The following is a 57,671-nucleotide window of genomic DNA, read 5'->3' as shown; positions in this document are numbered from 1 at the left end:
ATTGCGCACCGAAGCAGGCTCGGCAACTTTAATTGGCGAAGCGCAACTTGAACAATTTGAGTTTGATGATATTCATCGTATTTTATCGCAGGTGCCTGGGGTAAACATACGCGAAGAAGACGGCTTTGGGCTAAGGCCTAACATTGGTTTTAGGGGCGTAACCCCTGAACGTAGTAAAAAAATAACCATTTTAGAAGACGGTGTTTTAATTGGCCCTGCGCCGTATTCGGCACCGGCGGCTTATTATTTTCCGCTTACTACACGCATGACCGCAGTTGAAGTGTTTAAAGGCCCAGCAGCCATACATTATGGCCCGCAAACGGTGGCGGGTACGCTTAATTTAGTGTCGCGCCAAGTGCCTGATGATGCCAGCGGTATGCTTGATATTTCAGCAGGCTCCGATGGCTATAAAAAAGCGCACGCGTATTATGGTAACCGCGAAGGGCAGTTTGGCTTTTTAGTTGAAGGCGTTCACCTAGAAAGTGACGGTTTTAAAGAGCTTGATGGCGGACAAGATACTGGCTTTGAAAAAGACGATTTATTAGTTAAATTAGATTACACACTTAATAGCGAGCAGTTTAAGCAACGCTTTGAGTTAAAGCTGGCCTATTCAGATGAGCTTTCTAACGAAACCTACCTTGGGTTAACCGAAGAAGATTACCAGCAAACACCGTATCGCCGTTATGCCGCCAGTGGCCCTGCAAATATGGACACTAAGCATACGCAAGTGATGTTTACCCACCAACTTAGCAGCGACAATTTTGCCCTTACAACCCGCGCCTATCGCAACGATTTTGAACGTGCGTGGCTTAAACTCAACGCGGTTACTAACAGCGGTGGTAGTTTATCGGATATTTTGGCAGACCCAACACGCTTTGAACGTGAATACAGCGTTATTAGTGGCCAAGCCGATTCGGTTCAAAGTGGTGAAAGCAATGTGTTTTTAACCATGGGAACGAACGACAGAGCCTTTTTCTCACAAGGCATACAGTTTGATGGTGATTGGCAAGTAGCTGCGTTTGGGCTAGAGCACTCACTCTCATTCGGGGTGCGTTTTCATCAAGATGAAATAGAGCGCGATCATTTTGAAGACACCTACGCCATGGTTAACGCGGTTAATACCCGTACAGACACCGCGAGTGTATTTACCACACAAAATACCGAATCTACCGATGCGTGGTCGTTATATATTGAAGACAAAGTAACCTTCGATAAGCTAACTCTTGGTTTAGGCGTGCGCGGCGAGTTAATGGATATGTCGTATCAAAATGACGCCCCTGGACAAGAAAACGATTGGCAAGATAAATCGAGCCGTATTTGGTTACCTGGTTTAAGTGGCTTTTACCAATTATCGGCCAATGCAGGGTTACTTTTTGGTGTACACCAAGGGTTTGTGCCCTCGAGCCCATCTAGCCCTGTACGTGAAGGAGATGAAGAGTTTGAAAAAAGCGTAAACTATGAATTTGGTGGCCGTTACAACAACGGTAACAGCCAAGTGGAAGTAGTGAGCTTTTTTAATGATTATTCAAACTTAGTAGAGAGCTGTGGCCAGTCAAATTGTGGAATCGAAAACGAAATTGACCGCGAGTTTAGTGGTGGGGAAGTGGATGTATGGGGCGTTGAGTCTCAATTTGCACACACTTACGCATTAAATAAGCACATTGATGTGCCGGTACGCTTAACTTACACCTACACGCAAAGTGAGTTTAAAGAAGAGCTATTTAGCGAATTTACGCAGTGGGGACATATTCGCCCGGGCGATCATTTACCGTACTTGCCTAACCATCAAGCTGCGCTGAGCTTAGGCCTTGCACATAACGATTGGTCGGTTGATGTATTAATAAAATACACCTCAGAAATGCCAGAGGCCGCTGGCGTAGCTTATACCGCTGGCGAGCTTGGTAACACCACAGGGAATGATTTTTCATTACCGTTGGCAGGTGTCGAGGTACCCGCTACAACCGTTGTAGATATTGCTGCGCGCTACGAGCTTGATCAATATGGGCATATTTACGCTAAGGTAGATAATCTGTTTGACCAAGATAACATTGTTAGTCGTCGCCCATATGGCGCGCGCCCGGGTAAACCGCGTAGCGTAGCCGTGGGTTACAAATATCAATTTTAAGAGGTAAGTTATGCTCGAGACTATATGGCAAACGCTTCTTCAAACGCCAAATTATTTGTTTGATGCCAATAAACGTATTTTTATTGGCTATAGCATTGCGGCGTTAGTGATTGCAATGTTGCTGTATTTCTCGGGCCGTGCGCAGCAAAAAAAGCGCACGTGGCGTGGGCTGGGGCGCTATTTATTTAGTAAGCGTATTTGGCTGAGTAAAAGTGCCAAGCTCGACTACCAATTATTAATTATAAACCGCTTACTTAAAGCCGCGCTGTGGGTGCCTATAGTGTTAACTATGGTGCCTGTTGCTATTGGTGTAAGTGATGCCCTGCAATGGCTTTTTGGTGAGCGCGCAGTATGGCAGCTGCCAAGTACTGTGGTGTTAATTATTTTTACCGTTTTATTGTTTATATTTGATGATTTAACACGGTTTTTATTACATTTAGCACTGCATAAAGTGCCGTTTTTGTGGCATTTTCACAAGGTACATCATAGTGCGTTAGTGCTCACCCCAATGACCATTTATCGCAGCCACCCGTTTGAAAGCTATTTATATGCCTGTCGAATGGCGTTAGCCCAAGGTTTTGTAGTGGGCGTTTGTGTGTATTGCTTTGGCCGAAATTTATCAATGTTAGATATTTTTGGGGCTAATGTATTTGTATTTGCCTTTAATGCTTTAGGCGCTAATTTACGCCACTCACATGTGTGGTGGAGCTTTGGTAAAAAAATAGAAAATTGGTTAATTAGCCCAGCTCAGCACCAAATTCATCACAGCGATAACCCAAAACATTTTGACCGTAACCTAGGCTCAGCGTTAGCCATTTGGGATAGAGCCTGTGGCACGCTGATAAAAGCGCATCAAGTAGGTAAAATTACCGTGGGGGTTGGCAATAACGACCGGGGGCACAACAGTGTAATGGATGCGTATTGGCGGCCAATTTACGAGAACCTACAAACGCCTTGGCAACGTGTGGCTAAAGCCGCTAATAAGGTGAATGTTTTTAATAAAAAAAAGCCCATTATTGAGGTTAATATTAACGACAAAACAGTTAAATAGCGCTCGGTTACAAAAAATAAAAGGTTAAATTGTAAATTTTGTGTTTCAATAATCGTATCAAACTCGGTACATACACGCGTACCTTCTTTAATTTACGATGACGATTTAACATGCATTACAAATCAGTTTTATTAGCAAGTTGTGCTTTATTGCTAAGCGCCTGTGGTGGCTCAGGCGGCGATGACACGCCCACCGTTAATTCAAATAAAATTCCTACCTTATCGATTGCCGACATACCCAGCGAATTAACTAAAGGCCAAACCATTGAGCTAATTGCAACAGCAAGCGATGAAGACGGCACAATAAGCAGTGTGGTTTGGCAACAAACTGTGGGCACAACATTATTGAATGAACCATTAAATGCGTTAAGTACCCGCCTTACTATACCCGCTGCGCAAAGTTATGAGCCTATAACGTATTCATTTAGCGTAACAGCCACCGATAATGAAGGGGCAAAAAACACGCAAACCGTTACATTTGTAGCCAAAAACAGCATGGACATACACAGCGCCGCTAGGTTATTACACCAAGCTAGCATGGGGCCAACGCTTGCTGAAATAAACAGTGCTCAAGGTTTAAGTGAGCAACAATGGCTCGATAACCAAATAGCACTGCCAGTTAGCTACCATCGAAACTACTTGGTAAAACTTGAAGATGACGAAGACTTTAAATATATAAGCCGAATAGATGCATGGTGGAAAGCGGTGCTACAAAGTGACGATCAACTACGCCAACGCGTTGCATTTGCACTGAGTGAAATATTGGTTGTATCGGATGAAAATAGCGATTTGCGTGCACAACCAGAGGGCATGATCACTTACTACGATTTATTACTTAAACATGCGTTTGGCAATTTTAGAGAGTTACTCGAAGAGGTAACGCTTTCGCCAATTATGGGCACGTACCTAAGCCATTTAGGGAACGAAAAAGCCGATGAAGCACTTAATATTCGCCCAGATGAAAATTACGCCCGTGAGGTTATGCAATTATTTACCATTGGCCTAGATGAGTTAAACCTTGATGGCACCGCTAAACTAGATGCAGACGGTAATAGCATAGCAACTTACGGACAGGCTCAAATACAGGGGTTTGCGCGTGTATTTACAGGCTGGACATTTGCCGGCAGCGAAACCTTTAAACGCAAAAGCCGTGATTATATAAACCCTATGCAAGCTTACAGCGAATACCATTCGGATAAAGAAAAAGTCCTATTAAATAATGAGGTTATACCGCCAGGTTACGGCCCAGAGGAGTCGCTAAAAATAGCCCTCGATAATTTATTTAATCACGATAACGTAGCACCGTTTATTTCTAAGCAGCTTATTCAGCGGTTAATTACCTCAAACCCTACTGCGCAATATGTAGAGCGCGTTGCACGTGTATTTAACGATAATGGAAGTGGTGTGCGAGGCGATTTAGCCGCAGTTGTTAAAGCTATTTATTTAGATGACGAAGCACGCCATTTTGGTAGTGTACTTAGCTATCAAGGTAAAATTAAAGAACCACTTTTAAAAACTGTGCAGTTTTGGCGAAACCTTAATGCGAAGTCGCAGCAAGGTTATTATAAAACGTGGAACTTAGTAGATAGCTATGGGCAAGGCCCCATGCAGTCGGGCTCTGTATTTAACTTTTTTAGACCCGATTACCAAAGTGCGGCGTTACGCACCCAAGGTTTGGTAGCACCTGAATTACAAATAGCCAACGATGCGACTTTAATAGGCACAATGAATGCCTTATTTGCAAGTTTGGTTTGGAGTACAGCCGAAGCGCATACCGAGTTAAACCCTGCAGGAATTTATGTTTATGTTCAAAGCGATATGGATTACTTGGCGCAAAATGGCATTAGCGCACTGATAGAGCAATACAATACTCTGTATTTTGCCGGCAATATGAGCGCTGACACTACACAAGCTTTGCTTGATTTAGATGCCTATTTTGACGAGGATCAGTACCGCGTGAGGGTTTCGTACTTGTTATACATGATTGCTATTTCACCTGAATTTAACGTGCAGTATTAGGAGCGCATAATGAGCTTAAATAGAAGAGACTTTTTGTCATTATGTTTAAAAGGCGGGGTATCGGCAGCTGCTTTAACTAGCTTGCAGCTACAAGCGTTAACGGGGGCAACTAATGCAATAGAACTCGGTGATTATAAAGCCCTAGTGTGTGTATTTTTATACGGCGGAAACGACTCACTGAATATGTTGCTACCCCTTGAGGGAGAGCAGCGTAGTTTATACGAGCAAAGCCGGCAAAACCTCGCAGTAGACAATCCGCTAGCGTTAAGTGTTTCTCAGCAGTTTGCAGGTGGCGTGGGTATTCATCCCTCACTTGCGCCTTTACAGAGCGTGTTTGAGTCGGATGATTTAGCCTTTGTTGGTGGCGTAGGCACTTTACTTACCCCCACCACATTAAAAGATTACAAAAATAACGCGGTGCCTTTACCTAAGCATTTATTTTCGCATAACGATCAGCAAGCATCATGGATGTACGGCCGAGAAAAAGCCTCTTTAAACAGTGGGTGGGGCGCACGTATGCTAGAGCGGTTAGCTGTAGAGGATCAGTTTGCGGCAAATATCTCTCTCGATGGCACTAATTTATGGCAAACAGGCACAAATACCAGTGCCTTTGCGCTTAACAAAAGTGGCATAAGCACAATTAACGCCTTTGGAGGTTATCAGCCCCGCACTGAGCACGTTACTAACATAATGAACCGCTTGCTAGGCAATGCAAGCCATGTACTAGGGCGTGAATATGCGAATGGCTTAAATAGCGCAATTACCAACACGCAAACGATGAACAGTGCGCTTGAACAAGCCCCAGCGCTTACTACCACCTTTAGCGATACTAGCTTTAGTGAGCAATTAGCCGCGGTGGCCAAAGCTATTAGTGTGCAGTCGTCGTTAAGTACACAGCGCCAAGTATTTTTTGTCTCTATGGGGGGATTTGACACCCACGATGATCAGCTTACTGCGCACCCTGCGTTATTAAATACGCTAGCTCAAGGGCTCAGCGAGTTTAACAGTGCCATGAAAGAGCTAAACATGAATGATAAAGTCACCACGTTTACTATGTCGGACTTTGGCCGCACGCTCACCTCAAACGGCGATGGCACCGACCATGGCTGGGCGGGGAATCAAATAGTAATGGGCGGCGCGGTAAAAGGCCGTTCTATTTATGGCCAGTTACTTACTCAGTAATTAGAGGGCGAATACGATACCGGAGGCGGGCGGTTAATTCCGCAAGTGGCTAACGAGCAATACTTTGCAACGTTAGCGCAGTGGTTTGGCGTGCCTGTTTCGGAGCTAGTTGATATTTTTCCTAATTTAAGTAACTTTAACAGCGCTACCTTAGACTTTTTTGTGTAATGATACTGACACGCCAGCCTAGGTACGTTAGTTTAAGGTTAAAGCGCCGCTGCTTGATAATAAAAATGCGTTATTTAGTTGTTTTAATTAGCTTATTTTAAGGTTTTTGAACAAAGCTTATTATTTAAAGCACTTAATTATCACTATACAGTGGCGTGAGCTGTTAATTGTAATCTAAACCCAGTGCTTGGCAGTATAATGTACTGGTTTCAAATACTTAAAATTAAAGATCACACATGATAAAGGAATCATAATAATGAAAATTTTAGTGAGCTTAGTAAGTTTAATCGCTTTTTTACTCGTTTTACTGCCAGGGCCTTTATATAAGTATGGGGTTGTTGAACTAAGTACTGCGTTTGCAGGGTTTAGATTTGGTGTGTATGTGGGTGGCGCTGCATTAGTGCTGCTTGTTATACAGGTTATTTTTATGCGTAAAACGCTTAGCATGGGCAGCACTTTAATGGCATTGGTGTTTGCAGCCATCGCGATTGCAATGCCACTGAGCATGATGAGCAAGGCTAAAAGCGTACCCGCGATCCATGATATTTCGACCGATTTAATTAACCCGCCAAAATTTGTGGCAATTGTACCGCTGCGAGCGGATGCTAAAAACCCAGCTGAATACGCAGGAGAAGAAACAGCCACGCAGCAACGCAAAGCTTACCCTGAGCTGAAAACACTAAATTATGCACAATCAAAAACAGACTTATTGGCTGCTACCGAGCAAGCGGTTAAAAATTTAGGGTTTGAGCTTGTTAATGTTAATGCGGCTACGGGCATTGTAGAAGCAACGGATACCACCACATGGTTTGGTTTTAAAGACGATGTAGTTGTGCGTATCAATGACGAAGGCAGCCAGCGCTTTGTCGATATACGCAGTAAGTCACGCGTGGGGCGAAGCGATTTAGGAAAAAATGCTGAACGTATACATTCACTCATTGATGAGATAAATACGTTACTGGACAAGACAAACATTTAAGTTAAAAAAGCCCAACCTTGTTGGGCTTTTTTGGTCAGGGTGCATTCACAGCGCCGGCGTTAGTGTAAACCACATCAAAGTGCATACCGGTTTTATTTTTAGAGCTAGCCCTCATGGGATTAGTTTTAAAATAAAGCACTTAAATAAGCGAAAAGGTAGACGACTTAAATTTTTACAGACTATGGAGTTGTTATGAAAACAGTAGGATATGCAGCAAAAAGCGAAGGTGCGCAACTAGGTGAATATACTTTTGAGCGCCGCGATTTACGCGATAACGATGTAGAAATTGAAATTTTATATTGTGGCGTATGCCACTCTGATTTACATGCAGTGCGCAATGACTGGGGAGGCAGCCGTTACCCGTTAGTCCCTGGGCACGAAATTGTAGGTAAAGTAAAAGCCATTGGTAGCGCTGTTAAAAACTATGCAAAAGGTGACACGGTAGCGGTAGGCTGCATGGTTGATTCATGCCAAAGCTGTAAACAGTGTGATAACGGCGAAGAGCAATTTTGCCAAGAAGGCATGGTAGGCACATACGCAGGTAAAGATAGAGTAACCGGCGAGATGACCCAAGGTGGCTATTCTAAACATATTGTTGTTCGTGAAGAATTTGTACTATCAGTCCCTGAAAATCTAGAGCTTTCGCGCGTTGCACCTTTATTATGTGCAGGTATCACTACTTACTCTCCTTTACATAAGTGGGGCGTTACAAAAGGCAGCCGTGTTGCTGTTGTAGGGCTTGGTGGTTTAGGTCACATGGCTGTTAAAAATGCCGTAGCCATGGGCGCGAGTGTAACAGTGGTTGGGCGAAGTGAGTCTAAAAAAGATGATGCAGTAAAACTTGGCGCGCAGCATTATTTAGTGTCGACTGACGAAGATGCAATGAAAGCGTCGCAGTCGGCTTTTGATATTATTATTGACACCGTACCTGTTAAGCACGATTTGTCTATTTACACACCCTTATTAGACATAGATGGGACGCTAGTTATTGTTGGGCAAGTTGGCCCCGTAGAAGAGCTAAACACTGTGCCTCTTTTAATGGGTCGTCGGCGCATCGCAGGTTCACTAATTGGTGGGATAGAAGAAACCCAACAGATGCTAGATTTTTGTGGCAAAAATAACGTATTGCCAGAGTGCGAAATGATTAATATTGACCAAATAAACACCGCGTATGAGCGAATGGAAAAATCAGACGTACGCTATCGTTTTGTTATTGATATGGCGTCATTAGAGGCCCAGTAAGGTGGGTGATTAAATACCCTTGTTAAAGTAAAAGAGCGGCTAATTGTATTAGCCGCTCTTTTTATATGCTTAACACGTTTGTGCTTCGGGTTGTTGTTTATTAAGTTGCAAGTAGCTTAAAAACCACATTACTAAGCCGCCTAAAAACAACGCTGCTGCGACATAACCTGTTTGGTTAGGCGCTGCACCTTGTGCAATAACAGCCCCGCCAACCCAAGGGCCGATAGCATTTGCGGTGTTAAATGCGCATTGTACTAATGCACCAATCATTGCATGGCCCTCTGGGGCTACATCCATTAATAAAGATTGAATAAGCGTTGCCAAACCCACACTGCAACCAATAAAAAATATAACCGCATAAAGCATCCAAATATTGTAACTTGCGCTAACGTAGGCAATTGCAAATACGATGGTGCACACCAGTGCAAGGCCTGTGGTTTTAATGGCAGATTTATCGGCCGCTTTACCTAATATGTAATTACCTAACGTACAACCAATACCAAACATCACCATAGCGATAGAAATAGTGTAAGGGGCTGTTTTAGTTACATCTAAAATTGTATCGGCAATGTATGTATAAATACAAAACACGCCGCCAAAGCCAATAATAACAATACCTAAAATAGACCACACCAGTTTATTTTTAAGTACGCCAAACTCATTAAGTAAGTTAGATGGCTTAGCGTTATCAATATTTGGCACTACTTTGTATACAAATATAAACGCAATAAACGCTAAAACCGCAGCGCCACCTAAGCAATAACGCCAGCTTAGGTTTTGCCCCACCAAGGTAACAATAGGCACGCCAACGATGGTCGCAATGGTTAAGCCCATAAATACTTTTGACATAAAGCTCGCGCGTTTACCCGAAGGGGCAATATCGGAGGCAAGCAAAATAGCGGCACCAAAGTAAGCGCCGTGAGGTAAGCCGCTTAAAAAGCGAAAAATAACGAGCTGCTCTAATGAGGTTGCTAATGCACTCAAACCATTAGAAATACACATTAGGCTTAAAAAAATCAGCAAAGCTTTGCGTTTTCGCATATTGGCCGTTGTAAGCATTAATACCGGCGCACCTACCACAACACCAATAGCATAGGCGCTAATTGCATAGCCACTTTGCGAAGGGGTTGAGCCAAACGTTTCACTGATCAGCGGCAGCATAGGCATCATTGAAAATTCTGATAATCCTAAAATAAACGTACCTAGTGCTAACACTAATAAAATAGCAGCTTTATTTAACTGATTAGATGCCGACGCAACATCTGCACTCATAGAAGATCCTTTAACGTTGATTTTAAAAATAGTGAATAGCCACACATTAATTGCGTGGAGAGTAAACATATATTAGGTGTGGAGTGTGTCAGTGAGATGGCTATTTTAAGTTAAAAAGTGTACTGCGTCATGTATAAAAAATAGTATTTTTGGCTTGTTTTACTTTTGTTAATTGCTATAAAGTGTGAATTATTGGGTTAATTTATAAAAAGTTTTTAAAAAGCAGCTAACTAGCTAGTGTTAAATTGCTCGCAGAAAAACTAAAAAACACCTATATTTACAAAGTTATTACATTTATTGCTAGCTTACATATTATTTTTATATTTGTTTGTTATTGTCATCCTATTATTATTCCCTAAAGGTTTAACACATGTTTGGTCTACGAAAAGATAACGCCAAAGTTGAAGAATTGGAACGTCAACTCAATGAAAGTAAATCAGTACTATCCGCTATTTATAACCATGTAGCGTATATTGAATTTACACCCGAGGGAAAAATTTTAGACGCTAATGAGCTTTTTTTAGATACCGTAGGCTACAAAAGAGAAGAGGTAATAGGCAAGCACCACCGGATTTTTTGCGATTCAGACTACGCTAAGTCGAGTGAGTACAGCCAATTTTGGCAAGCACTGCAAGGGGCAAACTCAACAAGCGGTACCTTTATGCGATTTAACGCTAATGGCGAAAAGCTATGGCTAGAGGCTACTTATTTTCCTGTTGAAGTAAACGGGGTGGTTACTAAGGTTATTAAAATAGCGTCGGATATTACAAAAAATTATGTACAGCGAAAATCTCAAGAAGCGCTCACCGAAGCGCTTGATAAGGCGCTGGCTACAATAGAATTTCACCCCGATGGCACCATAATTAAAGCAAATCAAAACTTTTTATCTACGGTGGGTTATTCACTTGCAGAAATTGTTGGCAAACATCACAAAATGTTTTGTACCGACTCTTTTTATCAAAATAACCCTCGGTTTTGGGAAGAGCTAAGCGATGGGCAGTTTAAGTCGGGTAAGTTTAAACGAATAACCTCTGATGGCTCGCAAATATGGCTAGAGGCAACTTATAACCCCATTTTAGATAATAAAGGCAAAGTGATAAAAATAGTGAAGTTTGCCTCTAATATTACCGATCGCATAAAAGACAACGAAGCCGTTAGTGAGGCTGCACAAATTGCGTATGAATCGGCGGTGTCGAGTGCGCAAACGGCAAAAACGGGCTCAGATATACTACATGATGCAATTGCAAACTCAGATGCAATTGTAAGCCAAGTACTTAAATCGGTTGATTTAATTAAAAACCTGAATGAGCAATCAGCAGTTATCGGCTCTATTGTGTCGACCATAAGTAGTATTGCCGATCAAACTAATTTATTGGCATTAAATGCAGCCATTGAAGCTGCCCGAGCGGGCGAGTACGGGCGAGGCTTTGCCGTGGTAGCTGATGAAGTTAGGCAGCTTGCAGCAAGCACCAGCAGTTCAACCAACGAAATAGCAACCGTAGTTAAAAACAACCAAGAGCTGACTAACGATATTTCAAAGCAAATCACCTCCGTCTCTGATTCGTCAGAGCAAGGCCGAGAGTTAATAGCGAAAGTCTCAGAAGTAATTCAAGAAATAGAACGCGGCGCAGATGCTGTTTCTGCTACAGTGTCTAAGCTTAACGCGAGTTAAGTGGCAGTAAGTTCTCAAAGTGCGACATTTTGTCGCGCTCTAAACTTGTAACTACATTATATAATTTATGCCAAATATAACAGTGGCATAAATTATAAATGGCTTATATTCAACATATCCAACACACTTATTTATTCTCTCCTTTAGCACTTTTATTAACTGGCCTTTTATCTCCTGCAGTATTTGCAGATGATAACACTTTAGAAATTATTGAAGTGCATGGGCAGGTACACAACAAGCACTTATCGCTTGGTTCGTCAGAGGCAATGCTTAGCAATTTAGGTGTTGATTTTTCGGCTGCGGGCGGGGTGTCTAATTTACCTATTTTAAATGGTTTAATGGGCGATAGAGTAAAAGTACTGGTTGATGGCGCAGAGGTTACTGCAGCGTGCGCTAATCAGATGAACCCGCCTCTTTCTTATATATCAGCTAATCAAGTAACGGCTTACAATGTAGTTGCTGGTGTTTCGCCTGTAAGCGCTGGTGGCGATAACATTGCAGGTGTAATAAGCGTTAACTCAATTTCACCACAATACAGCGAAAGTAGTGAGCTTGCATGGCATTCAGGCTATGTCTCGGCTAAGTACAGCAGTGTTGATAACGGTCAAAAACTAGGTGTGGGAGCACGTTTAGCAAGCGATACTGTGAGCCTTAATTACCAAGGGTCGTATAGTGATGCCAACAGCTACAAAGATGGAAAGGGTAATGTGGTACTTGATACATTATATCGGGCTCAAAACCACAGCCTAACTGGCGCGATACGTGACGATAAACAGCAAGTTGTGATAAAGCTTACGCATCAAAAAATACCGTATCAGGGTTTTGCTAACCAGTATATGGATATGACTGATAACACCAGTTATGGCGCTATTGCCCAATATAAGCGCAGTTTTGAAAACTGCGAGCTAGAAGGGCAAGTTAATTGGCACAGCGTTAAACACGAAATGGGTTTTTTTAGTAAGGAAAAAACCGGCATGATGCCCATGAAAACAGATGCAAAAGACATAAGCACACAGCTTAAATGGCGCCTTACACTTGATCAAAATAGCTCATTACTACTTGGACAAGAATATTATAATTACCGCATTGATGATTGGTGGCCAGCGATTGAAGGCTCAACCATGATGGGGCCAAATGATTATATAAATATTAATAACGGTAAGCGTGAGCGTATTGCCTTATTTGCAGAATATGCAAGCCAAATCAATAACAAGCTCTGGGTAAATACGGGTATAAGGGTTGAGCGTGTTAATACACAGGTTGATGAAGTACAAGCCTATAACGATGGCATGATGAATACGGGCAGTATGAGCGCAATGACAACTGCCAATAATGCGCTAGCTGCCAATTACTTCAACAATGCAGATAGAGACAAAACCGACACCTTAGTTGATGTAAATGTATTAGCTAATTATCAAATTACACTTTATGACGAGCTGCAATTAGGCCTGGCCCGCAAAAACAGAGCCCCTAATTTATATGAACGTTACAGTTGGGGTGTAAGTAATATGGCAAGCACTATGATTGGCTGGTACGGCGACGCTAATGGTTATATTGGTAACCCAAACCTCAAAGCCGAAACCGCCCATATCATCAGTGCAACGTATTCAAAAACAGCAAAAAATGATGCGTGGCGTGTAAGTGCTAATGTGTGGTACACCGATGTAAACGACTACATTGATGCAGATATTGTACGTAGTTTTAATAGTTATGGATTAGCAAATACAACACGTAACATTTTAAGCTTTACTAATGTTGACGCCACACTTTATGGCGCAAAGCTTGATATAAGTAAGGCACTTTATCAATCAACACAGTTTGGCGAATGGGTATTAACAGCAAACATAACGAGCACTCGTGGTAAGCGCCGCGACACTAACCAACCGCTTTATCAAATTAAGCCGTTACATACAGCGCTCTCATTAAGCCAGCAAATAGGATTATTTGAAAATGCGCTGTCGTGGGAGTGGGTAGATACAAAATCACGCGTTGATGTTAACCGCTTAGAAAACCAAACCGTTAGTTACAGCCTAGTTAATATAAGCTCTAAAGCTTCTTTTGATGCGCTTACGCTGGGTATTGAGGTGGTAAACTTATTTGATACGTTTTACCAATTACCCCTAGGCGGGGTAAGTATTGCAGCGCTTAAGCAAGGTAACAGCACGGGGTTTACTCAATTAGCTGGGCAAGGGCGCTCATTTAATATAAGTGCCAGTTACGCATTTTAAACCCATATAAAGCGTTGAGAATAGGTTGCTTGGCGCTTTAGTTTAATCTGATGTTGGCGTAACTTGCTCGGCGTTGGTTGTTTGCTGCGCCTCTAAAGCTAGTTTTTCACGCTCTGCTTTTGATACATACGCCGGTTTATTACTTTTATGCAATTTAGCATTAGCACGTTTATCTTTTTTCTGAAATTTGGTGACAATTTTTTTGCGGCGGTTCATTAGTACTAATACTCTGATTAATTAAGGTCGCGCATTATACAACCAATGCAATGTAAGCCGCTATCTAAATTTAAAGCGCGATTGTTGTAACCCTGCCGCAAAGGTCTATTTAATACTATTGCTTGGCGGTATAATTTAGCTTTAATACCCATTTAATTATTTAAGCGATTTATTATTGCGCATTGGTAGTAATGATTCATACAAAAGGATACGTTTTGAAAAAGTTAGCTTTGCTTTGTAGTGCTTTATTTGCTTTTAGCGCACATGCACAATTACATACAAATATTGATAGTGTTGCCGATTACGCTGTGGATACTTATCAACAATCACAAATTCACACGTTAACTAATTTAGTGGCTTTCCCTACGGTAAATAAAGAGTCGATACCCGCACCACAAAATCCTGACTTTATTAATTTTAAATCTGTATTAAAAATGAAAGCGGCAGAGCTTGGGTTTGATTACCAAGACTTAGGCTACACCGTGCTTATAGGCATGGGAGATCAAAACGAAAAAATTACGGTTGTAACCCACGGAGACGTACAACCGGCCAATGCTAGTAAGTGGAAGCAAAGCCCATTTATTATTGATACCTCAAAGCCTGGCAAATTAGTCGGGCGAGGCACAGAAGACGACAAAGGCGCAATAGCCACCGCACTATACGCCATGAAAGCGATTAAAGATAAAGGCATAGAGCTTAATAACCGCATAGAGCTGATGATTTACCTAGCTGAGGAATCTGACTGGGGCCCGCTTACTGAATTTATGAAAACCTACGAGCAGCCAAAATACGCCGTAACCATTGATGCATCATACCCAGTTGTAGTAGCCGAGAAAGGCTGGAGCTTAATTGCTCCTACTTTTAATGCTACCTCAAAACAAACCGGTATGTATGTGAGTGATTTAGCGGGCGGCGCGTTTAAAAGCCAAATACCAGAAGATGCAAGCTTAGTGCTGCATAACGCAAGCGCTGCAGTTATTAACTCATTAAAAGCTAAAGCTAAAACACTTAGTGACGTTGAGTTTAACTTTGAAGAGCTAGCTGAAGGCTTAAAAATAACTGTAAAAGGGGTGTCTGCGCACTCATCAGAGCCAGAGTCGGGCGTTAATGCTATTGCTCACCTGAGCGAGCTATTTAAAGACGTAGCACTTGAAAATAATAGCGATGGCCAGCTTATAAAATTTGTAAATCAATTAATTGGTTTAGATATTCATGGTAAGCAATTTGGTAATATTGCCTACGAGCATGAATTCATGGGCCCAATGAGCGTAGCCCCTACCGTAATTGAACGCGATGGTAACGCACTAACGTTAGCCATTAACGCGCGCCGCCCAGTTGGTAAAGATGAAAACCTACTTAAAGCGCAAATAAACAGTGCGATTAAGGAATGGGAAACTGCAAATAACGTAACGCTTACTAAAGTCGAGACCATTATTGGTACACCCATGCTGTTAGATAGCGCGCCGCACGCACAAAAACTGCTCGATATTTTTAAACATTTTACAGGTGACGAAAAAGCTGACTTTGTATCAATAGGTGGCGGCACTAACGCAAAGCTATTTGATAATGCAGTATCGTTTGGCCCTTCAATGCCAGGCAAACGTTATACCGGCCACTCAGAGCATGAATTTATTACGCTTGAGCAATTAGCGCTTAATTTACGTATGTATACCGCAATGATGATAGAGCTAGGTAATATGTAAGCTATAGCTGTTTTAATATAAAAGCCGCCTTGTTTAACTGAAGTGACTCCAGCAAGGCGGCTTTTTTGTATTTACTAAAACTGAGCTACAAAACTGAGATTGTATATATCGTAGTCACCGTTATCGGTGTAATTAGCTGTAAAATAGTAGTTATCGTTAATAAAGTATTTACCTTCAACAACTAAATCTGAGTCATATAAACCAACGCCTACTGCAACATGCTTATTAAAGTAATAATTTGCCAACACATTAAAAATTGAATCATCGCCAGCATCGAGATAGTCAGCATTTATAGTAAAGTAGCGTTCATCGTAAAGGTGAGCAAAGTAACGTGATGATAAGTCCCACGACTCTATTTCATCATCCGTCTCAACAGTAAAACCAATGTAGTCGGTGTCATTAATTTGGTGATTATATTGAGCTTTAAACAAATAAACTGTGTCACCATATTCGTAATCTACCATGCGTGCAGATACTTTTAACGAATCAGCAAATAAGTAACCTATGCCAAGTGAATAGGTATCAGTATCACCAATATTAGGCAGCTCTATGGTTGCAAAAGCATTACCGTAAAAGCCTTCTCCAAAGATCCCTTTTCTACTAAAACCATCTGAATTAAAGTAATTTAAGCCTATATTACTATCTGTATCTAGGTAGCCATAATCATCCCACACTCCCGAGCTTTGTTGCTCTTCAAAGTAATAACGCGTAGATAATCCGTACACATTATCGCTGTAATAGCGTGAATTAATTTTTGCGTAGTTAATTGTATTAAACCATTGCTTTGATGCTGATTGTTCGGCGTTTACTGACGGTGCACAGCTAAGTGCAAGCAAAGAGAGTGGTATTAAGTAGCGCATAAGTATCCTTTCTTATTAATTAAATAGGTGTATCTAGAAAAGGTATTATATTAAATACTCTTTAAAATACATTTAAATAATTGTAAGTAACTGTATGTTTGTATAAGTATTTGTAGAGATGCGCTTGAAGGGGCTGCTATAAATTTATGACTAATGTCATATTAACTGATGACAAATAGCACCTTTCAGGCTTAAAAATTAAGGCAATAATAACCTTACATTTTAAGAGGAGAGCAAACATGAATACACCAGCATTTTTTGATAATTTAAAACGTTACTTTGTGGCTTTGGTATTTTTGACCGCGATAAACTTAATTACATCGCCAAATTATTTATGGGTAGTGTGGCCTGCTTTAGGGATGGGTATAGCATTGCTAAATGAGTTGTTAAACTCAAATAACTCAAAAAGGGTTAGGGATGAGTGTTAAGCCAAGTAACAGGTTACCTGGCTTAACGCGTAAAACCGTAAGGTTTAAAAATTACGTTTTATGCGGTTGAGTCGAGCGTTGCGTTTAGGGAGATTTCGGTATTAAGTAGCTTTGAAATAGGGCAGCTTTTTTTAGTTTGCTCACACAATGCCTGAAATTGCTCGTTAGCAATATCTTTAATACGTGCGTTTACTTCAAGCGCTATATGGGTGACTGCAAAGCCGTCATCAACCTCATCAAGGCTTACGGTGGCTTTAGTATCAATTTTATCGGCTTTAAAACCGGCATCGCCAAGTGCAAGCGAAAGCGCCATACTAAAGCAGGCACTGTGCGCAGCTCCCACTAATTCTTCTGGGTTAGAACCAGGCTCGTCTTCAAAGCGAGTATTAAAACCAAATGGTTGTTTATCAAGTGCGCCGCTTTGTGTAGAAATACTGCCTTTACCTGTTTTAATATCGCCTGACCAGGTTGAGTTTGCCGTTTTTTTAATCGTCATCATCTTCTCCTTGCGTTGCATGTAAGCTTTTCAAGCTGAGTAAGTGCTATTTACATAAAACACCTAAATACAGCCTTAAAAGCCGAGTTATTCATACCATTGCAAAATAGACGCCAGCTCACGTAAAGCATAAAGGATTAATACCTTTTACTTTTTATTACGTTTAAACGCTCTGAGCAGTAAATAACGTTATCCCAATCGCGCTGCCACTTTTTACGCCACGCAAAAGGCTTATTGCAAACAGGGCACATTTTTTGTGGTAAGTGACTTTTTTTATGTGCCATATTAATTACTTTTTGCGGTGTTTTTTTGTGTGCGAGTAAGCCCTACATGCTTTTTTAATATGTTAGGAATTGCACGTTTAACATCGGCGCGCTCGCGGTATTGCCATAAACGTTCGCGCGCTTGTTTGGAGGCTTGAGTTAAATCAAGCATTGGCTCTGGGTAGTCTTCACCAAGTTTAAAGTCGTTAAACAGCGCTTCCATTGGTGTTTGTTGCCAAGGCTCGTGTAAATATTCTATCGGCAGCTTTTCAAGTTCGGGGCACCATTTTTTAATAAAGGCGCCGGTTGGGTCTTGATCTTCAGACTGTTTAATCGGGTTGTAATGCCTAATGGTATTAATACCCGTAACTGAGGCCTGCATTTGTATTTGTGGGTAATGAATGCCAGGTTCAAAGTCTAAAAAGTAATTTGCCAAAGGTAAGCTTGCCTGCTGCCAGCTTATATTTAAATGATGCGTTACAAAGCTAACCAACATAGCGCGCATTCTAAAATTAATATAGCCCGTGGTTTTTAAACAGCGCATACAGGCATCAATAATGGGTATACCCGTTTGGCCTTGTGCCCAGCGTTCAATATCGTGTTGTACGTTGTCATCGTTTCTATATGGGAACTGATGATACCCCGCATTGAGCGCTTTAAATTCCATCGTACTCTCACTTTCAAATTTTTGCATAAAATGGCAGTGCCAATGCAAACGCGATACAAATGCAGCAAGCGGGCGCTTCCAGCCTTTTTTGCTCGGGTGTTTTGCATGGTATGCATCAATAGCCGTTTGATAAACCTGTTTAAGGCTAATATTACCCCAAGCTAAGTAAGGCGAAAGCCTAGAGCAATGAATACGGCTTAAGCTGGGGCTAGATATGCCTTTTTGATATCCCTTACCGCGCTCAGCAAAAAAGCTTTGCAATATTGTGTGCGCAGTTAAAGGCCCACCTACTTGAAAGTTGTCATCATTTTGCGTGTAGCTGTCGGGTAATTTAGGTGTTTGGTAGTTATTAAGTGTAATGGTTTTTATGTTTTTCCAATTAGGAATAGCAATAGGGGCCTGCATTGTTTGTTGCCAGCGTGCGTTCCAATCTTTACGGTTTTTTTTGCCGCGAATAACGGCGCCCGTTTGTGACTCAAGCCAGTTAACTTTGTTAGCTTTACACCATATAGCAACGGCTTTATCGCGCTCAAAAGTATTGTTTAAGCCAATTTCTTGATGGCTAAATATGTTTGCTATTTGGTATGTTTGATTAAGCGTGTTTAACAGTGTCAGCATGTTTTGGTTAAAAATATACAGTGTTGCTTTATAGCGAGTTAGCTGCTGATTTATTTCGCCTATTGATTGATAAACAAAACGCCAATGGCGCGCATTATAATGTGCATCCTCAAGCATTAGTGGCTCAAAGTTGTATAGCAGTAACGTGGGTAAATCATCACTAAATGCATTTTTAAGTGGTTGATGGTCGCTAAGGCGTAAATCGCGTTTAAACCACACTATGTTTATTTTTTTGCGCATATTTAAAAAAGTGGCTGCAGTTATGAAATACTGTACGCAATAAAGCGCTGTTACGATTTGCAGTACGACGTATAAAGGAAAATTATGTTTTTAGATTTAACGCAAAGCACGCAGCACAATGTTTACTCGTATTTAGTGGGGGGTATTAGCCCACGGCCTATTGCTTGGGTAAGCACACTTAGTAAGGAGGGGATTGCTAATATTGCCCCTTACTCTTTTTTTACAGTGGCCAGTTGTAACCCGCCAGTGCTGAGCGTGACCCAAGTAAACCCACGCGACAAAGCCAATAAAGACACGCTTTTAAACCTTCAAGCCACTAACAACTGCGTGGTTAATATTGTTAGTGAAGAGCTAGTAGAGAAAATGAATCAAAGCTGCGCTAATTATCCACATAATGTGAGTGAATTTGAGGCGGCAAATATTGAAACAATCGCCAGTACACACGTAACATCCCCAGGCGCCGCAGCGGCTAAAGTAAGATACGAGTGCACCTTAAGAGATGTTATTCAGATAAGCGACGAACCAGGTGGCGGCAAGGTTATGCTACTCAACGTGGTGGGAATTTATATTGACGATAACGTGTTAGTGAATGGCTATATAGATCCCACGCGATTAAACAGCGTAGGTAAAATGGGTGGAGACTACTTTAGCTCTACTAAAGATAAATTTGTACTAAAGCGGCCACAATTGTAAAATAACAGATTAACTTTATACACTTACTGTTAACTCATTAAGCGTTACTTATAAAAACAAATGGATATTGAATGTCTAAACTTTACCTCACTTTAGTATTTGCCCTACTTAGTTTTAGCTGCCTATCAGCCTCTGATAAAAAGCTACCCATAGAAGCGTTTGCAGGCTTAAAAAGCATAAGCCAAGTTAAGCTCTCACCAGATGGAAATAACATTGCGTATGTTAGAAACCTTGATGGCGATTTAGTTTTAATGGTGCAAAGCCTTACAACAGGCAAGGGCAAGCCGATTATTAAATCGGATAACCACACTGTATTTTTTGACTGGTTTAGTTGGGCAAATAATGATGTGTTGTTATTGGGCGCACGATACATTAAATATCAATTTGGTGGGGTTAAGTATGCGTCTACATTAATGTATTCGTATAACCTAAGTGATGATAAAGGAATAAAGCTGGCGTTTAGAGCAAACAACACGCGTGATGAAAAGCAGCCTCAGTTTTCTGACCGAATTATTAGCTTTTTACCGGAGCAAGAAAATAAAATACTCGTGCAGGGCGATTTTAAAATAGCCAATACCCCTGCGGTGTATGAACTTGACCTAACTACCTTACGCAAAAAACAAATACAACGTGCTCGTGCAGATGTAACCAGTTGGTTTGCTGATAGACAAGGCAAGGTTCGTATTGCTAAAAAAATGGATGAAACACAATTTACTTACGAGCTGTACAACGAGCAAAATGAGTCGTGGCAAACACTATTTAGCTACGAAGTATTTAGTGAGCAAAGCATTTCGATACTTGGCTTTGATAAAGACCCTAACTTTTTATACATCACTGCGCTACATGAAGGGCGTGATGCATTATTTAAGCTTAATCTATCAACTAACAAACGTGAGCTCATTTTTAGCGACGACAAGTATGATGTAGATGGCGATATTTTTTACTCCCGTAAAACTGGCGAAGTTGCAGGCTTTACGCATTCGCATTTAGAAGATGGTATTGCGTATTGGGATGAAGACTTAGACAAGCTACATCGCTCTTTACGAGCATCACTACCTAAAGATTCATTTGAAATGGATATTGTTAGCACCAGCGACGATCAGCAAAAATATGTACTTTATGTCAGCTCAGATAAAACATCAGGCGCCTACATGTTAGGTGACAGAAAGCGAGGTGACTTAACATTTTTTGCAGATGTTTACCCACACATTAACGAAAGCGTATACGCCGGTAAAGAGCACATTAGCTATAAAGCACGTGACGGGCTTATTATAGAAGGCTACTTAACGCTGCCTGTTGGCTATGAGAAAGGCGATAAGTTACCCACTATTATATTTCCACATGGTGGGCCTATGGCGCGAGACTATGCAGGCTTTGACTATTGGACTGCGCTACTGGCATATAATGGTTACGCCGTGTTACAGCCTAACTTTCGTGGCTCAAGCGGTTATGGTTATGACTTTTTAATGCAGTCGATCCAAGGTTTTGGTTTAGCCATGCAAGATGACTTACAAGATGGAGCTAACTGGTTAATAGACCAAGGGATTGCTCAGCCAGATAAAATTTGTATTGGTGGCGCAAGCTACGGTGGATATGCCGCCTTAATGGCTGTTATTAAACACCCTGAAACATTTAAATGTGCGGCAAGTTTTGCAGGGGTAACTGACCTTGAGCATATTGTGAGTAAAGCCCGACACTTTACAAACAAAGACATTGTACGAAAACAGTTTGGAACAAATAGCGATAAGTTAGAGGCCAATTCGCCGGTTAATTTTGCTAAATCAATCAACAAACCTGTTTTACTTGTGCATGGTAGCGATGACAGTGTTGTCCCTATTTACCATAGTAGAGAAATGGAAGATGAACTAGATGACGAAGATAAAGATGTTACTTACATTGAGCTAGAAGATGGCGATCATTACTTGTCCTATCAGCCGCATAGAATTAAAACGTTACAAGCGTTCTTAGACTTTTTTGATAAGCATTTAAAAAACGATTAATAACAAAGGCGACTTAGGTCGCCTTTTTTGAGTTTAATTTTTTATATAATGCACATTGTTTGCACTTTTACTTGTTAACGTTATACGTTGTTATTAAAGGCGCTATTTATAAGTCGCTATAATAGAACACGCAATTAATACAATTGTTATTACAGGCTATTCTTTAAAGTGCTTAGAGCTTTTAAAAATATGTTTTAGCAGTAAAAAATACGCAATAAATAACAGCTCAAATGCTTTTAGAGTCAGGTTTATAAAAAATAAATGAAAATTCATAACAAACTTTTTTTAATATTATTTAGCTTCACCTTTAGCATTATTGCGGGGCTTGTTGTGCTTATTCAGTACAGTATTGGCCAAGGTATTATTGATTTTGTAAACGCCAAAGAAGTAAAAGCATTAGAGCCATTAGCAGTACAGCTGGCTAATAAATACGCGCAAACTCCCTCGTGGGATAAAATTATAGGTAACGATCAGCGCTTTTTAAGGTTGGTTGAATCGCAATTGCAATCAAGCCAGTTTTTACCTACTTTACGCGATATGCCACAGCGCCCAGAAATTCGCGGCGAACGCAGACCCAGACCCCCACAGCATATGGCGCAACGAGATCGTCGCCCACCGCCCGAGCATGCCGCGCACTATGCACTACTGGATGAAAACCAGCAGCGTATTTTTGGTAAATTATTTGAGGATTTAAAGTACATTAAAACGCCCATAGAGCTTGAAGGTAAAACAATTGCTTACCTTGCTGTTTCAAAAAGAAAAAGCCTAGCAGATGGGTACGAGCTGGATTTTTTAAAGCAACAAACTAACTATTTATGGCTTATTGCGTTAACCGCAGGGCTACTTACCTTACTGTTGTCTTTTTTACTGGCAAGGCATTTAGTTGGCCCTGTAAAGCAAATTGCCAGTGGTATGCATAAGCTAACCAAAGGACAGTACAGCACCAAACTTTTATTAGATAGAAAAGACGAGCTGGGCCAGCTTAGTGAAGATTTTAATACCTTGGCCTTTACGCTCGCTAAAGATGAGCAAGTACGTAAACGCTGGTTAGCTAATATTTCTCATGAACTAAGAACGCCAATGAGCATTTTACTCGGTGAGCTCGAAGCTATGCTGCTTGGGATACGTGAACCAAATAATAAAAATATTAGTTCTGCTAACGATGAAGCGCTGCATTTAAAGCGCTTGATTGACGACCTGCACATGTTAAACAGCGCAGAGCTAGGCGGCATGCATTACACCATGCAACCTACCGACGTAGGCTTTTTACTTAACTCCATAGAGCAAAAGTATCACGTTATTTTTGAGCAGCACGCTATTAATTTTTACCTTCTTAATAGTGCTAACAACACCACAGTAAACGCAGATAAAACACGTATACTGCAATTGCTAGATAATATATTAATGAATGCGGTGCATTACGCCCAGTGCTCAACTATTTCTTTAAGTGCCAATAACGTAAATATTAAAGGCCAAGCCTATTTAGAGCTTATAATAGAGGATAACGGGATAGGCGTTGAGCAAACGCATTTATCGCACTTGTTTGAATATTTATACCGTGTAGACAGCTCTCGCAATCGCCAAGAGGGAGGCTCTGGTTTAGGCTTGTCTATTTGTCAGCATATAGTTAAAGGTCATAATGGCGAAATATCAGCCGAAAAAGCCAGTATTGGCGGGCTTGGCATTGTTATTAAATTACCCTTATTAGTTCAGTAGAGGATAAATATGAGTGAGCAAATACTCATTGTTGAAGATGAAATAAAACTTGCCAATTTAATGAGCGACTTTTTAACAAGTCATCATTATCAAACGCACCTTATTCATCATGGTGATGAAGTACTTAGCTGGCTTGAAAGTAATAAGCCAAGTGTTATTTTATTAGATATTATGTTGCCAGGGCAAAGCGGTATAGAGCTGTGCAAAGCGATAAGAAAGTTTTCTAATGTGCCCATTATTATGGTTTCGGCAAAGGTGGAGGAGATTGACCGGTTACTCGGACTTGAACTGGGCGCCGATGACTATATTTGTAAACCGTTTAGTTATGCTGAGCTGGTGGCGCGAGTAAAAGCAATTTTAAGGCGTGTTAATACCACAAAAGAGCCGGTAAATAATGCCATGACACTGGATGAAAGTACTTACAGTGTAAATTATAAAAATAGCAGTATAGAACTTACTAATTTTGAATTTCAGTTATTTAAGCCTTTGTATTCAAACCCTAACAGAATTTATTCACGCGATAGCTTAATGGACACCATGTACGCAGACCAACGTATAGTTAGCCACCGCACTATAGACAGCCACATAAAAAAATTACGTAAAAAGCTTGATGAAGTAACGCAAACCGACAGCGTTATTCAGTCTGTTTACGGTGTGGGCTATCGGTTTGTTCACCCTCAATAGCTAAACGTGAGCGCAGTTTTACTCATCGTCAGCGTTTTTAATACGCTCTAAACGGTCGAACTCTTCGTATTCGGCCGCTTGTATTTCATCGAGTACCGCATCTACGTCTGCAGATTCGTTACTGTCTTCAAGTTCTCCGCTTAGCACAGTGTTTGGCGTTAAGCTGGCCTCTTCAAACAGTGCCCACATTTCTTTAGCGTAATGAGTGTTTAATAGGCTAGGTGCAAACTGCGCATAATAACGGCGTATATTGTTTACATCGCGCGTAAACATTGCTTGCGCACTGTTATTGGCTGCGGCGTTTACAGCTTGCGGAAGGTCAATAATTACAGGCCCTTTACTATCAACAAGTACGTTAAATTCTGATAAGTCACCGTGGATAATACCAGCGCACAGCATTAATTTAATATAATGAACCATCATACTGTACTGCTCAATAGCGTCTTGCTGTGTAAGGGTCACATGCCCTAACTGTGGAGCAACATCTCCGTCTTCATCGCACACAAGCTCCATTAACAACACGCCATCAATACAGTAATAAGTATCAGGAACTCTGACGCCAGCGCGTGATAAACGTGAAAGCGCGTCTACTTCTGCATTTTGCCAAATTTCCTCTTCTAGTTGTCGCCCATAACTAGAGCGTTTACCCATGGCGCGGGCTTGGCGTCCGCCTCTTACTTTTCGGCCTTCTTGATACTGAGCTGCCTTTTTAAAGCTGCGTTTAACGGCATCTTTGTAGACTTTAGCACAGCGAATTTCGCCACCGCTGCGCACCACAAATACATCCGCTTCTTTACCGCTCATTAAGCGACTTATCACTTCATCAATTAGGCCATCATCAACGAGTGGCTGGAGGCGTTTAGGTATTTTCACTGCGATACAACTAGAAAAATTGGAAGATTAAACATGTATGTTAATAAGTCCTTAGTATGTTAGCTCTCAAAACAGGTGTTGAAAGTGGTTTTAAGTAATTAGTTATCACAATAACCGAAATACCGAATAAGGTAAAAATAACATGATAAAAATCGGATTTATTTTTATTTCCTTATTGTTTGCACAATGTTTGCGTTTTTTAAGCGTACTTTATATTCATACCCTTTATTAATATTTAACCCAAGGTGACCACGATGAAGCATTTTTCTACTTTTGCCGTTGCTGCATTATTATCAATGGCTTTTTCAGCCAATGTTGCAGCCAGAGGCGGTGATAACCCACCACCTAAACCTGACTTTTCAAGCATAGATGCAGATGGTGACGGTGTGGTTAGCCTTGCAGAATTTAGCGAAAGTGCGCCACCGCAAGGCGATGCGCAAACTATTTTTGACGAAATAGATGCCGATGGGAATGGCGAAATTAGCGAACAAGAATTAAGTGAACACAAGCCACCACGCCGCGCACGTTAAGGGAGAAAAAGATGATCAACAGTATTGGTAGCTCAGCGAGTTTTATGACTCAACAATCTAGCCAAGTAAGCGCTTTAACTTCAGAGCAAACTGAGTTTGTTAAAGAAACACTTGCAGAATTTGATGCACAAAACCTCAGCACGGAAGATGCGCAAAGTATTCAAGCCGCATTTGAAGAGCAGGGGATCTCGCCTACAAAAGAGTTGGCTGATTTAATGAGCGAACTTGATTTTGACGCTAAAAGTATTGGCGATGCAGGACGCCCTGAAGGACAGCGCCCGCCACCGCAAAACTCGCTAGAATCTGTTGATACTGACGAAGTGGTTAGCTACTTAGATGAGTTATTAACTGAGTATTCAAGCCAGCTATCTGATGAAGATAAAGAATCAATTCTTTCATCGGTACAAGAAAAATTTGGCTTAAGTGAAGGTGATTCACTGCTAAATGTAACTGCTTAGGTGTTATAACTTGAGGTAAAGCTGACTGTTTATCCTTAGGTCTTAAGTCCAAAGCCCGGCAATTATTTTGTTGGGCTTTTTTATTATACCAATTCGCTTGATTGGTCACGTATTATTGCGCATTGGTATTACTCCGCTTGAGGCAAAAAAATCGCGCTAATAGCCCCTAACAAACCGAGCAGGCTATACAACAAAATAAGCTGTGCGGTTGATAAAAATGCTTCTAAAAGCCCTATACTGCCTAACATTAAAAGCAAAATGCCAATTACAGTATTACTAACCGACACGTAATCAGTGCGTTTATTGCCTTGTGCCATATCTACTAAATAGGTTTTACGCCCGAGCCGTACGCCTTGATGAGCAATGCAAAGCAAAAAATAAAAACCAGGTATTACCCAAGCATATTCAAACAGCTGGCTATACCATGTGGCTATTACAAACACGCTCACGCCGTTTATGGTGACAAGCAACGCACTGATCACAAGCACCTTTTGGCTAGAAAAATCGCTGAGTCTTCCCCATATTGGCCCAGAAATTAAACTTGCTAAGCCAGACACGGCTAAAAATACTGCCAATAATGAAAATTCAAACTGCTGAGAGCTTGCTAAAATAATATAAAAAGGCGCGCTTAGGGCTGAGCAAAGTAAAAAGGCGCGGGTAATTACAAAATGTGCAAATTGTTTATCTTGATAAAGCAGCTTTAATTTACTTAGCGTATTTAAAAAGCCATTTCTACCGCCTTGTGTCGCGCCTTTGTATTCGTTTATGCGGCTATAAAAAAGTGCAGCAACAACCCACAAAACAGCGCCTAAACACAGCGCAATTAATACCGTATTTTGCTCTTTTTGCCCCGAAAAAAACCACATCATTAAACCAAAAGTGAGTGTTGCAAAGCCGGCAATACTTGCCGCCAGGCCACTAATATTGCCCCGCTTTTTTTTAGGAATAACTTTACCTAATACATCTTTAGCGGCAATAGAGTTAAACCCGCGGGCGAGGCTAAAGAGCACCAGCAGAGCTAAAATTGCATAGCCAGCCTGAGCGCCTTCTAGCACAAATGAAACACCAACCATAGCGCCAATACATAAAGCTTGGGCAAATGCACCGCAAACCCATACCCACTTTCTTACAGAGAGTTTACGGATAATATTGGCTATCGCTAATTGTGGTAATAAAGAGCCAGATTCTCTTATAGGCACCAGCCACGCTATAAACGCGCTTGGCACGTTTAAGCTTTGCATTAACCAAGGCAGAGTGACTTTAGGGTTGAGGAGGGCATCGGCAAATTTACTAAAAAGCTGGCTTGTTAATAAAAGAATAAAATTACCGGCCACCTCTTTGCAGCCATCTTCGTTTATGTCTTTACAGGCGCGTGCGTCTTCATCGTTGTTAAGGCGTTTATAGACTTGCTCTTTAGTGAGTTTTTTCATACTGCTAGCTACACAATTTGTTTTGCTCTTTGAGGTACGAATCTACAAAGTGTTGTTCCATAGGTTTAGAAAAGTAATAACCTTGTAGGTGAGACACGCCAATTTCTTTTAGCATGTTGGCTTGCTCTAGAGTTTCTACACCTTCAGCGACTACTATAAAATCAAGTGTTGAGGCCATTTGCACAATCGCATGAATTATACTTAAGCCTCGCTTATCCATGTTTTGAATGAAACTTTTATCTATTTTTACTATGTCTACACCAATATCTAACATGCTCGACAAGGATGAGTACCCAGTACCAAAGTCGTCAATAGAAATACAAAATCCTTGTTTTTGCAGCTCTTTTACTGCTGCTAAAAAGGTGAGCTTATCCTCAGCAAACACAGATTCAGTGATTTCAAGGTGCAGGTTTTCTGGCTTTACGCCGTATTGATCAACGATATTTACAACCTTAGTGACAAAATCAGGGTCTTGAAGTTGTATTACAGATACATTAACGCTCACAGCAATAGGGGGTTGTACGTTTTTAAACGTGCAAGCTTGCACACACGCTTGCTCAATAACCCATAAGCCAAGTTCGGTTATGAGGTTGTATTGCTCGGCAATGGCAATAAATTCATCAGGAAATATCGCTTCGTCATTTAACTGCCAGCGTAAAAGTGACTCAAACGAGGTCACCTTCGCTGTTTGGCTATCCACAATAGGCTGAAACACTAACCGCAAGCCGTTGTCTTTTATTGCACTTGCCAAGCGCTTACTGAGCAATTGTTCGCGTTCTTGTTGGCGCTTTAAGTCATTGTTGTAAATATTTACGCAGCCTTTGGCAATACGTTTTTGATGGTACATGGCTAAATCTGCTGAACGAATTAACGCGCTTAAATCACCCTCATGCTCAGGAAATAACGCTATGCCAATAGTGGCAGATACCCAGCTTTGGTATTTATATCGTTCATGCTCGGCACGAATGCTTTTAATAACCTTTTTGGCAAAATCGAATAAGTCTTGTTCATCCTCATAGGTTGTTAAAATTAAAAATTCATCTCCGCCCCAGCGGCATTTGTATAAGTGGCGGGTGCAAACGTTAGTGAGTCGCTCGGCTATTTCTTTAAGTACTTGGTCGCCAACTTTATGACCCATAGAGTCATTAATTTGCTTAAAGCCATCTAGGTCTACAAACAGTAAAGCGAGTTTTTCCTCGGGGTGATCTGCCAGTTGTTTATTTGCCACTTTTAAAAAAGCGGTGCGGTTTAACAAGCTTGTTAGCGGGTCAGTATTTGATAAACGGTAAATTTCTTCTGTGCGTGTTTCTACTTTGCTTTCCATTTCGTTAAGTAGTTCGCGGTTTTGATTTCGTAATTTTATGGCTGTTTGGGTAAATGTGGCCGACTTATAAGAAGAGGCGACCATAATTGCCGAAAAAGTAATGCCCAAAAAGCCTAATACATAGTGGTAATAGTCATCAGATAAGGTTAGTACTATAGAGTAAGGCATTAATAAAATAATGCTGTAACACACCGAGGTAAAGCGACTACCCGAGAGTAAATTGGCTGAGCCACCAGCAAATGCCGACAAAATAGCTATTGTGGTGGTAATTTCAACGGTGGATGAGCTTTTATGAAACCACAGTGCGTAACATGACCACGAAATCGCGGTCGCTATACACCCCACCGAAAAGCGTTTCAAAAAGCTATTTGCATTAAAAGGCTGGTTAACTTCTTTGGTGTAGTTAAAGTAAATAACATCCATTAGCCTCGCTGCTAAAACAACCAGCATGAAAAAAAGCCAAATTATTTTTTCTTGATTTGTTCTTTCATCCGTTAGGTCAAATGCAAATACAAGTACAAAGCTAACTAACGCCGAAACACCAATGCCAGATAAAGCATTAGAATATAAAAGTTTTACGGCTTCTCTGCGTTCATCACTATTTAAATTTTTATATTGCACTCATTAAAGCCTTATGAAAAGTAATGCGGGTAAAGCAGGTTACATTTTATAAAAACACAATAATAAATATAGTTTAATGACAGGGAAAATGCAGATTTTAAATAAAAAAATGCCCATAACACAATGTCTTGTTATGGGCTGTTAGATTAAAAGTCGCTGGCGTTATGTCGTTCGCTAAGTTGCTCTTCTTCAGGGCCCCAGGTGCGATTAACACGTTGACCACGTTTAACAGTGGGACGTTTTGCTATTTGCTCTGCCCAGCGCATTACATGAGTGTAAGAGGCAACATCTAAAAACTCAGCGGCGTCGTATAATTTTCCAAGCACCAACGAGCCATACCAAGGCCAAATGGCGATGTCGGCAATAGAGTATTCACTACCCGCCATGTATTCGTTTTCACTTAAGTGGCGATTTAATACATCGAGCTGGCGTTTAGTTTCCATAGTAAAACGGTCTATTGGGTATTGTATTTTTGTTGGTGCGTAGCTATAAAAATGACCAAATCCGCCGCCTAAATAAGGCGCTGAACCCATTTGCCAAAATAGCCAATTACGGCACTCGGTCTTGGCTTTAAAATCTTTTGGGATTAGCACATCAAATTTTTCTGCCAAGTATTGTAAAATTGAACCCGACTCAAAAATGCGTGTTGGTGGCGTGGTAGAGTGATCCATTAGCGCAGGAATTTTAGAGTTTGGATTAATATCAACAAAGTCTGAGCCAAATTGGTCGCCTTCGCCAATGTTAATTAAATAGGCATCGTAGTCGGCATCGGTTAGGCCAAGCTCTAATAACTCTTCAAACATAATGGTCGCTTTTTGGCCATTAGGCGTGGCTAATGAATAAAGTTGAAACGCATGCTTGCCAATGTCTAAGGTTTTGTCATGAGTGGCGCCGGCAATAGGACGGTTAATATTAGCAAATTTACCACCACTTTCGCTGTCCCACGTCCAAACTTTAGGCGGCGTGTATTCGTGTTCATTACTCATAAACAACCTCAATTTAAAAATGTAATTAATTTATATACTCATAGATAACAAGCTGGGGGCGTAAAAAATTAATTAAAGGCAATGAAAAAATTATCGTGCTTTTAATTTATCTGCTTTGGCAAGTTTATACCCTAAAAAGAACCCACTTAACGCACCAAAAAGGTGGCTTTCGAACGAGACATGAAAGCGTTGTGGTAGCACGCCCCAAATAAATCCGCTGTAAAGCACTGCCACTACTAGGGCAATAACAATAGACTTAAACGAGCGCCTAACCACGCCATAGCACAGTATAAATCCCCATAAACCATAAATAACGCCGCTTAATCCAACATGAAAACTACTTCGACCAAAGGCCCACACTAATAGCCCGCCAATTAACGCAGTAAATATAAACACGGTATAAAAGCGTTTTACACTGTATTGGCAAATTAGCCAGCTTAGTACAGCAAAAGGCAACATGTTGCTAGCAAAGTGCCACCAGCTGCCATGTAAAAATGGGGCGCATAAAATACCGATTAACCCTTGAACGCTGCGAGGGTAAATACCTAAACCATTAAGCGTAATGCCAGGTAAACTATTGATCACTTGTAGTATTAGGCACATAAAAACTACGCTAAATATTGCAAATCGAGTACTGGTTATCAATGAAGATGATGATGGGGTAGTTGGCATATAAACGCTTTAGTAGGATTGTTTTGTACCAGTATAGGAGTATGTTTTCGCTATTAAAAGCGATTTAATAAGCGCGGCGTTATACGCCGCGCACAGGGGTTATTTTAACCTAGTTTAGTTAATAGTTTTTTCGCCGCAAGCTCTGAACTTGCTGGATTTTGGCCTGTAATCACTAAACCATCTTCGAGCGCTAATACGCCCCAGTCGTCGGTTTTTTGATAATCGCCGCCTTTTTTAATGAGTTCATCTTCAACTAAAAATGGCACTACGTCTGTTAATTGCACGGCGGCTTCTTCTGAGTTAGTAAAGCCTGTTACTTTTTTACCGGCTACGAGCGCATTGCCTTGCGCATCTTTAACATTTAAAAAAGCGGCACTTGCGTGGCAAACAGCCGCTACTGGCTTTTGCTCTTTTACAAACTTTTCAATAAGTGAGATTGAATCGCTGTTATCTACTAAATCCCATAGTGGGCCGTGGCCGCCTGGGTAAAATACCGCGTCAAAGTCGTTGGCGTTTACTTCACTTAACTTTTTGGTGTTTGCCATAAGTGTTTGTGCTGCGCTGTCGTTGTCATAGCGCTTTGTTGCATCGGTTTCAAAGTCAGAAAGCGTGCTAGTTGGGTCAATCGGCGGTTGGCCACCCGCAGGAGAAGCAAGTGTTACCTCTGCACCAGCATCAACAAATGCGTAGTAAGGTGCTGCAAATTCTTCTACCCAAAAACCTGTTTTTTCGCCTGTGTTGCCAAGCTCTGAATGTGAGGTAAGTACCATAAGTATTTTTTTAGCCATAACAATATTCCTTCGATTAGTGAGTAAATTAAAGCTTGGTGTTAACCAAGGTGCTGTAATAACTATATGCACTTAAAAGGATTTAAACAACGATGATAAATTTAACTTTATTGGTTTAATTATTGATACAATTATTAGGTTGAATAATCATTGGTGGGTTTGTGATGAAAGTGTCGTTTGAGCAACTTAAAAGCATGGTGGTATTTGCGCAAATTGTCGAGCAGGGCAGTTTAACCGCGGCTGCAAAGCAGTTGGGGTTAACGCGTGCGGTGGTAAGTTATCATCTTAAAAAATTAGAAACGCAATTAGAAGTTACGCTACTAAATCGCTCAACCCGCACTATGGCGCTAACTGAGGCGGGCATTGCGTATTATGAGCGCTGTAGAGTGATCACAGAACAAGCAAACGCAGCTAATCAGCAAATAGAAAACATTAAAAGTGAGCCACAAGGAGTATTAAAAATTAGCTGCCCTGTTAATGTAGGCATGCAACTAATTGTGCCAGCAATTAATACGTTTAAACGCCAATACCCCAAAATTGAAATAGACCTGCAACTAACCGATGATGTGGTTGATATTATAAAAAACGGCTTTGATATTGCTATTCGTGGGGTCGCTTTAAGTGACTCAAACTTACAAGCCACTAAACTAACAACCATGAGTACCTGTATTTGTGGCTCAGCTGAGTATTTTGAACACTTTGGCAAACCTAAAACGCCAGCTGAATTAGCCTTGCATAAATGGGTGGTGTACCAACTTAGCAGTAAAACATTAACCCTTAGCAAAGAGGGCAAAAAATACGATGTAATACTTCAAGGCGGCATTAGCACCAATAATGCCGCGGCGCGTACCGCGTTTGTAGAGGCCGGGCACGGGCTTGGGCGCATTCCGTTGTATGATGCGTGGCCTAAAGTGCAAGCAGGGCTGTTAGAAATAATACTTGATGATTATAAAACAAAAGATATTGAGCTTTATGGTGTGTTTCCACCTGGGGCGGCAGGCTCCAAAAAGCTCAGGTTGTTTATTGATTATTTAAAAGCATATTTTGTTAAACAGCATACTGCACTGGGCATGCTAAAAAGCACGTAAAACCGCACTTAGTTACAAAGTACGATTAAATAATGCAACCGCTTGCTGGTACATAGTAATTGCAAGCGCGGCATCGTAACGCTCGCCCTCATCACGCATAAACGCATGCTGTGCGTTTACTTCTTGCCAGTGGTAATTAATACCCGTGGCTACACATTGCTGGTAAATTTTACTTCGGCCTTGTTGCGGTACATGTGGGTCTTGCTTACCCCAAATAAAGTGTATTTCACCTTGAATATCAGCCATGCGTTCAAACGAATTGTTACCTGCATTAGCAGTTAAGGTATCACTATGAATATCGGTGGCGTATAAACAAAATGCAGCTTTTATGTGTGGGTTTAATGCGGCTCTGTAAGCTAAATGCCCACCAATGCACACACCCATGGCGCCTACTGTGCCAGTGCAGTAATCTTGGCTTTGTACAAAGTCGATGAGTGCTTGTGTGTCGCTGTCGTGGTGCTCAAGTGGCTTTTGCCATTTATCGGCATTGCCTTTATCTTTACCCGCGTCATCGTACGCAAGTACAGTACCAATCGGGTTTAGCTCATGAAATACCTCAGGCACTAACACAACAAAACCATGGCTCGCTAAAATAGCAGCGCTGCGCGCAATAGGTGCGGTTTGCTGAAAAATTTCAGAGTAAAAAATAATACTTGGATATTGGCCAGCTGCTTGTGGGCGGTAAACGGTAGTACGCATTAAGCCTGTTGGGGTGGCTAGGTCGGTATTATGGTGTTGGATTATCATAAAAGCGCTCAGTTAAATAATTAATAAGGTTATGGTAACTGAGCGCAAAAAAATAAACGACCACTGATACTGGTTTTTTAAATGCTTGCAGGCATTTTATTACAACTTGCGTAGTAGCTTACGGTCGCGGGCCAATCCGAAAATATACCCATAACCCCAACATCCTGCGCGAGTACATCAACCACCGTCATCATGTCGCCATCGTTATCGATAACATCGGCGATTGATTGATAGTAGTAGCCACCGCCCTCGTTAAGAGGCCCCGAGCGCTCAAGGCTCCATGCTATCAGTTCAAGCCCTGCCGCTTTTGCGTCAATGGCGTATTGTGAGGGGACAATATTACTTTCGTTGTCTATGGTGAGCATCATCCAAATAGGGGGCGCTAATATTTTAACGCCATCGGCTACTAGCTCTTCCATACTTGGTTGCCATGTTGCAGGGTTACTTGGATCAAAGCCCGCTTCGCTGTCACGGCCATCTAAATATACGCTTTGATTTGCAAAGTCGGGGTTGTTATTTATCCAATATTTCACATCATCAAGATTAAACGATTGCGGGTACACATCACTGCTTGGTACGTCCAATTGCGTGTACTCATCAAGCATTTTTTGCGCGTATTGCTGTTGTGTCATTCCCTCAAAAGGCATGCTCACTTGCGGCGATTTTAGCTCTGGGGTCATTTTTACACCCAAGCTTTTAAATAACTCAATACTTTGTTTATGGGTTACTAATGTTCCACTTGTGGCGTATAAATCGGTGCGCCAGCTGGGCGTGCCCTGCATATATTCACCAACAGTAGTGGCTTGGGTGTTGGCGCCATCCATTTTACCTTCAAGCGTTAAAAATTCGCTCAGGCTGATATCGCTTGTGCAGCATTTAGCGGTGGCAGGCGTGCCACTTGCTGCGTTAGCTGGAGTAAAAGGCACACTGCATTTAGCAGCAAGTTCATCAATGGCTAATATATTGGTGGTGGTGTGCAAATCGCACTGAGAGTGGCGACACACGAGCTCTTTGTCGCTGGTAAAGGTTACATCGCACTCGACAATACCTGCACCCATACGCGCCGCAGCTATATAAGACTCCTTTGTATGCTCAGGGTATTGCATTGGCGCACCACGATGCCCAATAGAAAAATCTGTACGGTAAAATGGCCCATCTGTACACGATTCTAATTTTGTTTTTAAATCGCTCTGTGCCATATCGTTAATAAGGTAGTCGGCACGAGTACCTAATTGAATATCAGGCGCCTCGCCTTTTGCAACTTCAACAATTACAGGCGTCGGTACTTCGACAACCTCAACGGTGGTATTTGTAACGACTACGTCTTTTTCTACAACTTCGACATCGTCGTCGCAGCCGCTCAGTAGTGCAAGTATTACTGAGCTTGTTATTAGGGTGAGATGTTTCATGTTTGTTCCTTAACGTTATTTTATTCAACCCTAATCGCATTCAATGACAAATTAGCTACAAGGATGTGACGTTCTGTTTATTTGTCCCTATTTGATTAATTACCAGTGCCGCTAACATAATTGCACCCCCCATACTTAAGCGCACAATGTCGGCATTTTTATTCCATATAAGCACGTTAACAATAATACCGGCAGGAATAAGCACGTTGTTCATAACGGCTAATGCTCCCACATTTACTTTTGTTGCCCCTTTGTTCCATAAAAAGTAACCAAGGCCCGAGGCTACAATACCTAAATATATTAAAATACCCCACTGGGTAGGTGTACTCGGTAATTTGCTTGTATTGCCAAATAAAGCGTAGCAAGCACTCGCCACCACTAAGGCGCCAATAAAAAACCAACCAAATACGGTTTTGTCATCCAGCTGATTAGTGGCCATTAAACGTTTATAAGTTACTTGTCCGGTGGCAAAACTAATATTGGCACCCTGAACCAGTAATAAACCGATGATGAAATGACTATTGAGGCTTTCCCAGCGAATAGCTACCGCGCCCAGTACGGCAATAAGCGCAACCGCAAAAAAGCGAGGATTAAAATGCTTATTAAGTGCATCGTTTAAAAGTGTTATATAAAGCGGCGTCATAACGGTAAAGAGCAACACTTCGGGTACGCTTAAAAATAAAAAGGAGTGATAGTAAAAGCTGTACATAACACCCAGTTGCACAGCGCCTATCAGCATTAGCTTAAGTGCGAGTGGTTTTGAGGTAAGTTTAGGTTTTAAAAAGGGTAAAAAAACCAACGTGGCTAATGCAACTCGTATTAATACGCTAAACCACGCATCAACTTGGCCTGCTAGGTACACACCAATTAAACTAAATGAAAAAGCCCAAAGTAGGGTAACTGCAAATAAATAGCCCATAATTGTCGTTTTTTATAATTTATAGTGTGGTTAGTTTATCTGTTATAAACAATAAAAGCCCGCAAGCGGGCTTTTATAAGGTTAAAATTAATAAACGAGGTTATTAATCAACTAAACCACGGCGCTTAAGAAGTGCGTCTGTTGTTGGTTTTTGGCCTCTAAACTCAATGTAGCTTTGCATTAAGTCGCGGCTGTTACCTTTTGATAGGATTTCTTCACGGAACTTGTCACCGTTTTCACGGGTTAGGCCACCGTTATTTTCCATATGGGCAAACGCATCGGCTGCAAATACTTCAGTCCATAGGTAGGCGTAGTAACCTGCTGAGTAACCACCGGCAAAAGTATGGCTAAAGTAGTTTGATTTATAACGCGGTGGCACTGGGTAGTAATCAATACCGTGTGCTTTTAGCGCATCGCTTTCAAACTTTTGAACATCACTGATTTTTTTATCAGAACCAAATGAATGCCATTCCATATCAAGTAAAGCAGCTGCTAAGTATTCAGTAGTACCAAAGCCTTGGTTGAATTTTTGCGATGCTAGTACTTTATCAAGTAATGCTTGTGGAATTGGCTCACCTGTTTTGTAATGCTTAGCGTAGTTAGCAAGTACCGTAGGTTCAATCATCCAGTCTTCATGTGCCTGTGAAGGAAATTCAACAAAGTCACGTGCTGTAGCAGTACCCGCTAGGCTTGGGTATTTAACATTTGAGAATAAACCGTGCGCAGCATGACCAAATTCATGGAACATAGTCGATACTTCGTCGAAGGTCATTAGCGTAGGCTCACCTTCAGCTGGTTTTGGAATGTTTTGTGCGTTGTAAATAACCGGTTTAGTGCCTTTTAAGCCGCTTTGGCTTACATATGCACTCATCCATGCACCGCCACGCTTACCTTCACGTGCGTATGGGTCCATGTAAAATAAACCAATAGCGCTGCCGTCTGCGTTAAATACTTCGTACGCTGTTACATCTTCGTGGTAAACAGGTAAGTCTTTACGCTCTTTAAAGGTGATACCGTAAAGCTTGTTCATTGCGAAGAATAAACCATCATGGATCACAGAGTTCATTTCAAAGTAAGGCTTAACTAGCGCAGGATCTAGGTCGTACTTTTCAGCACGTACTTTTTCTGCGTAAAACGCCCAGTCCCATGGCTTAAGCTCAAAGCTTTCGCCAGAATCGTTAATTACTTTTTGGATAGCGGCCGCTTCTGCTTTGGCTTTTTCAACAGCTTTTGGTGCAAGGTCATCTAAAATACCGTACACGTTATCGGTTGTTTGTGCCATACGCGAAGTCATTACATACGATGCCCAATCTTTAAAGCCTAACAGCTCTGCTTTTTGTGCACGCAGGTTAGTTTCTTCAATAATGATAGGGCCGTTAGTTTTAGCAGCACGGTTTGTAGAGGCTTTAAAAATTTGCTCGCGTAGCTCACGGTTTTCAAGGCTTGATAAGATAGGCTGCTGAGTGGTATTAACCAGGGTGATCATGTAGCCGTCTTTGCCTGCTTTTTTAGCTGCGGCTGCAAGGCCTGCAATTTCACCTTCAGATAGGCCAGCAAGTTTAGATTTGTCTGTAACAACAATAACGTCTTCTTTAAACGATTTTAAAATGTTTTGAGAGAAAGCAGTAGATAGCTCTGCAAGCTGAGCGTTTATTTCACGCATTTTTGCTTTTTCAGCATCGCTTAACTTAGCACCGGCTTTTACAAATTGCTTGTAGTAGAAATCAACTAAGCGTTGATCTTCAGCGTTAAGCGAATCTTTATTGTCGTAAATAGTTTGTACACGCTTAAATAACGGACCATTTAGGTAAATGTCATCAGAGTGAGCAGATAATACCGGCGCCATTTTTTTGCTTATACGTTGGTACTCGTCATCTGAAATTAAACCCGATAGGTTGTAAAAAGCAGCAGATACGCGGTTTAACAACTCACCAGATTTTTCCATCTCAACAAGTGTGTTTTCAAATGTTGCTGGTTCTGGGTTGTTTGCAATAGCTTGAACTTGCGCAGTGTGCTGAGCAATACCTGCATCAAAGCCTGCTTCGTAGTCTTTTGTACCAAACTTATCAAACTCTGGTGCCATGTATTGTAATGGGCTTGGTTTGAATAATACATTGTTTGCGTTCATATCTTGCACTTGTGCTGCGCTCTCTTTAGCTGTGTTCTGAGTTTCGTTAGATGAACAAGCAGATAGGATTAGGGCACTAGCAATAGTAGTGGCGATCAGTGTTTTACGCATAATAACTCCATAAAAAGATGAGCCGAAATAGGCTTTTCGAGTCGAAAACCCAGTTAACTTATCAAATTTTGGCGTTTATACAATAAAGTTTATCGGTATTAAGCGGGATTTAAACGCAAATTAGCTACTAAAAATGCGATTTGGAGGTAAAAGTAGCCTTAAAAATAAACGTAAGGCTACTTAAATATTGTATTGTGTGTGTTTTTTAAAGGCTAGTTATAGCCAAGAACAAAGCGTTTTTCAGAACCAAAGCTATTAGATTGCTGGCCAAATTCTTTATTAATAGTAGCAAGTGTTTGTTCTTGCTCAGCAAGAAGGCACAAAATTTTATTGCGGTAATCTAGGCTGCTTTCAAACAAATTTAAATCTACCTGCGGCTGCAAAGTAGCGAGTCTTTGATTTAAAGTAAGTTGTGACATATGTAATCTCCAGTGCTTGTACACTATTTATATAGCACTCGGTGCAATAAAGAGTTAATAAATTGTTTAACAAAAACGTTAAACCTATTAACTTAGCGTTTTAACACTATTATGCCGTGCTAAGCTTAGCGAAGACTGAACCACACTCATTTTTGCTGAACAAATAACAAACAATAAATAATACTTTGGAAAATATATGACGCTCGAACACATTCAACATTATCTCAGCTTGGTTATTTTTACCTATAACGACGTACACATCACTGTGGCTAAGGTTATACAAGTTCCTTTAATTTTATTTGCTATGTGGTTTGTAGTAACGCGCATTGGCAAACTTATTAAAAAAACACTGTTGGCAAAAAAAATCAGCCAAGACGCGGTGCACCTATTTACGCGCATTTATTTTATTTTGAGTATCGCAATATTAATTTTCACCTCGTTAGAGGTTTTAAGTATTCCGCTTACGGCCTTTGCATTTGTATCAGGGGCAATAGCCATTGGGGTTGGATTTGGTGCGCAAAACATTATTAATAACTTTATTAGTGGCTGGATTTTAATGTGGGAGCGGCCAATTCGTATTGGGGACTTTTTAGAAGTGGGTAATGCAAAGGGCGTAGTAGAAACTATTAATACGCGCTCTACCCGCATTCGCCGTAACGATGGTGTGCATATGTTAATCCCTAATTCGCAACTGTTAGAAAACACAGTGACTAACTGGACCTTAATAGACGGTAATGCCCGCTCCTCGGTTAGCGTAGGTGTTGCTTATGGCAGCGATGTATTGTTAGTTAAAACGTTAATTCAACAAGTACTTGATGAGCATGATGCGATACTAACAAATCCAAAAGCCTCTGTTTTATTTGACGACTTTGCTGATAGCTCACTGGTGTTTAATGCAATTTTTTGGGTTTGTGCAGAGTCAGAAACCATGCTCAGAAAAGTACGTAGTGATATCCGTTTTAGTATCTATGCTGTTTTTGAAAAACACGATGTGGTGATTGCGTTTCCACAGCGCGATATTCACATTGATGGAGAAATTGCGTTAAAGCGCACTCAATGAATTTAGCCTTTAAAATTTAGCAAGCATTAACGGGTTTTAACTGCGCGTTTCTAGTTTGGGTTTATTTGTAAAAACACGCAATTTGCTACTTTAAAGTGGGTTTTAAAAGAAAGGACATATGTCCGCATTATTAGTCTTTTGCATCTAAATGCGGGTAAAAAAGCTATAAAATGAGGTTAAATGTTGCAAAAAAGTTTACTTTTTTGTACGTATTTATGCAGTAAATTTGTAATACGATGGTATAATCTTCATCGTTCGTTCAGCCTCATTACTCCGTTTTTGTACTCTCGGTGATGAGGTCCGCGCGCCATAAAGCAAGACGCGAAAAATTGTACGAGCCCGCAATGAATACATTGCGCAACACAAAAAACCGTTGAACAAGAGTGCATACAAAAGGTTTATACCCGACATGAAATCATTAAAAAAATCTGCAATAGCGACCATTATTAATGCAGTACTACTATCTGCTGCTGGTACATCTGTTTCGGCTTTTGCTGCTGAAGAAGATACCGCTAAAAAAAGCAATCAACTAGAAGTTATTCAGATTACAGCTCGTAAACGTGTAGAAAACGCCCAAGAAGTGCCAGTTTCAGCATCAGCATTACAAGGTGATAGTTTAGATGCTTATAGCTCTGCAGGAATGGATATTCGCTTTTTAAATGCGAAAATTCCAAGTCTCTCAGTTGAATCTTCATATGGTCGTACGTTTCCACGTTTTTATGTTCGTGGTTTGGGTAATTCTGATTTTGACCTTAACTCCTCACAGCCTGTATCATTAGTTGTAGACGAAATTGTTCAAGAAAGTCCTATATTAAAAGGTTTCCCGGTATTTGATACTGGCCGTGTTGAAGTGTTACGTGGCCCTCAAGGTACATTGTTCGGACGAAATACACCTGCTGGTTTGGTTAAAATTGATTCTGCTCGACCAACACAAGATTTAGAGGGGTACGCTTCGTTATCGTATGGCTCATTTAATTCGATAGACTTTGAAGGTGCTATAAGTACAGGCTTAACTGATAAACTTTCGACGCGGGTTTCTGTTTTAAGGCAAGAGCGAGACGACTACATTGATAATAGGTTAGAAGGGAATATTATTGATGATGCCACCGGTGGTTATCAGGAAACGGCTGCGCGTATACAATTTTTGTACGAAGATGATAATTTTAATGCTCTATTTAACTACCACACGCGTGACTTAAATGGTTCTCCTATTGTTTTTCATGCAAATGCTATTGAAAGCGGAACAAACAACGCTGTATCAGGCTTTGATTCAGAGGTTATAACTCAAGATACTGTCCAATATTCGACGCAAAATGTTGAAAGTCAAGGGGCAAATCTAAAGCTAGAATACGATTTTAATGATTATACATTAACTTCTATTTCTGGGTGGGAAAGTGCTGAAATTTATTCTCGAGCAGATGTGGATGGTGGTTTTGGTTGTGGAAATACCTTTATCCCGGGATGCCCAACTCCTGAAATGGGTCCAGGTTTTATCTTTTTAGCTTCTGAAACTGCAGATGCATTACCAGAGCACGATCAATATTCTCAAGAGTTACGTCTATCAAGTAATTTTGATGGTGATTTTAATTATCAAGTTGGTGCTTTTTATTACAAAGAAGATCAAGTTATAGAAACATACGGTTACGATGGTTTAGGCGCAAACTTTTTGACAGGGTATGTTAGACAAGATCAAGAAACTACTGCTTGGGCATTATTTGGCTCAACAGAGTTTCAATTAACAGAAAAGTTAGAGGTTACAGCCGGCCTTCGCTATTCTGATGATGAAAGGGATTTTACTGCTTCTCGTTATTCATCTCCAGATGCTGTAATTGCTGATTTAACTAAATCAGTCTCACCTGAAGATAGCCACGTTTCATGGGACTTAGCTGCCGCGTATAAATACTCTGATGATGTAAATTTATTCGTACGCGCCGCGAATGGGTTCCGTGCGCCTAGCGTTCAGGGCCGTATTTTATTTAGTGACGATGTTACTGTGGCTGATTCTGAAACTATAAACTCTATTGAAGCAGGTATTAAATCTGATGTTCTAGATGGTAGTGGCCGTGTTAATGCAACAGTTTTTTATTACCAAATGAGTGATCAGCAATTAACAGCTGTTGGTGGTGAATTTGGAAATACAGCTAGATTATTAAATGCAGATAAAACAGTTGGTTATGGTTTTGAGGTTGATACGCAGTGGGTTTTAAACGATGAGTTTGATATGACGTTTAACTTCAGCTATAACAATACAGAACTGCAGGATGATGAGCTATTCGCTTCTGGTTGTTTTGCATGTACTATTACTGACCCTCTAACTGAGCAAGGTTATAGTTTAGATGGAAATAGCTTACCGCATGCCCCTGAATGGATTGCTAACTTTACCCTTCGTTATACTAAAGAACTTGGTGACGGAGAGTTTTATGCTTACACTGATTGGTCTTACCGTAGTGAAATAGATTTCTTTTTATATGACTCAGTAGAGTTTACTGGTGAGGCGTTGCTTGAAGGCGGTGTGCGTGCTGGTTATAAGTGGTTCGATGGAGATTACGAATACGAGGTATCTGCTTTTGCCCGCAATATTACGAATGAAGAAGTATTTATTGGTGGTGTAGATTTTAGTAACAACTCTGGGATTGTTAATGAACCTCGCTACATTGGTGCTGAATTTAAAGTTAACTTCTTCTAAAGATAACCTTAAATTTTATTAATTTTTAAAAGCCTGCCTTGTGCAGGCTTTTATGTTTTTATAAAGCTGGTAAAGTAGCGTTAATTAACTTTAATGAGATAGAAAAATGGCTGGATTTTGGAACTACCGTGTAATTTTTTGTGAAGCAACGAAAGATGAAGCAGCGCAATACCAAATACACGAAGTAGAATATAACTTAAATGGCAAAGTAACTAATTGGTCAGAAACAGGCGCAGCACCTTTTGGTACAACGCTAGATGAGCTAGCAGCTGATGCCGATCGTTTAAAAACGGCGCTAGAAAAACCAGTACTTAAGGTTGTGCGCAAAGCCCGAGGCTACGAGCTGGTTGATGTTGAAACCGGTGAGGAAGCATTTGCTGAGCCACCAGCTGGCTTAACAGCATAATATTTTAAAGGCGCCTAGGCGCCTTTTTTTAACGTTAAAATTTAAGGAATGAGGATGAGCTTAAACGCAGTATTGTTTGATATGGATGGCACGCTAGTTGACTCTGAAAGCATGCACTTTGAGTGTTGGAGCCAGCTGCTTGCACCCTACAATGTAAGTTATAACGAAGTGGAGTTTTGTCAGCGCTTTTCAGGGCGCCCAACGTTAGAAGCAGCAATTGATATTAAAAATGATCATAATTTAGCCGTCAGTGCACAATTTTTAGCAGATGAAAAATATCGATTATTTGGTGAATACGTAAAAACTAATTTACCGCCTGTTATGCCTTTTACTGAGCAAACCTTACACGCTGTTAAAAACAGTGGGCTAAAAATGGCGCTAGTTACCGGTAGTGCTCGCAGCGAAGCCATGCCTATTTTAAAAGGGCTAGGTTTTTATGAGTTATTTGATACTGTAGTGACAAAAGACGATGTAACAAATCCAAAGCCAGCAGGCGATCCTTACCTTTTAGCACTTGAGCACATACATGTAGCCCCAGAGCATGCAATTGCTGTAGAAGACACCTTTACGGGCGTTTGTGCTGCAACTAATGCACAGGTTAGAGTCGTTGCGATTGCAAATCATCATACAATTGACCATGACTTTAGTAAGGCGGCGTACAAAATGGCTGACCTAGGTGAGTTTTGGCAGTGGGTCGAATCTCAACTATAGTTATAGCCTTATTTTATTTGCAGGGATGCAGTAATGGCTCAGCTAAAGTACTTACTTTTCATTGCCAGCTTAATTGGCTCATCGCTTCTCTTTGCGGCGCAGCCTCAGGTGTTATTGGCAAAAGTATATGATGAATCTAAACATGGCAATATTAGTGAATACCTCGTCAGTGAAAAATTTGATGGTGTAAGAGCAATATGGACGGGCGATAAATTTATTACCCGTAAAGGAAATGCGATTAACGCCCCGAGTTGGTTTACGGCGCCATTACCAAATGTTTGGTTAGATGGGGAGCTGTGGATAGCGCGCACTCAATTTTCTTTGGTCAGTGGGATTGTAAGAACTAAACGCCCCAGTAATTCAGATTGGCACGCTATACGCTATCAAATATTTGATATGCCAGACTCAACCCTTCCTTTTAGTGCGCGTTATAAAAACTACCAAGCCTTGGTAAAACAAATCAATAAGCAGCATATAACTGCAGTTAAGCAACACCGCTTTACTAGCACAGCCCAATTAACAGCGTACTTTGAAGATTTAACTAAGCAAGGGGCTGAAGGGGTGATGCTGCATTTAGCCAATGCTAAACATAAAAGCGGGCGCAGTAATACATTATTAAAGTTAAAGCCCTACCTTGATGCTGAAGCGGTTGTTATTGCACATTTACCGGGTAAAGGAAAATACACCGGTATGTTAGGTGCATTAAAAGTAAAAACACCTCATGGGCAAATATTTAAAATAGGCACGGGCTTTAGTAACGAACAGCGCCAAACACCTCCGGCTATAGGTAGCACGGTAACGTATCGGTACCATGGGTTAACAAAGCATGGCTTACCACGATTTGCGAGCTTTTTAAGGGTGAGGGAGGGTCATTAGCGTTTATAATTTTGGCAAAGTATGCTAAATTGCGCGGCCTTTTTCTAATGTATGGTGAAGTATGTTTGTAGGTTTTGATTACGGTAGTTCTAATTGTGCCATGGGTGTTATGGAGCAAGAGGAAGTACAGTTAGTGCCACTTGAGCAAGGAAAACATTATTTACCTTCTACTCTTTATACGCACCATAGCGCATTAGTTGTCGACTTTGTGGCAAAGCATGTAAAAGGCACTGCCCACGAGCATGACTTTTTAACGCAGCGCCAAGCTTTATTAAATACACTCCCACGTATTAAGTCAGATCTTGATTTACAACCTACAGATGAAACGCTTTTTATTGGCCGTGAAGCCATTAGTGAATATGTGCAGTTTCCTGAAGAAGGCTACTTTGTAAAATCTCCTAAATCGTTTTTTGGTGCCACAGGCTTAAAGCAAGGGCAAATTAATTTTTTTGAAGATATTGCTACGGCAATGATTTTAAAAATAAAGCAACGCGCAGAGCTTTCACTTAAAACCCCATTGACGCAAACGGTTATTGGTCGTCCAGTTAACTTTCAGGCTGTTGGCGGTGAGCAGTCAAATCAGCAAGCTGTAGGTATTTTAGAGCGCGCAGCTAAGCGTGCGGGCTTTAAAGACGTTGAGTTTTTATACGAACCGCTTGCAGCAGGGATTGATTACGAAAGTAGTTTAGTGGAAGACCAAAAAGTGCTGGTTATTGATATTGGCGGTGGTACCAGCGATTGCTCGTTTGTACAAATGGGGCCAAGCTTTAGAGGTAACAGTGAGCGCGATAGTGACTTTTTAGCCCACAGCGGTAAGCGAGTTGGCGGGAATGACTTAGATATAGCGCTTAGTTTTCATGGTTTAATGCCATTGCTTGGTTTAGGCAGTACCTTTAAATCCGGCCTACCTTTACCAAACCAACCTTTTTGGCAAGCCTGTAAAATTAATGATGTAAATTTACAAAGTCAGTTTTATAGTGAAAGCCACTATCGAGAACTCACTGCCCAATTACGCGATGTCAGTGCACCTGCGCTTTTCAAACGCTTAATTCATCTACAGCAAAATAAACAGGGCCATCAGTTAGTACAGCAAGGTGAGGCGGCTAAAATAGCGCTTTCATCGGCAGATGCTTTTGATTGCGATCTTCGCTTTTTAGATAATGACCTTAGTAAAAACCTATCGGTTAGCGATTTAGCGGTTGCAGTAGAAAGTAGTATTAGCCAAATAGTAACGTTAGCAAAACAAGCAATTACCGATGCAGGAACCACCCCAGACGTTATTTATTTAACAGGGGGGAGTGCGCAGTCACCACTTATTAAAGCCGCGTTAAGTGAGCATTTAGGTGATATTAAAATGCTCAATGGCGATCACTTTGGTAGTGTAACGGCTGGCCTAACAAAATGGGCCAGCATGCTTTATAAGTAGCTTAAAAGGCTTTAAAGACTGATTTGTCGGGTTGCGAGGTATTTTTCGTAATCTGGCAAAGTACGTTCAAGCTCAGTGTCCATTAAGGGCGAGCTTAATAACATGTCGGCGCTGACTTCATTACAGGCCACAGGAATATTCCAAACAGCAGCTAAACGCAGTAATGCTTTAACATCAGGGTCGTGTGGTTGTGATGCCAACGGATCCCAAAAAAACACCAATACATGAATTTCGTGCTCGGCAATTTTAGCTCCTAGCTGTTGATCGCCCCCCATAGGACCACTTAATAGCTGAATAACCTCTAGCCCGGTGGTTTTTTCGATTAAATGGCCTGTGGTGCCAGTACCGTATAAGGTGTGTCTGCTTAAGGCTTCTTTGTGTTTTTCGCACCATAATTTAAGCGCGGCTTTTTTACCATCATGCGCAACTAAGGCAATATTTTTATTAGCGGGTAGCGATTGTTTTTTTTGTTCCATGCTGCATCTTATTTTGTTGAGTAACCAAGGCTTTGGTTAAGTAATACCAATTTAGTGTAATTAGTATAATAAATTAATGGCCAGTGCAATAAATACCATGCCGGTCACTCGGTCTATCCAAAGTTGGCTATGTGGGTATTTTTTGAAAAATTGCGCTATTTTGTCGCCAAAGTAAATATACGTACAGTCAATTGGGAAAGCAAAAATAGGGTAGAGCAGGCCAAAAAATGCTAATTGAAACGTTGCCGATGATAAGCTTGGGTCTACAAACTGCGGGATAAAAGCAATAAAAAATAACGCGACTTTAGGGTTTAATACCTCGGTCATCATGGCTTGAAACATGACATTTGGCTTTTTACTGGTGCTTACATGGGGCTTATCATCACTAGCGCAATCGGCGGTATTTGGCTGCGAAAAAGTGCTTTTAATCATCACAAACCCTAAATAGCACAAATAAGCCGCGCCTAAGTACTGTACTGCACTATAAGCGGTGGGCGAGGCTTTTAACACCGCGCTTAATCCAATAACAGCAAAAAATGTGTGTATTACTCCACCTAAAGCAAAGCCAAATGCGCTTTGCATACCTGCCGCTCTGCCATTGGCAAATGTTTGCGCCATTAAAAATGCGTTTGATGGCCCAGGGGCCACCGCCATTAAAAAGCTCGCCAGTAAAAATGATGCTAAAAAATCAGGGTTGATCATGTATTAACCGGGTGCAATGTATGGGCTTTTTTACTCATTAAAATTAGCCAAAGTGGTGCCAGTAACAATAAATGAAAAGCAATTAGCCAAGGTGTGCTAAGGCCTAAATATTGCGTTAAAAACACAAGCACACTAGCGCCACTCATTTGCATAGCACCAATTAAGGCAGAGGCTGTACCGGCTTGTTTAGGAAAGCGCGATAACGCCATACCAGCCGCAGAGCCTAAGCTTAGGGCAAAACCAAGTGCTGCAATTAAAATAGGTAGCATAAGCGCAATGGCCGATTCTATATGGCTAAGTGCAATCATTAATATGCCAGAGGCCACCAATACTGTAACCCCAACGCGCAGGGCTTTTTGGCTATTACGTTTAATATAAATGGGCGTAATAAAGCTGGCTACAATACTTAATACGGCATTGAGCGTAAACCAAAAAGTAAAGTCGGCAACGGTGCCCCCTAAGTGCGTAATTATCCACCCAGGTGCCAAGGTGACATACACAAGAATCGCCGACATGGCGACCATACACAGTAAGCTATTAAATAAAAATATCGGTGTTTTTAATATTGGCACAAAGCGGCGTAAGTCCAATATATGCCCTTGGTAGTGACTATCAGCAGGTCGGGTTTCTCTAAATAAGGTGAGCGTAATAACTAGGCCCGCTAACGCAAATAAGGTTAAAAACATAAAGTTCATGCGCCAGCCAAATTGCACGGTAAGCCAAGCACCTAAAATAGGCGCAAGCGCAGGAATAAAACACACTATTCCATTTAAATAGGTAATCATTTGCCCGCTGCGTTCGCTGCCGTATTTATCACGTACAATGGCAAAAGCAACAACAAACGTAGCACATGCACCTAACCCTTGCAGAGCGCGTGCAAACATTAATACAGCAAAAGAGGGCGCCATGTAGGCAAGTAAGGCTGAGCCTGCATACAAGCTAACACCTACAACCGCTACCGGCTTTCGGCCAAACTTATCAGCAAGCGGCCCTGCAATTAATTGCCCTAAACCCACAGTAAGCATAAAAATAGCCACTGTTTGCTGAACCTGCTGTTCGGTTACGTTAAATTGCGTGGCAATAGTTGGAAAAGCGGGAAGATAAATATCAATTGCCATAGGGCAAAATATTACGAGTAACGCTAAGATGAGTAATAAAATTAAGTTAGGTTTAGCGGGCTGTGTTTGCATTAGGTCTCCTTTTGCTGGCTATTTTAGGTGCCCGCTTATAAAAAAGAAAGGGCTTATGAGTGAGCCACGCTTTATTGTGATAAATATTTCATGACATTAGGATTAACAGCGCGGTGAATTGCGCTTTTTTTAACTGGTCTGATGTGTTAATTTGAATTTATAAACACAAAATGGGAAATAACAATGAGTAATAAATCAGCCCTTTTAAAAACTTGGCTTAAATTTAAACGCTTACCTTTTGGCAATTGGTTGTTTAGCAAAGCGGTATGCATAAAAGCCCCGTATTTTGGCTCAATGAAACCTTACGTACTCGATTTAAGAGAAGGGCACTGTAGCGCTGTCGTAAAAAACCGCCGTAGTGTGCATAACCATATTGGGACTATTCATGCTATTGCACAATGTAACTTAGCTGAGCTGTGTGCTGGTGTAATGGTAGATGCCACCGTGCCTTATAAAACGCATCGCTGGATCCCTAAAGGAATGACGGTACACTATTTAGCAAAGGTTGATACCGATGTAACTGCTATTGCAGAAATCGACTTGCCTCGCCAATGGGTAGATAAAGAAGATTTAGTGGTGCCAGTTAAGCTTTACAATACCCGCAATGAACTGGTGTTCACTGCAGATATTACGATGTACATAACCGAGAAAAAGTAATGAGCGCTTAATTAGATTTGGCTTTATCAGCGGCTTGCTTATTAACAAACGACAAGTCGCTATCAGCATCGTCAAGCAAAGTTTTTACTTCTTTAGCCGGCTTTAAATCTTCGCTAATAAGTTCCGGTTCTTCTTTTTCAAAGCGCTGTTTTAAGCTGCCTTCAATAATGGCTCCCGCATCAATACTTAGTGTGTCGTGAAAAACATCGCCATGTACGTGAGCGCTGCTTTGAATATTCACTTCACTTGCGTTTAGTGAGCCAATAATTTTGCCTTTTACAATGACACTTTTAGCTTCAACCACACCTTCAACAATGCCGGTAGAGCCAATTACCAAGTGCTCTGCCTTTATATCGCCATCAATTCGGCCATCTAGCTGCACTTCGCCCTGGCTGGTAAGTGTGCCAGTTAAGCGCACATCTTCAGAAATAATAGAAGGGGTATGATTTACTCTTTTTAACGTAGTTTGACTACTTGGTTGCTTTTTTTTACCGAACACGAGAAAGCGCCTTTGTTATTTTTAGAGGATTGACATGTTTGCCATCGAGTAACACTTCATAGTGTAAGTGGGTGCTGGTACTTCTGCCAGTACTGCCCATTAATCCAATTACCTCATTTTTAGCAATTGTTTGGCCTTTTTTCACTTTAATTTTATTTAAGTGGCCAAAACGGGTGACCAAGCCATTTTTGTGCTCTAGCTCGATAAAGTTACCATAGCCGCCATTTTTACCAGCGCGCAATACACGTGCATCAGCAGGGGCAAAAATTTCGGTTTTATGCCAGCCGGCTAAATCAACACCTTTGTGAAAAGCGCGGCGGTTGTTCATCGGATCTTTACGTAACCCAAAGTTGCTCGAAATATAGTATTTAGCTGCAGGCAAGGGCAGTGAGTTAGGCAGCTCTGTTAAAAAGTTTTCAAGGTTGTTAAGTAATAATAGCTTATCAACAATGGCTAAAAACTGCCCTGGTATTTTAGTTTCGTCAAATACATCTAACGGGCCACCTTGCGCACTGGTTTGTGCGCCCAGTGCTAAATGTTGTTCAAGGGCTGATTCTAAGCCTGCGCCTTTTAACATCGCTAAAATTGCATCATGGCGTTTATTAATTTGCGCATCAATAAGCGCAAAATTATGCTCGTAGTATTTATTTAAGCGCTCATAACGTGCGGCAAAAGTGATTGGCGTTAGAAGGCTAGCGTGTTTGTTTTTCGGTTCTTCATCTACAAGTGGTTCATGAAACTCGCCTTTGTCTTGATCAACAGGCGATTCAAGTTGTTCTTCTAGTTTTATTGCCTCTTTACTAATAGATGCGGGGAGGGATTCAATCATACCTTGCAAAAGTGCTTGCTTTTGCTCTAGTACTGCAAGTTGCTCTAATTGCTTAGCGTGCAGTGCTTTTTGTTCTTGGACCTGCTTTTGCCACACTTGTTGTTTGTCAATTTGGCTTTGTTCTATGTCGGTAATTTTATTTGTTTGGCTATAAACACGAAAACTAGAAATACCGACCCAAGTAATAGTGCCTAAAATAAGCAGTACTGTAAAAAGCTGAAACCAAGGCGCCAAAACAACATGCTTAACTTCGCCATTTTGACGAATAAGCAACTGACGGGCTGGGAAAAATTTTTGGTAAAAAGACTTAATAAATACTGACATGGCACATAAACACTCGCTATTAACCGGATTAATGTATCAATTTCAGTCTAAAAAGCCAGAAAAAATTTGTAACTGTTCAAAAATTAATAAAAAAGGGCTGCTATTTAGTAGCAGCCCTTTATTTAAAATAGTCACAAATTAGCTAGCTTGTTGCTCATCGTTATCTTTTATTGATGCTACGTTGTCGGCTTTTTTAGCTTTAGCTGTACCTTTTGTTGTGGGCTCTTTTGCGCCTTTTAACACCGCCATAAAGTCATCTTTACTCTTTGCAATTTCAAGCGCAAGCGATTCAACCTGTTGCTCGCTCAGTGGCACATCTACTTTTTCCAGCATTACTTCAAGCGATTCTGCTATATCGAGCATTTTGTCATAGGCATCCGCTTCTTTTTTAGTAGTAAACGTCATTCGCTCAACTCCGTTTCGTTCTACAACATATTTAACAACAACAGCCATGATCTCTCCTGCTTGATTGCGTGGTAATGTGGTTACTGACCTGTAGGTCACTGTTTTTATATACAGTAAATGTTTGTGTGTAAAATTGCAAGCATTCGGTGCATTTTTAGCTTGTCATCAATTTGACAAAAAAGCGTAACTTTACTTTAGTTAAGCAATCACTTGTTGTACCAGCTGCATTTTAGGTTTTCGGATTTAGGTGATTATGCACTGGAAATAATATAAGTGATGCGCGTTGCACCTTATTTAGCATTATTTCCTCAAATAAAAATTAAGCACATGTTTAAAGCCAAATTAGCCGTTTAACTATAACGCTTTGGTATAAACAAAAATAAGGAATAACAAATGAAAAATCTATTAACGCTACTTATTATTAGCTTTTTAAGCTTTAGCGCGTTTACCCACGCTAACCCTGTTGAAGATAAGCCTATGGTTGAAATGCCGCAAGCGCCGGTTATTAATATTAATAGTGCCGATTCAGAAATGCTGGCCAAGTTGCCTGGTATAGGTAAGAAAAAAGCGCAGGCTATTGTTGATTACAGGGTTGAAAATGGTGAATTTTCCCAGCTGAGCGATTTAACTAACGTAAAAGGAATAGGTAAAAAGCTTGTAGCTAAACTAGAAGGAAAAGTGTCTTTATAATAGGCAGGGCGCTAAGCGCCCTGTGAATACTGCTTAAGTGCTTTGGCTAAATATTTTTTAGCGAAGTTTATTTCAATCGGGGTGGTTAAAAGCGGGTAACATAGGCCACCTAAAATTAAAAAGGGAATGAGTTCCCACCCTTTAAAAACAGTAAATAACAAAAACAATGGGCTGAGCAATATCAGCTTTACTATTCTTAATAACACTCTATCGGTGGCAGGTAGCATACTTAGCGCAATAGCAACAACGGCTTGTCGCTGCCTCACTTTAAGGTGCTTTAGTTCAGGCAGCTGACTGGTAAAAAACGTAAACATATTAAATAGTCTTTTTAGTAAGTAAGCGAGTGGTAACAATTACAAAAAGCGTGATAGTAAATAACGCAAATAGTATTTCCATCCATGCTGGCATACTTAATTCCGCAAATTGCCAATCGATATTACCGCAATCCCCTGTGGCTTGAAAAAAGCTTGGGATCCATTCATGCAATGGCATAAATGCAGGGAAATTTGGCTCAAACTCACAGCTAAACGCAAAGGGATCGGTGGTTGTTTGCATTTCAATGTGCTCACGCGCAATAAAGTAACCCCACACACTTGATACACCCCACACTAAATAAGCGATAGCGCGTACTAATTTACTTTGTGGTTTAGTTGCGCCAATAATGCCTGCCCCTAATAAGCCTAATACCGCAGTTCGCTGGTAAATACACATAATGCATGGAGCAAGGCCCATCTGGTATTGAAAAAACAGTGCGGTGACTTCTAATAAAAATACAATGCCTGTAAATAGTAGCCATGGAGTACGTTGAGTAGGGAGTTGTGCTAGCCAGTTCATAAAAAATCCGCATTGAAATAAGACGTTGAATTATGTACTAGGATAAAGTAACGAGCAACAAAAAGGGTAAAAAAGCTACCGAAGTGGCTTTTTTTAAGATGAAATTAATAAGCGGTTATGGCCAATCCTATTTAGGGAAAGGTCAAGCTTAATTTGCTAAGTAAACATGTAATATAAGATTGGTTCGCTAAAAAGGCTTGTTTAAACGTTGTAGTTAACAGGCTCTGCTGTATGCGACTTTTGAATGTGCTTGTTGCCGCACACGGGAATTATTGTAGTAATGTAATGGTTAAGCAAAAACAGCAATAGCATTAATGTACCTACTATGAATAGGGTTAATTTATTTAGCGAATTAGGCCTAATTTAAGCATGTTGAATTTTATTATTTACTATTGCGAAATTTTCAGCGGTTGGTTGGCACTTATATCAACGAGTTTACTTGTTAGTTATATTTCATCTGGTACAATCTGTCAGTTATTCGTATAAAACGATGAGTTGTGATTAATTCGAGTGGGAATTGAATGAGAATTTTTAAAGCTAAAAGCCCAGCAGGATTTGCTGAAGAGTATATAGTTGAATCTATCTGGAACGGCGATTTCCCTCCAGGTTCAATTCTACCTGCAGAGCGTGAGCTTTCTGAGTTAATTGGTGTAACCAGAACAACCTTACGTGAAGTACTGCAACGTTTAGCACGCGATGGCTGGCTAACTATTCAGCACGGCAAGCCAACCAGAGTGAATAACTTTTGGGAAACATCGGGTTTAAACATACTCGAAACGCTGGCGCGCTTAGATGAAGACAAAATGCCAGAGCTGACCGATCAGTTATTATCTGCACGTACTAATATTAGTGCTATTTATACCCGTGCAGCGATAAAGCTTAACCCTGAGCGTGTTATTGAGATTTTATCAAAAAGCGATGAACTTGAAGACACTGCGCAAGCTTTTGCAGATTACGATTACAAAGTACACCACGAATTAGCTGTCGCTGGTAATAACCGCATATACGTACTTATACTTAACGGTTTTAGAGGGTTTTACTTTAAAATTGGTTGTCATTATTTCTCAGACGCAGGCACTCGCCAGTTAGCACGTCAATTTTATAAAGATCTAACAGTATTGGCTGAAAACCGTGAGCATGATGGCGCGATTTCAATGATGCGTAAGTTTGGCCATCAAACCGGTGAAATCTGGCAAAATATTAAAGGCGATATGCCTTCCGATATCATGGATTAACCCATTTTTAAAACCTGCAAAATGCAGGTTTTTTATAGGCGTAATAAAGTTTTAATATCTGTTCGGTATTTTCGATTGTGCACATCGCTAAATACGATTGTTCTTTTTTCCTTATTAAATTTAAAATGCCACGTAATTATGTGTTGGCGCTATTGTTTTTTTATTTTTAGCGCCCATATAAGTATCAGCATTGCGTATGCAATCGACAACAAACTCAAAATATTTGGAGAATAAAATGGGTGTATTAGTAGGCCGCCAGGCACCAGACTTTACCGCTGCAGCTGTACTAGGTAATGGTGAAATTGTAGATAGCTATAACCTTCATGAAACAATCAAAGGTAAAAAAGCAGTAATCTTCTTTTACCCACTAGATTTCACGTTTGTATGTCCTTCAGAACTTATCGCATTTGATAAGCGTTACGAAGAATTCCAAAAGCGTGGCGTAGAAGTAATTGGTGTTTCTATCGATTCACAATTCTCACACAACGCATGGCGTAACACTGCTGTAGCAGACGGCGGTATTGGTAAAGTTCAATACGCACTAGTTGCAGACGTTAAGCACGAAATTTGTAAAGCATACGACGTTGAGCACCCTGAAGCGGGCGTTGCATTTCGTGGCTCTTTCCTAATTGATGAAGAAGGTAACGTACGTCACCAAGTAGTGAACGACTTACCACTTGGTCGTAACATCGACGAAATGATCCGCATGGTTGACGCGCTAGCATTTCATAGCGAAAACGGCGAAGTATGTCCTGCTGGTTGGGAAGAAGGTAAAAAAGGTATGGACGCAAGCCCTGAAGGTGTTGCTAAGTTCCTATCTGAAAACGAAGGCGAGCTATAATTTAGCCCCTACGTTTTAATAAAAAAAACCGCCATATGGCGGTTTTTTTGTTTTTAGCATAGCCCATTTAATAATGGGCTATATTAAATTAAAACGAGAAGGTTACTTTAGTGTAGAAGTAACGTCCACGAGGGTTGTGTACACCCGATGCATAACCGTAAAGGTCGGCATCGCCATCACCAATGGCAAATGGTGGCTCTTCGTCAAATACGTTATTTACACCAAGCGACACTTTAGTTGCATCACTTACACGGTAAGATGTTTGTAAATCTACCAGTGCTTGCGAGTCAACCATACGCGATGTATTGCTATCAAAGTCTAAATTACCGTCAAAGTCTATATCTGGGGTATCTTCAAACTCGCCTACGTAGCTAATATTTACGTTGGTATTAAATTGGCCAATTTCCCAGTTAGTAGAGAAAATCCAGCGGTGCTCTGGGTAATTGTATTCACCCGTGTAATCGCGGCCGTCTTTTTCAAACTTGTTTTGGTACGCCCATTCTAAGTTAAATTTAAGTAAGCCTAAATCATCCAGCGAATGGTTGTAATTTGCTGATAAATCAACACCTGACACTTCTTGCGAAGAGACGTTTTCAAAGGTGCTGTATATTTTTTGAATGGTGCCTAAGCTATTGCCACCACTAGGTGCTAAGCGTACACACACCGTGCTATCTTGGTTATTACACTCAGAGTTATAAATTGGGCCAAATTCTTGTTCATCAATTTTATTATCTTGGGTAATACTCCACACATCTACGCTTAAACCAAACTCAGCAGAAGGTGCCCAAATAAAGCCAACGTTCCATGATTCTGACTCTTCGGCTTCTAAGTCAGGGTTACCAGCGAATTCAATGTTGTAATCTAGCGCGTCACAATCAAGGCCAGTAGCTTCACAGCGATAAGTATCTACAAAAAACTGACTTTCTTGTGATGGACCTAAACCTACTTGTGCAAGCGATGGCGCTCTAAACCCTTGTGCCCACGAACCACGAATGGTTATTTCGTCGGTAGGTGCCCAGCGTAAAGCGACTTTAGGGTTTGTTGTATTACCAAAGTCGCTGTAATCATCGTAACGGCCAGCGAGTTGTAGCTCTAGGTTTTCAGCAAGTGGGATTGAAAATTCCACATAGGCTGCGTATTGGTCGCGCTCTGCTGCAGCAGACACAGACTCAGTACCAAAAATTAAACCGCGCTGAAATTGGTCATCCGGTGTATCGGTTACATCTTCTTCACGGTATTCAATACCCGCGGCCATCATAACCACGTCATCACCAAAGCTAAATGCTTCACCAGAGATGTTAGCGTCGAATGAGGTCATATGAGACTCACCGCGACGTACTAAGCTTGTGGTAATTCTGTCAATAACTTCTGGGCTGTTATAGGTGCCACCAAATGGGTTGTAGTTACCGGCATCAATTTCTTGTTGTAAAAAGTCGGTGCGAACCCAACCTTGCGAGCGATCGCCTGTTTGAAGTGATTTACTACGGCCTTTTTGAACCGCAGCTTCCCAGCTCCATTCGTTAATTTCGCCTCTTAGGCCAGCTACAAAGCGAAGCGTGTCTGATTCAATATCCCATTGGCGAGCGCCCGCATCAACCGTACGGTAACGGCCAATTTGAATATCTTCACCAAACGGGTTGTTAGGGTGGCTAGCGGGTACTGTTAAACCTGCATCTTCATCTAGTGGAGTAGGGGCACCGGCTGCAACTGAGGTATTATGCTGCACTGCCATTTCTAAAAAGCCGGTAATACCATTATCAAAATTGTATTCAAATTGAGAAATAGCACCTACGCGCTCAGACTCAGGGGCGATGTAGCCAAATGGGCCGTAATCAAATAAACAACTACCGCTTGATGTGGCGTTTTCAGCAGGGCAATCTGGGTCAATTGTTTTTACACCATCAACATAAAAGTAGCCTGGAAAGCCACGAGAAGAGCGAAAGTCTTCGCCGCCATAAGGCGATTGATTAGCGGTGCCTAAGCTGCCCATTTCATCTGACGAAAGCGAGGTGTTTTTAAAGTAATCAATAATAATTGAGGCGCTGCTTTTTTCGCTAGTTGTACCCCATACTAAACTTGCTGTTGTTTCTTCGTAATTAGGGCCATCGGTACCACCGTAGCCTAAGTTTAGTTCAACGCCATCTATGTCTTTTTTCAAAATAACGTTGACTACGCCCGCTACTGCATCAGAGCCATAAATTGCTGATGCGCCATCTTTTAAAATATCAATGCGTTCAATCGCCGATACCGGAATACTATTAATATCGACAAATGAGTTTGTTATACCTTCGGCAAAGGCACTAATAGCCACACGGCGGCCGTTGATTAGTACCAATGTAGCATCAGCACCTAAACCACGTAGGCTGACCGCGGCAGATCCATTTGCAGTTGAATCTTGGTTGTTGCCGCGTGTTGAGAAAGTACCGCTGCCTGCCACAGGCATTCTTTCGAGGAGTTGTTGAAGGTTATCGTAACCCATGTTTTCGATATCTGCTCTGCCAATAGATTGTACTGGCGAAGGCCCTTCGATATCGGTGCGTTTTATGCGCGAACCTGTTACTTCAATGCGTTCTACTTTTTTTGCTTCTTCAGCAGCATAAGCTGTTGTTGTAAACCCTGCTGAAAGTGCGATTGTAGCACCTGCAATTATGCTAGGTGTAAATGCAATTGATTGCTTCATCCTTAAGTCCTTGTTGATATGTTATAAATTTAGTTGCTTAACAAGCGCTGACATTAATATCATGTAACTTAAGTGTTGTCAATCTACACCCTTTGCGATTTTAGTATGAGTTTTTGTAGA

General features: G+C 41.0%; 52 protein-coding genes and 2 pseudogenes (1 of these 54 only partly in view). 28 read left to right on the top strand and 26 right to left on the bottom strand.

The annotated features are described in order from the left end of the window. The 6 genes and pseudogenes from PAT01_RS03980 to PAT01_RS03955 all read left to right on the top strand — a co-directional run. A protein-coding gene (locus tag PAT01_RS03980) for a TonB-dependent receptor family protein (protein WP_154944833.1) crosses the window boundary here: on the top strand, positions 1-2,125 show its 3' portion. The gene continues 110 nt to the left of window position 1, outside the view; 2,125 of the gene's 2,235 nt are visible here — the last part of the coding sequence; its start codon lies beyond the left edge, outside the window; its stop codon occupies positions 2,123-2,125. Between the two features lie 10 nt (positions 2,126-2,135). Beyond that, on the top strand, positions 2,136-3,176 hold the full coding sequence (locus PAT01_RS03975) for a sterol desaturase family protein (RefSeq protein ID WP_154944831.1): 1,041 nt from the start codon (positions 2,136-2,138) through the stop codon (positions 3,174-3,176). A gap of 110 nt (positions 3,177-3,286) precedes the next feature. After that, positions 3,287-5,194 (top strand): DUF1800 domain-containing protein, encoded by a 1,908-nt coding sequence (locus PAT01_RS03970; protein ID WP_154944828.1) that lies wholly within the window; start codon positions 3,287-3,289, stop codon positions 5,192-5,194. 9 nt (positions 5,195-5,203) lie between these two features. After that, a pseudogene (locus PAT01_RS03965) lies at positions 5,204-6,544 on the top strand (DUF1501 domain-containing protein). Between the two features lie 256 nt (positions 6,545-6,800). Beyond that, complete coding sequence (locus PAT01_RS03960) at positions 6,801-7,523, top strand: DUF1499 domain-containing protein (protein WP_154944826.1); 723 nt, start codon at positions 6,801-6,803, stop codon at positions 7,521-7,523. A gap of 192 nt (positions 7,524-7,715) precedes the next feature. Then, positions 7,716-8,765 (top strand): NAD(P)-dependent alcohol dehydrogenase, encoded by a 1,050-nt coding sequence (locus PAT01_RS03955; RefSeq protein ID WP_154944824.1) that lies wholly within the window; start codon positions 7,716-7,718, stop codon positions 8,763-8,765. 69 nt (positions 8,766-8,834) lie between these two features. Here PAT01_RS03955 and PAT01_RS03950 read toward each other — a convergent pair whose 3' ends face one another. Then, the gene (locus PAT01_RS03950) at positions 8,835-10,037 is read right to left on the bottom strand and encodes an MFS transporter (RefSeq protein WP_154944822.1); all 1,203 of its coding nucleotides are present in this window, start codon (positions 10,035-10,037) and stop codon (positions 8,835-8,837) included. 370 nt (positions 10,038-10,407) lie between these two features. Between PAT01_RS03950 and PAT01_RS20345 the strand changes: the two are divergent. The 3 genes and pseudogenes from PAT01_RS20345 to PAT01_RS03940 form a co-directional block, all read left to right on the top strand. Then, positions 10,408-11,178, top strand: a pseudogene (locus tag PAT01_RS20345) (PAS domain-containing protein); the annotation flags it as partial. 48 nt (positions 11,179-11,226) lie between these two features. Further along, positions 11,227-11,709 carry a methyl-accepting chemotaxis protein gene (locus PAT01_RS20340; RefSeq protein WP_223230583.1) on the top strand — a complete coding sequence of 161 codons (483 nt, stop codon included), beginning with the start codon at positions 11,227-11,229 and terminating at the stop codon, positions 11,707-11,709. 98 nt (positions 11,710-11,807) lie between these two features. Next, complete coding sequence (locus tag PAT01_RS03940; RefSeq protein WP_154944818.1) at positions 11,808-13,937, top strand: TonB-dependent receptor plug domain-containing protein; 2,130 nt, start codon at positions 11,808-11,810, stop codon at positions 13,935-13,937. Between the two features lie 42 nt (positions 13,938-13,979). Here the strand turns inward: PAT01_RS03940 and PAT01_RS03935 are convergent, their stop codons facing one another. Beyond that, positions 13,980-14,153, bottom strand: coding sequence for a DUF2986 domain-containing protein (locus PAT01_RS03935; RefSeq protein ID WP_004587415.1), 174 nt, complete (start codon positions 14,151-14,153; stop codon positions 13,980-13,982). 215 nt (positions 14,154-14,368) lie between these two features. Here PAT01_RS03935 and PAT01_RS03930 point away from each other — a divergent pair, with 215 nt between their 5' ends. Then, positions 14,369-15,856: a dipeptidase gene (locus tag PAT01_RS03930; protein WP_154944816.1), complete on the top strand. Its 1,488-nt coding sequence runs from the start codon at positions 14,369-14,371 to the stop codon at positions 15,854-15,856. A 74-nt stretch (positions 15,857-15,930) separates the two neighbouring features. Here PAT01_RS03930 and PAT01_RS03925 read toward each other — a convergent pair whose 3' ends face one another. Further along, on the bottom strand, positions 15,931-16,716 hold the full coding sequence (locus PAT01_RS03925) for a putative porin (RefSeq protein WP_154944814.1): 786 nt from the start codon (positions 16,714-16,716) through the stop codon (positions 15,931-15,933). A 239-nt stretch (positions 16,717-16,955) separates the two neighbouring features. On the opposite strand from PAT01_RS03925, the gene PAT01_RS03920 reads away from it, so the two are divergent. Then, positions 16,956-17,144, top strand: coding sequence for a 2TM domain-containing protein (locus tag PAT01_RS03920; protein ID WP_004587412.1), 189 nt, complete (start codon positions 16,956-16,958; stop codon positions 17,142-17,144). A gap of 58 nt (positions 17,145-17,202) precedes the next feature. Here the strand turns inward: PAT01_RS03920 and PAT01_RS03915 are convergent, their stop codons facing one another. From PAT01_RS03915 to PAT01_RS03905, 3 genes are all read right to left on the bottom strand, one after another. Next, entirely contained in the window at positions 17,203-17,640 is a 438-nt protein-coding gene (locus PAT01_RS03915; RefSeq protein WP_029773410.1) for an OsmC family protein, read from the bottom strand. 137 nt (positions 17,641-17,777) lie between these two features. Further along, positions 17,778-17,924, bottom strand: a complete 147-nt coding sequence (locus tag PAT01_RS03910) for a DUF2256 domain-containing protein (protein ID WP_154944812.1) — start codon at positions 17,922-17,924, stop codon at positions 17,778-17,780. Between the two features lies 1 nt (position 17,925). Further along, positions 17,926-19,428: a cryptochrome/deoxyribodipyrimidine photo-lyase family protein gene (locus PAT01_RS03905; protein ID WP_154944810.1), complete on the bottom strand. Its 1,503-nt coding sequence runs from the start codon at positions 19,426-19,428 to the stop codon at positions 17,926-17,928. An 84-nt stretch (positions 19,429-19,512) separates the two neighbouring features. On the opposite strand from PAT01_RS03905, the gene PAT01_RS03900 reads away from it, so the two are divergent. From PAT01_RS03900 to PAT01_RS03885, 4 genes are all read left to right on the top strand, one after another. After that, positions 19,513-20,121 carry a flavin reductase family protein gene (locus tag PAT01_RS03900; RefSeq protein WP_154944808.1) on the top strand — a complete coding sequence of 203 codons (609 nt, stop codon included), beginning with the start codon at positions 19,513-19,515 and terminating at the stop codon, positions 20,119-20,121. Between the two features lie 71 nt (positions 20,122-20,192). Next, complete coding sequence (locus tag PAT01_RS03895) at positions 20,193-22,121, top strand: S9 family peptidase (RefSeq protein WP_029773413.1); 1,929 nt, start codon at positions 20,193-20,195, stop codon at positions 22,119-22,121. Positions 22,122-22,382: 261 nt separating this feature from the next. Then, complete coding sequence (locus PAT01_RS03890) at positions 22,383-23,837, top strand: ATP-binding protein (protein ID WP_154944806.1); 1,455 nt, start codon at positions 22,383-22,385, stop codon at positions 23,835-23,837. A 9-nt stretch (positions 23,838-23,846) separates the two neighbouring features. Beyond that, positions 23,847-24,521: a response regulator gene (locus PAT01_RS03885; protein WP_029773415.1), complete on the top strand. Its 675-nt coding sequence runs from the start codon at positions 23,847-23,849 to the stop codon at positions 24,519-24,521. An 18-nt stretch (positions 24,522-24,539) separates the two neighbouring features. On the opposite strand, the gene PAT01_RS03880 is transcribed toward PAT01_RS03885, so the two are convergent. Further along, the gene (locus PAT01_RS03880; RefSeq protein ID WP_138577538.1) at positions 24,540-25,394 is read right to left on the bottom strand and encodes a PA4780 family RIO1-like protein kinase; all 855 of its coding nucleotides are present in this window, start codon (positions 25,392-25,394) and stop codon (positions 24,540-24,542) included. Positions 25,395-25,648: 254 nt separating this feature from the next. Here PAT01_RS03880 and PAT01_RS03875 point away from each other — a divergent pair, with 254 nt between their 5' ends. Next, entirely contained in the window at positions 25,649-25,924 is a 276-nt protein-coding gene (locus tag PAT01_RS03875; protein ID WP_138577536.1) for an EF-hand domain-containing protein, read from the top strand. 11 nt (positions 25,925-25,935) lie between these two features. Next, on the top strand, positions 25,936-26,382 hold the full coding sequence (locus PAT01_RS03870) for a hypothetical protein (RefSeq protein ID WP_154944804.1): 447 nt from the start codon (positions 25,936-25,938) through the stop codon (positions 26,380-26,382). A 128-nt stretch (positions 26,383-26,510) separates the two neighbouring features. Here PAT01_RS03870 and PAT01_RS03865 read toward each other — a convergent pair whose 3' ends face one another. The 5 genes from PAT01_RS03865 to PAT01_RS03845 all read right to left on the bottom strand — a co-directional run bounded on the left by PAT01_RS03865 (position 26,511) and on the right by PAT01_RS03845 (position 32,203). Next, positions 26,511-27,812, bottom strand: coding sequence for an MFS transporter (locus PAT01_RS03865; protein ID WP_154944802.1), 1,302 nt, complete (start codon positions 27,810-27,812; stop codon positions 26,511-26,513). 4 nt (positions 27,813-27,816) lie between these two features. Further along, positions 27,817-29,757, bottom strand: coding sequence for a putative bifunctional diguanylate cyclase/phosphodiesterase (locus PAT01_RS03860; RefSeq protein ID WP_029773418.1), 1,941 nt, complete (start codon positions 29,755-29,757; stop codon positions 27,817-27,819). A gap of 146 nt (positions 29,758-29,903) precedes the next feature. Beyond that, a complete protein-coding gene (gene yghU, locus PAT01_RS03855; RefSeq protein ID WP_154944800.1) occupies positions 29,904-30,743 on the bottom strand; it encodes a glutathione-dependent disulfide-bond oxidoreductase in 840 nt (279 codons plus the stop codon). Positions 30,744-30,833: 90 nt separating this feature from the next. Beyond that, positions 30,834-31,415, bottom strand: coding sequence for a rhomboid family intramembrane serine protease (locus PAT01_RS03850; protein ID WP_154944798.1), 582 nt, complete (start codon positions 31,413-31,415; stop codon positions 30,834-30,836). Between the two features lie 104 nt (positions 31,416-31,519). Further along, on the bottom strand, positions 31,520-32,203 hold the full coding sequence (locus tag PAT01_RS03845) for a type 1 glutamine amidotransferase domain-containing protein (protein ID WP_154944796.1): 684 nt from the start codon (positions 32,201-32,203) through the stop codon (positions 31,520-31,522). Between the two features lie 164 nt (positions 32,204-32,367). Here PAT01_RS03845 and PAT01_RS03840 point away from each other — a divergent pair, with 164 nt between their 5' ends. Further along, positions 32,368-33,291, top strand: a complete 924-nt coding sequence (locus PAT01_RS03840) for a LysR family transcriptional regulator (RefSeq protein ID WP_024034243.1) — start codon at positions 32,368-32,370, stop codon at positions 33,289-33,291. Between the two features lie 12 nt (positions 33,292-33,303). Here PAT01_RS03840 and PAT01_RS03835 read toward each other — a convergent pair whose 3' ends face one another. The 5 genes from PAT01_RS03835 to PAT01_RS03815 form a co-directional block, all read right to left on the bottom strand. Next, positions 33,304-34,038 carry a dienelactone hydrolase family protein gene (locus PAT01_RS03835; protein WP_055252990.1) on the bottom strand — a complete coding sequence of 245 codons (735 nt, stop codon included), beginning with the start codon at positions 34,036-34,038 and terminating at the stop codon, positions 33,304-33,306. A 77-nt stretch (positions 34,039-34,115) separates the two neighbouring features. Further along, the gene (locus PAT01_RS03830) at positions 34,116-35,447 is read right to left on the bottom strand and encodes a glycerophosphodiester phosphodiesterase family protein (RefSeq protein WP_154944794.1); all 1,332 of its coding nucleotides are present in this window, start codon (positions 35,445-35,447) and stop codon (positions 34,116-34,118) included. A 55-nt stretch (positions 35,448-35,502) separates the two neighbouring features. Beyond that, on the bottom strand, positions 35,503-36,366 hold the full coding sequence (locus tag PAT01_RS03825) for a carboxylate/amino acid/amine transporter (RefSeq protein ID WP_154944792.1): 864 nt from the start codon (positions 36,364-36,366) through the stop codon (positions 35,503-35,505). 103 nt (positions 36,367-36,469) lie between these two features. Further along, entirely contained in the window at positions 36,470-38,605 is a 2,136-nt protein-coding gene (locus PAT01_RS03820; RefSeq protein WP_154944790.1) for a M3 family metallopeptidase, read from the bottom strand. A gap of 212 nt (positions 38,606-38,817) precedes the next feature. Then, complete coding sequence (locus PAT01_RS03815; protein WP_004587392.1) at positions 38,818-39,024, bottom strand: hypothetical protein; 207 nt, start codon at positions 39,022-39,024, stop codon at positions 38,818-38,820. A gap of 196 nt (positions 39,025-39,220) precedes the next feature. Between PAT01_RS03815 and PAT01_RS03810 the strand changes: the two genes are divergently transcribed. The 6 genes from PAT01_RS03810 (at position 39,221) to yegD (ending at position 46,189) form a co-directional block, all read left to right on the top strand. After that, positions 39,221-40,084, top strand: coding sequence for a mechanosensitive ion channel family protein (locus tag PAT01_RS03810; RefSeq protein ID WP_154944788.1), 864 nt, complete (start codon positions 39,221-39,223; stop codon positions 40,082-40,084). A 409-nt stretch (positions 40,085-40,493) separates the two neighbouring features. Continuing rightward, positions 40,494-42,770 carry a TonB-dependent receptor gene (locus PAT01_RS03805; protein ID WP_154944786.1) on the top strand — a complete coding sequence of 759 codons (2,277 nt, stop codon included), beginning with the start codon at positions 40,494-40,496 and terminating at the stop codon, positions 42,768-42,770. Between the two features lie 106 nt (positions 42,771-42,876). After that, positions 42,877-43,176 (top strand): hypothetical protein, encoded by a 300-nt coding sequence (locus PAT01_RS03800; RefSeq protein WP_004587389.1) that lies wholly within the window; start codon positions 42,877-42,879, stop codon positions 43,174-43,176. A 54-nt stretch (positions 43,177-43,230) separates the two neighbouring features. Continuing rightward, positions 43,231-43,887, top strand: coding sequence for an HAD family hydrolase (locus PAT01_RS03795; RefSeq protein WP_154944784.1), 657 nt, complete (start codon positions 43,231-43,233; stop codon positions 43,885-43,887). A gap of 33 nt (positions 43,888-43,920) precedes the next feature. Then, the gene (locus PAT01_RS03790; protein WP_154944782.1) at positions 43,921-44,763 is read left to right on the top strand and encodes a DNA ligase; all 843 of its coding nucleotides are present in this window, start codon (positions 43,921-43,923) and stop codon (positions 44,761-44,763) included. A 61-nt stretch (positions 44,764-44,824) separates the two neighbouring features. After that, a complete protein-coding gene (gene yegD / locus PAT01_RS03785) occupies positions 44,825-46,189 on the top strand; it encodes a molecular chaperone (RefSeq protein WP_154944780.1) in 1,365 nt (454 codons plus the stop codon). A gap of 11 nt (positions 46,190-46,200) precedes the next feature. Here yegD and PAT01_RS03780 read toward each other — a convergent pair whose 3' ends face one another. The 3 genes from PAT01_RS03780 to PAT01_RS03770 are packed head-to-tail and all read right to left on the bottom strand — an operon-like array spanning position 46,201 to position 48,557. Beyond that, entirely contained in the window at positions 46,201-46,665 is a 465-nt protein-coding gene (locus tag PAT01_RS03780) for a methylglyoxal synthase (protein WP_004587385.1), read from the bottom strand. 60 nt (positions 46,666-46,725) lie between these two features. After that, complete coding sequence (locus PAT01_RS03775) at positions 46,726-47,367, bottom strand: LysE family translocator (protein ID WP_154944778.1); 642 nt, start codon at positions 47,365-47,367, stop codon at positions 46,726-46,728. After that, positions 47,364-48,557: a multidrug effflux MFS transporter gene (locus PAT01_RS03770; RefSeq protein WP_055252998.1), complete on the bottom strand. Its 1,194-nt coding sequence runs from the start codon at positions 48,555-48,557 to the stop codon at positions 47,364-47,366. Before PAT01_RS03770 ends, PAT01_RS03775 begins: the two co-directional genes overlap by 4 nt. Before the next feature lie 183 nt (positions 48,558-48,740). Between PAT01_RS03770 and PAT01_RS03765 the strand changes: the two genes are divergently transcribed. Beyond that, a complete protein-coding gene (locus PAT01_RS03765) occupies positions 48,741-49,214 on the top strand; it encodes a hotdog fold domain-containing protein (protein WP_029773430.1) in 474 nt (157 codons plus the stop codon). Between the two features lie 7 nt (positions 49,215-49,221). On the opposite strand, the gene PAT01_RS03760 is transcribed toward PAT01_RS03765, so the two are convergent. From PAT01_RS03760 to PAT01_RS03750, 3 genes are all read right to left on the bottom strand, one after another. Next, positions 49,222-49,713: a bactofilin family protein gene (locus PAT01_RS03760; RefSeq protein ID WP_004587381.1), complete on the bottom strand. Its 492-nt coding sequence runs from the start codon at positions 49,711-49,713 to the stop codon at positions 49,222-49,224. Continuing rightward, positions 49,703-50,866 (bottom strand): M23 family metallopeptidase, encoded by a 1,164-nt coding sequence (locus PAT01_RS03755; RefSeq protein ID WP_154944776.1) that lies wholly within the window; start codon positions 50,864-50,866, stop codon positions 49,703-49,705. The genes PAT01_RS03760 and PAT01_RS03755 overlap by 11 nt, the downstream gene beginning before the upstream one ends. A gap of 138 nt (positions 50,867-51,004) precedes the next feature. Further along, a complete protein-coding gene (locus PAT01_RS03750; protein ID WP_024034226.1) occupies positions 51,005-51,319 on the bottom strand; it encodes a YebG family protein in 315 nt (104 codons plus the stop codon). Positions 51,320-51,664: 345 nt separating this feature from the next. Between PAT01_RS03750 and PAT01_RS03745 the strand changes: the two genes are divergently transcribed. Then, positions 51,665-51,961, top strand: a complete 297-nt coding sequence (locus PAT01_RS03745; RefSeq protein ID WP_024034225.1) for a ComEA family DNA-binding protein — start codon at positions 51,665-51,667, stop codon at positions 51,959-51,961. An 11-nt stretch (positions 51,962-51,972) separates the two neighbouring features. On the opposite strand, the gene PAT01_RS03740 is transcribed toward PAT01_RS03745, so the two are convergent. Together PAT01_RS03740 and dsbB are read right to left on the bottom strand one after the other, a co-directional pair. After that, entirely contained in the window at positions 51,973-52,275 is a 303-nt protein-coding gene (locus PAT01_RS03740; RefSeq protein ID WP_154944774.1) for a DUF6170 family protein, read from the bottom strand. Position 52,276: 1 nt separating this feature from the next. After that, entirely contained in the window at positions 52,277-52,795 is a 519-nt protein-coding gene (dsbB, locus tag PAT01_RS03735; protein WP_154944772.1) for a disulfide bond formation protein DsbB, read from the bottom strand. A gap of 521 nt (positions 52,796-53,316) precedes the next feature. Between dsbB and fadR the strand changes: the two genes are divergently transcribed. Together fadR and PAT01_RS03725 are read left to right on the top strand one after the other, a co-directional pair. Continuing rightward, positions 53,317-54,030 carry a fatty acid metabolism transcriptional regulator FadR gene (gene fadR / locus PAT01_RS03730; protein WP_004587375.1) on the top strand — a complete coding sequence of 238 codons (714 nt, stop codon included), beginning with the start codon at positions 53,317-53,319 and terminating at the stop codon, positions 54,028-54,030. Between the two features lie 235 nt (positions 54,031-54,265). Beyond that, positions 54,266-54,871, top strand: coding sequence for a peroxiredoxin (locus tag PAT01_RS03725; protein ID WP_004587374.1), 606 nt, complete (start codon positions 54,266-54,268; stop codon positions 54,869-54,871). An 88-nt stretch (positions 54,872-54,959) separates the two neighbouring features. Here the strand turns inward: PAT01_RS03725 and PAT01_RS03720 are convergent, their stop codons facing one another. Next, positions 54,960-57,551: a TonB-dependent receptor gene (locus tag PAT01_RS03720; RefSeq protein WP_024031815.1), complete on the bottom strand. Its 2,592-nt coding sequence runs from the start codon at positions 57,549-57,551 to the stop codon at positions 54,960-54,962. Between the last annotated feature and the right edge of the window lie 120 nt (positions 57,552-57,671).

Origin of the sequence: Pseudoalteromonas atlantica, assembly GCA_007988745.1 — a bacterium.
Taxonomy (GTDB): Bacteria; Pseudomonadota; Gammaproteobacteria; order Enterobacterales; family Alteromonadaceae; genus Pseudoalteromonas; species Pseudoalteromonas atlantica.
Note: the sequence above shows the minus strand (reverse complement) of the source record. Positions and strands in the feature narration are given on the sequence as shown.

Excerpts from the sequence above, each read along its gene's own strand:
- PAT01_RS03975 (WP_154944831.1), top strand. The coding sequence starts at position 2,136 with ATGCTCGAGACTATATGGCAAACGCTTCTTCAAACGCCAAATTATTTG.
- PAT01_RS03970 (WP_154944828.1), top strand. The coding sequence starts at position 3,287 with ATGCATTACAAATCAGTTTTATTAGCAAGTTGTGCTTTATTGCTAAGC.
- PAT01_RS03960 (WP_154944826.1), top strand. The coding sequence starts at position 6,801 with ATGAAAATTTTAGTGAGCTTAGTAAGTTTAATCGCTTTTTTACTCGTT.
- PAT01_RS03955 (WP_154944824.1), top strand. The coding sequence starts at position 7,716 with ATGAAAACAGTAGGATATGCAGCAAAAAGCGAAGGTGCGCAACTAGGT.
- PAT01_RS03950 (WP_154944822.1), bottom strand. The coding sequence starts at position 10,037 with ATGAGTGCAGATGTTGCGTCGGCATCTAATCAGTTAAATAAAGCTGCT.
- PAT01_RS03940 (WP_154944818.1), top strand. The coding sequence starts at position 11,808 with ATGGCTTATATTCAACATATCCAACACACTTATTTATTCTCTCCTTTA.
- PAT01_RS03935 (WP_004587415.1), bottom strand. The coding sequence starts at position 14,153 with ATGAACCGCCGCAAAAAAATTGTCACCAAATTTCAGAAAAAAGATAAA.
- PAT01_RS03925 (WP_154944814.1), bottom strand. The coding sequence starts at position 16,716 with ATGCGCTACTTAATACCACTCTCTTTGCTTGCACTTAGCTGTGCACCG.
- PAT01_RS03920 (WP_004587412.1), top strand. The coding sequence starts at position 16,956 with ATGAATACACCAGCATTTTTTGATAATTTAAAACGTTACTTTGTGGCT.
- PAT01_RS03915 (WP_029773410.1), bottom strand. The coding sequence starts at position 17,640 with ATGACGATTAAAAAAACGGCAAACTCAACCTGGTCAGGCGATATTAAA.
- PAT01_RS03910 (WP_154944812.1), bottom strand. The coding sequence starts at position 17,924 with ATGGCACATAAAAAAAGTCACTTACCACAAAAAATGTGCCCTGTTTGC.
- PAT01_RS03905 (WP_154944810.1), bottom strand. The coding sequence starts at position 19,428 with ATGCGCAAAAAAATAAACATAGTGTGGTTTAAACGCGATTTACGCCTT.
- PAT01_RS03900 (WP_154944808.1), top strand. The coding sequence starts at position 19,513 with ATGTTTTTAGATTTAACGCAAAGCACGCAGCACAATGTTTACTCGTAT.
- PAT01_RS03895 (WP_029773413.1), top strand. The coding sequence starts at position 20,193 with ATGTCTAAACTTTACCTCACTTTAGTATTTGCCCTACTTAGTTTTAGC.
- PAT01_RS03890 (WP_154944806.1), top strand. The coding sequence starts at position 22,383 with ATGAAAATTCATAACAAACTTTTTTTAATATTATTTAGCTTCACCTTT.
- PAT01_RS03885 (WP_029773415.1), top strand. The coding sequence starts at position 23,847 with ATGAGTGAGCAAATACTCATTGTTGAAGATGAAATAAAACTTGCCAAT.
- PAT01_RS03875 (WP_138577536.1), top strand. The coding sequence starts at position 25,649 with ATGAAGCATTTTTCTACTTTTGCCGTTGCTGCATTATTATCAATGGCT.
- PAT01_RS03870 (WP_154944804.1), top strand. The coding sequence starts at position 25,936 with ATGATCAACAGTATTGGTAGCTCAGCGAGTTTTATGACTCAACAATCT.
- PAT01_RS03865 (WP_154944802.1), bottom strand. The coding sequence starts at position 27,812 with ATGAAAAAACTCACTAAAGAGCAAGTCTATAAACGCCTTAACAACGAT.
- yghU (WP_154944800.1), bottom strand. The coding sequence starts at position 30,743 with ATGAGTAATGAACACGAATACACGCCGCCTAAAGTTTGGACGTGGGAC.
- PAT01_RS03850 (WP_154944798.1), bottom strand. The coding sequence starts at position 31,415 with ATGCCAACTACCCCATCATCATCTTCATTGATAACCAGTACTCGATTT.
- PAT01_RS03845 (WP_154944796.1), bottom strand. The coding sequence starts at position 32,203 with ATGGCTAAAAAAATACTTATGGTACTTACCTCACATTCAGAGCTTGGC.
- PAT01_RS03840 (WP_024034243.1), top strand. The coding sequence starts at position 32,368 with ATGAAAGTGTCGTTTGAGCAACTTAAAAGCATGGTGGTATTTGCGCAA.
- PAT01_RS03835 (WP_055252990.1), bottom strand. The coding sequence starts at position 34,038 with ATGATAATCCAACACCATAATACCGACCTAGCCACCCCAACAGGCTTA.
- PAT01_RS03830 (WP_154944794.1), bottom strand. The coding sequence starts at position 35,447 with ATGAAACATCTCACCCTAATAACAAGCTCAGTAATACTTGCACTACTG.
- PAT01_RS03825 (WP_154944792.1), bottom strand. The coding sequence starts at position 36,366 with ATGGGCTATTTATTTGCAGTTACCCTACTTTGGGCTTTTTCATTTAGT.
- PAT01_RS03820 (WP_154944790.1), bottom strand. The coding sequence starts at position 38,605 with ATGCGTAAAACACTGATCGCCACTACTATTGCTAGTGCCCTAATCCTA.
- PAT01_RS03815 (WP_004587392.1), bottom strand. The coding sequence starts at position 39,024 with ATGTCACAACTTACTTTAAATCAAAGACTCGCTACTTTGCAGCCGCAG.
- PAT01_RS03810 (WP_154944788.1), top strand. The coding sequence starts at position 39,221 with ATGACGCTCGAACACATTCAACATTATCTCAGCTTGGTTATTTTTACC.
- PAT01_RS03805 (WP_154944786.1), top strand. The coding sequence starts at position 40,494 with ATGAAATCATTAAAAAAATCTGCAATAGCGACCATTATTAATGCAGTA.
- PAT01_RS03800 (WP_004587389.1), top strand. The coding sequence starts at position 42,877 with ATGGCTGGATTTTGGAACTACCGTGTAATTTTTTGTGAAGCAACGAAA.
- PAT01_RS03795 (WP_154944784.1), top strand. The coding sequence starts at position 43,231 with ATGAGCTTAAACGCAGTATTGTTTGATATGGATGGCACGCTAGTTGAC.
- PAT01_RS03790 (WP_154944782.1), top strand. The coding sequence starts at position 43,921 with ATGGCTCAGCTAAAGTACTTACTTTTCATTGCCAGCTTAATTGGCTCA.
- yegD (WP_154944780.1), top strand. The coding sequence starts at position 44,825 with ATGTTTGTAGGTTTTGATTACGGTAGTTCTAATTGTGCCATGGGTGTT.
- PAT01_RS03780 (WP_004587385.1), bottom strand. The coding sequence starts at position 46,665 with ATGGAACAAAAAAAACAATCGCTACCCGCTAATAAAAATATTGCCTTA.
- PAT01_RS03775 (WP_154944778.1), bottom strand. The coding sequence starts at position 47,367 with ATGATCAACCCTGATTTTTTAGCATCATTTTTACTGGCGAGCTTTTTA.
- PAT01_RS03770 (WP_055252998.1), bottom strand. The coding sequence starts at position 48,557 with ATGCAAACACAGCCCGCTAAACCTAACTTAATTTTATTACTCATCTTA.
- PAT01_RS03765 (WP_029773430.1), top strand. The coding sequence starts at position 48,741 with ATGAGTAATAAATCAGCCCTTTTAAAAACTTGGCTTAAATTTAAACGC.
- PAT01_RS03755 (WP_154944776.1), bottom strand. The coding sequence starts at position 50,866 with ATGTCAGTATTTATTAAGTCTTTTTACCAAAAATTTTTCCCAGCCCGT.
- PAT01_RS03750 (WP_024034226.1), bottom strand. The coding sequence starts at position 51,319 with ATGGCTGTTGTTGTTAAATATGTTGTAGAACGAAACGGAGTTGAGCGA.
- PAT01_RS03745 (WP_024034225.1), top strand. The coding sequence starts at position 51,665 with ATGAAAAATCTATTAACGCTACTTATTATTAGCTTTTTAAGCTTTAGC.
- PAT01_RS03740 (WP_154944774.1), bottom strand. The coding sequence starts at position 52,275 with ATGTTTACGTTTTTTACCAGTCAGCTGCCTGAACTAAAGCACCTTAAA.
- dsbB (WP_154944772.1), bottom strand. The coding sequence starts at position 52,795 with ATGAACTGGCTAGCACAACTCCCTACTCAACGTACTCCATGGCTACTA.
- fadR (WP_004587375.1), top strand. The coding sequence starts at position 53,317 with ATGAGAATTTTTAAAGCTAAAAGCCCAGCAGGATTTGCTGAAGAGTAT.
- PAT01_RS03725 (WP_004587374.1), top strand. The coding sequence starts at position 54,266 with ATGGGTGTATTAGTAGGCCGCCAGGCACCAGACTTTACCGCTGCAGCT.
- PAT01_RS03720 (WP_024031815.1), bottom strand. The coding sequence starts at position 57,551 with ATGAAGCAATCAATTGCATTTACACCTAGCATAATTGCAGGTGCTACA.